The following is a 55,179-nucleotide window of genomic DNA, read 5'->3' as shown; positions in this document are numbered from 1 at the left end:
ATCTCGGGAAGCGCCACGCCCGTCTTCCACCGCACGTACGAGGAGGTGGAGCGGCATCCCGCCTATGTGCACCATCCGGCGGCACGCGCCCGGGCGTGCGGGGAGGAGGCCGCTCCTGTGTGAGCGGCCGGGGTCCAAAACTCCTGCGCTTCAAAGCCCCACGTTTGGTCTAGGCCTTTGACTGCTACCGTCGCCCCGGACAGCGTGGCACCGAGAGGGGACGGCAGTGGCAGACGGCGACGGACGGCAGCGGCGGGCGTACATCGGCTCGTTCACGGCGGCGGGGGGTCTCGGTGTCGTCACCGCGGCCGTGGACGAGGAGAGCGGCGCGCTGACCGTGCTGAGCGCCGTGGACGGCGTGGCCGACCCCTCGTATCTCGCCCTGTCGCCCGCCGGGGACATGCTGTACGCGGTCAGTGAGACGGCACAGGGAGCGGTCGCCGCCTACCGGCTGACGGACGGCACGCCTTCCCTGAGCGGTCCGTTGGTGCCTGTCGGCGGCAGCGGACCCACGCACCTGAGCCTGTTCGACGGGCACGTCCTGACCGCCAACTACGGCTCCGGCAGCGTCACCGCCGTGCCCGTCCGCCACGACGGCGGCCTCGCCGCCGCCTCCGGCGTGCTGAGGCATGCGGGATCCGGCCCGCACACCCGGCGCCAGCAAGGGCCGCACGCCCACCACGTGCAGCCGGACCCGAGCCGCCGGTGGGCCGTGAGCGTCGACCTCGGCACCGACTCGGTGCGGGTGTGCGCGCTGCGCGACGGGGCGCTCGTACTGCACCGCGAGTTCGCGCTCCGGCCGGGCTCGGGACCCAGGCACCTCGCGTTCCATCCGGACGGCGCGCGCGCGTACGTCCTCAACGAGCTGGCGCCGACCGTCACCGTCTGCCGCTGGGACGCCGCCGAGGGCGTGATCCGGCCGGTGGGGGAGACGTCCGTGCTGCCGGACCTGCCCGACGGCGACGCCTATCCGTCCGGCATCGTCGTCTCGCCCGACGGCCGCTTCGTGTGGACCGCCACCCGCGGCCAGGACGTCCTCTCCGTACTCACGCCCGACGCGGCCGGCGAGGGGCTGCGGCTGGTGGCGACGGTGCCGTGCGGAGGCAGCTGGCCGAGGGCGCTCGCCCTCGACCCGGCGGGCCGCTTCCTGTACGTGGCCAACGAGCGCTCCGGAAACGTCGCCTGGTTCGCGGTCGACCCGGCCACGGGAGTGCCGAGCCGGGGCGGCTCGGTCAAGGCGCCCGCGGCGTCCTGCGTGGTGCTCGACTAAGGGCTCGGCTGGAAGTCCGGTACGTCGACTGCGGGTCCGTCGTGGCTGGTCGCGCAGTTCCCCGCGCCCCTTCGGGGCGCACCTAACTGTCCGGGGTCGGCCGAGGAAGCCCGCCGCAACCCCGAAGGGCCCGGCTCCGGATACCGGAGCGGGCCCTTCGGGGTTCTTCTGTGTGCGGCAGTGGCCGGCCGGTCAGCGGACCGGCGCGCCCTGCGGCTGCTGCGGCGCGATACCCAGCGCCGTCGTGTACTTCGCGAGCGCGAGCTTGCCGATCGCCGGGTACGGGCCGAGCGCCTCGGCGGCGGAACAGCCCGCCTCCTTCGCGGCGGCGTCGAGCAGACCCCCGTCGAGCTCGGGGCCGATCAGGTACGGGGCGAGCGCCAGCTGCTGGGAGCCCGAGTTGCGCAGCTGCTCGGCGGTGGCCGCGATCGCGCCGTCCTCGTCCAGCGCGGCCGCCATCACCGGCACGGCGAGCCGCGCGGCGAGCAGCATGCCGGTGATCCCGGCCGCCTGCACGGCCTCGTCACCGCCCACGGAGGCCAGGATGATGCCGTCCGCCGCGGTCGCCACGGTGAACAGCCGGGCGCGGTCGGCACGCGCCAGACCCGCCTCGGACAGGCGCACGTGCAGCGCCTCGGCGAGCAGCGGGTGCGGGCCGAGCACATCGGTCAGTTCGGCCGCCACGCGGCTCTCCATGACGGCCTGGCGGACCCGGCGCAGCAGCGCGTTGTCCGGGCCGGCGAGCAGCGGTACGACCACGGCCACGGGGCCGTCCGGCTCCGCCGCGTCCACTCCGGCGGCGCGGGCCTGCTCGAAGCGCGCGACGCGCTCCTCGGCGGCGTACGCCAGCACGGCCTGGAGCGTGGGGAACTCCGAGTCGTCCCCGTCGAGGTACCCGATCCGGGCGTCGAGGCCGGGCAGCTCGGAGCGCGCGATGCTCACGACCTCCTCGGCGAGGCTGCGAGTGGCGGCGCTGGGCGTGCCCGGCACCGCGAGGACGAACGCGGGCGCGCCCTCGGGAGCCGCCAGCGGTTCCGGTCGGCGGTGCCGGCCGGGCTGGCGGGGTCGCGGCATTCGTACTGGCAGGCCGGACGCGGGCCCAGTGGGGGAGCTCATGGCGTCGCATGTTACTGGTTTCTGGGGCTCCCCTGTTCGGAGAGGGTGCAGGTGAGCGGTATCCGTCCTGTTTTGTCTGATGAGTTACGTACGGATTGGTCTCACTTGTTATATGTGGATCAAGGCGAGTGGTCCGATGGGCGGGTTTCAGGGGCGTCCGTCACGACATACAGCATGCTGTCGTCGCGCGGGAGCGTGAGCCGGTCGCCGGCCAGGTCGAGGGCGATGCGTACGGCGCCGGAGAGGGGGTCGCCCGCGGCCGGGACCTGCCGTGCGTACGGCAGTCGCTCCGCCAGGGCCGCCCGCAGGGGGACCAGGAGGGGGTCGCCCATCTTGAACAGTCCACCTGTGAAGGCGACTTGGACCTCACCCGACGCGGCACTCTCCCCGCCATCTCTTTCGCCACCTTTGTCGGTGGGGCAGACCGCGGCCAGGGAGTCGGTGATGTGCCGGGCCGCGGCGGCCAGGATGTCCGCCGCCACCGGGTCGCCGTCGGCGCAGGCGGCCACCTCGGGGGCGAAGGACGCGAGCACGGCAGGGCGGTCCGTGCGCGGGTAGAGCTGCCCCGGCAGGGCGTGGGCCGAGCCGAACATCTCCTCGACGCGTGCCAGGAGCGGGGCAGAGCCCCCGGGCCGGCCGTCGTAGGCGCGCAACGCCGCCTCCAGGCCGGCCTGTCCGATCCAGGACCCGCCGCCGCAGTCGCCGAGCAGATGGCCCCAGCCGTCCGCCCGGTGCCAGCTCTCCAGGTCCGTGCCGATCGTGATCATTCCGGTGCCGGCCGCGACGACCGCGCCCACCCGCTGCCCCAGGGCGCCCGTGTAGGCGGTGACGGCGTCGGCGACCAGCGCGAGCCTCCGTACGCCGAGTTCACCGGCCAGCCCCGACGGCAGCTCGGCGCGCAGCGCGTCGCCCAGGCTGGTGAGGCCGGCCGCGCCGATGGCGACCGACCGGAGCGTGCCGACCCCGGCGTCGGCCATCAACTGCCGGGCCATGGGCACCAGCTGTGCCAGCAGATGCCCGGCGTCGATGCCGCGCGGGCCGGTGCGCACCGGCTCCTCGGAGGTCAGCGGAGCCGTGTCCCGGCCGCCGTCGACCGCCAGCACGGCACGCAGTCCCGAGCCCCCGGAGTCCACCCCCAGGACACCCGACCCCCCGGCGGGACGGGTCACGGCAGCTGCCAGTCCACGGGTTGGCCGCCCTGCCGGGCCAGCAGGTCGTTCGCCCGGCTGAACGGACGGGAGCCGAAGAAGCCGCGGTCCGCCGACATCGGCGACGGGTGCGACGACTCCACCGACGGCAGGTCGCCCAGCAGCGGCTGGAGATTGCGGGCGTCGCGCCCCCACAGGATCGACACCAGCGGCCCGCCCCGCGCGGCCAGTGCCCGTATCGCCTGCTCGGTGACCTCTTCCCAGCCCTTGCCGCGGTGCGCCGCCGGACGGCGCGGGGCCGTGGTGAGCGCCCGGTTGAGCAACAGGACGCCCTGCTTGGTCCAGGGGGTCAGGTCGCCGTTCGACGGCGGGGGCAGGCCCAGGTCGGTGGTCAGCTCCCGGTAGATGTTGATGAGGCTGCCGGGCAGCGGGCGCACCTCGGGCGCGACCGAGAACGACAGCCCCACCGCGTGTCCCGGGGTCGGATAGGGGTCCTGGCCGACGATCAGGACCCGGACGTCCTCGAAGGGCTGTTGGAAGGCCCGGAGCACATTGGGTCCCGCCGGGAGATAGGTGCGTCCGGCGGCGATCTCAGCGCGCAGGAAGTCCCCCATCTCGGCGATGCGTCCGGCCACCGGTTCGAGGGCCTTGGCCCAGCCCGGTTCGACGATTTCATGCAACGGTCGTGGTGCCACGGCGTCACCCTACTGCCGTACACACGTGGTCCATCAACCGGTGGCCGCCGCACCGCGCAGAGTGGTATGTGCCGTGAAGGTCACGGGTGTTGGGAGTCAATCGATCACCGCGGCCCGTACGCACAGCACGTCCGGCAGATGGGAGGCCAGCTGCCGCCAGCTGTCCCCGTCGTCGGCGGACGCGAACACCTCTCCGTTGCGATTGCCGAAGTACACGCCCGCCGGATCCGCGCCGTCCGTGCAGAGCGCGTCGCGCAGCACCGTGCCGTAGTGGTCCTCCTGCGGCAGTCCCGCCGAGAGGGCCTCCCAGCTCTTGCCCGCGTCCGCCGTGCGGTAGACCCGACATCGGCGGTCGGCGGGTACCCGGTCCGAGTCGGCGGTGATCGGGAACACGTACGCCGTGTCCCCGCGGTGCGGATGGGCCGCCACCGCGAAACCGAACGTGGACGGCAGCCCCTCGCCGATGTCCGTCCAGTGCGTCCCCGCGTCGTCGCTGCGGAACACCCCCCAGTGGTTCTGCAGATACAGGCGGTCCGGCGTCACCGCGTCCCGCGCGACCTTGTGCACGCACTGCCCGAACTCCGGATCCGGGTCGGGCAGGAACACCGCGGAGACACCGGAGTTGGAGGGCTCCCAGCTCTCCCCGCCGTCCTTGGTGCGGAAGACACCGGCGGTCGAGACGGCGACCGTCACCGCGCGGGGGTCGCGCGCGTCGGTGAGGACGGTGTGCAGGCCCTCTCCGCCGCCGCCCGGCACCCACTGCGAGCGGGAGGGGTGCTCCCAGAGCGGGCGCACCAGCTCGAAGGACTCGCCGCGGTCCGTCGAGCGGTACAGCGCCGCCGGTTCCGTGCCCGCGTACACCACGTCCGGCTCGGCCGCCGCCGGGTGCAGCTGCCACACCCGCTCCAGCGAGGCTCCGGTGTCCTCGGGGAACTTGACCGCGGGCTTCGCCGGCTCGGTCCAGGTGCGGCCCAGGTCGTCGGAGTGGAACACGGACGGTCCCCAGTGCGCGCTGTCACCGCCGACGAGGAGCCGCGGCACGTCACCTCGGGTGTCGATGGCGATCGAGTACACGGCCTGTGCGTTGAAGTACGGACTCTCGTCGAACTCCCAGTCACCGCCGCGCCGCCGCCCGACGAACAGTCCTTTGCGCGTGCCTACGGTGAGCAGTACCTCGGCCATGAAGACCACCTCCGGACGTCGTTGTCTCAGGTACGGGCCAGTCTGCACCCCGGCACTGACAGTCACCCCCGGACGCGGCGTCGCCGCAGGTCAGAGCCCTCCCCATAGCGGTCGGCGATGTGGTGAACATCTCGGTCTGAGCACCCCGGCGACCCCTCCCGTATGGAAAGGGGATCAGGTGTGTGCTCGCGACGAGGAGGGGCCTTCGATGGCGGCGTTACGTGGTCCGAGGGTGTTGCTGTGGCGATGGTGGCCCAATCCGCTGCGGCGCCGCAGTGACGCGCTGGAAGCCTGGATCGTGCTCGCCGCGTGGACGCTGACCCTGCTCGCCGGGGTCCTCGCGGGCCTGGCGACCGCGCGGTCGGTCGAGCACAGCCTCGACCGGGAGCGGGCCGAGTGGCGCGCCGTGCCCGCGCTGCTCACCGAGCGCGCGCCCGGCACCACCACCACCGGAGCCGAGCGAGTGTGGGCGAGGGTTCGCTGGACCGCGGCGGACGGTTCGGCGCACACCGGCCAGACCCGGGTCGAGGCGGGCAGCACGGCCGGCACGGCGGTCACCGTGTGGAACGACCGTGACGGCCGGCTCGCCACCAGGCCCGCCACCGAGGCCCAGGCCGACCTGCGGGCGGCACTGGTCGGGACGCTGGCGGGGATGAGCGCCGCCGTCCTGCCCTTCGCCGGCGGCCGGACCGTACGCGGCCGTCTGGAGCGGCGGCGGATGGAGGCGTGGGACGCGGAATGGGAGCAGGTCGGTCCCCAGTGGGGGTGGAAGACGGGCTGACCAGAAGACGGGCTGAGCGGGGGAGGAGCGTCAGACGGAGCGGTGGTACTGGTCCGGCACGTGCACGTCGGCTCCGAGTTCGCGGGCCGCGAGCCGGGCCCACGAGGGGTTGCGCAGCAGTTCCCGGCCCAGCAGCACAGCGTCCGCCTCGCCGTTGGCGAGGATCTTCTCGGCCTGCTCGACCTCGGTGATGAGTCCGACGGCGGCGACGGCCATCGACGTCTCGTTCCTGACGCGCGCGGCGAAGGGCACCTGGTAGCCCGGGCCCACGGGGATGCGTACGCCGGACGCGTTGCCGCCGGTGGACACGTCGAGCAGGTCCACGCCGTGGTCCGCCAGTTCGGCGGCGAAGCGGACCGTGTCGTCGGCCGTCCAGCCGTCCTCGTCCAGCCAGTCGGTGGCCGAGATGCGGAAGAACAGCGGCTTGTCGGCGGGCCAGACCTCGCGCACGGCGTCCACGACTTCGAGGGCGAGGCGCACCCGGTTCTCGTACGAGCCGCCGTACGCGTCCGTACGCCGGTTGGAGTGCGGGGAGAGGAACTCGCCGATCAGGTAGCCGTGTGCGCCGTGGATCTCGGCGATCTCGAACCCGGCGGCCAGTGCCCGGCGCGCGGCGTCGGCGAACTGCCCGACGACCTCCTGGATCCCGTCCACGGTGAGCTCGGTCGGCACCGGGTGGTTGTCGTCGAAGGCGACCGGGCTCGGGCCGAGCGGCTGCCAGCCGTAGGCGTCAGGACCCACCGGCGCGCCGCCCTTCCAGGGCTGGTCGGTCGAGCCCTTGCGGCCGCTGTGCGCGAGCTGCACCCCGGGGACCGTGCCCTGCCCCTTGAGGAAGCGCGTGATCCGCCGGAACGCGTCGATCTGAGTGTCGTTCCAGATGCCCAGGTCGTACGGAGAGATCCGGCCCTCGGGGCTGACCGCGGTGGCCTCGACGATGATCAGGCCGGTCCCGCCGGCGGCGCGCGCCGCGTAGTGGGCGAAGTGCCAGTCGTTCGGAGCGCCTGCCTCCGGGCCCACCGGTGCGGCGGAGTACTGGCACATGGGCGGCATCCACACCCGGTTGGGGATGGTGATGTCGCGCAGGGTGTAGGGCTCGAAGAGCGCGCTCACGGCAGACTCCATTCGTGACAGGGGTCGGTGTACGACTCGTACGATAGGCATCGTAGTACGGCGGATGTCAAACTACGAGGACTCTCGTACAATCTCGTAGAATGGGTTCTCCGGAGACCTCCGGACCCGACGGACTGGAGCCGCCGTGACGACCGCCGCCCCGACCAGCAGCAGCCGCGATCTTCCGCACCCGGCGACCGGGGAGATCCGGTTGGAGGCCGTGCTGCACGCGCTCTCCGACCCGATGCGGCTCCTGGTCGTGCGAGAGCTCGCCGCCGTCGGCGACGAGCTCTCCTGTTCGCACTTCGATCTGCCGGTCACCAAGTCCACCACCACGCACCACTTCAGGGTGCTGCGCGAGGCCGGGGTGATCCGGCAGATCTACCGGGGCACGGCCAAGATGAACGGGCTGCGCCGGGACGACCTAGACGATCTCTTTCCGGGGCTTCTCGACAGCGTCCTCACTGCCGCCGCCGGTCAGGCCGCCCGCCTCGGGGGCGACCTCGGGGGCGGCTGAACCGCCTTTACCCGGAAGGTGGTTGAAGAGCAGGTTCAGCACGATCGCGGTCAGGCAGCCCGCGCTGATGCCGCTGTTCATCACCGTCTGGAACCAGTCCGGGAACTTCTCGTACACCGTCGGCACACCGACCGGCAGCATGCCCACGGCGACCGAAACGGCCACCACCGTCAGGTTGTTGTTGTCCTTGAACTCCACCTGAGCCAGCGTCCGCAGCCCGCTCGCGGCGACCGTCCCGAACATCACCAGGCCCGCGCCGCCGAGCACCGGGGCCGGTATCGCCGCGACCACCGCGCCCAGCTTGGGCAGCAGGCCGAGCAGGACGAGGATGCCGCCCGCCGCGGCGACGACCCAGCGGCTGCGGACCCGCGTCATGCCGACGAGGCCGACGTTCTGCGCGTACGCCGTGTACGGGAAGGTGTTGAAGACGCCGCCGAGGACCGTGGAGAGGCCGTCGGCGCGCAGGCCGTCGGAGAGCGTACGGGGCTCGATCTTCCGGTCGGTCATCTCGCCGACCGCGATGAAGTCGCCTGTCGTCTCGGTCATCGTCACCAGCGCCACGACCAGCATCGACGCGATCGCCGACGCCTCGAAGGTGGGCGCGCCGAAGTGGAACGGCGTACTGATCCCCAGCCAGTCCGCGTCCCCGACCCCGCCGAAGTCCGTGAAGTCGAACGGCACCGCGACCGCGAGCCCCACCACGATGCCGAGCAGTACCGCGATCCGGCTCAGGAAGACCGGCGCGAACCGTTGCACGGCGAGCACCACCGCGAGGACGAAGGCCGCGAGCCCCAGGTTCTTCGGCTCGCCGAAGTCGGGTGAACCGACCCCGCCCGCCGCCCAGTTGCCCGCCACCGGCAGCAGCGAGAGGCCGATGATCAGGATCACCGTGCCCGTGACGAGCGGCGGGAAGAACCGCAGCAGCTTCCCGAAGACCGGTGCCAGCAGGATGATCGCGAGCCCGGCGACGATCACGGACCCGTAGATGGCGGGCAGCCCGCCGTCGCCCGTGCCGATCAGCACCATCGGCCCCACGGCCGCGAACGTGCACCCCTGCATGATCGGCAGCCGCACCCCGAAGCGCCAGAAGCCGACGCACTGGATGAGCGTCGCGATACCGCACAGCAGCAGATCGGCCGTGATCAGGTACGCCATGTCCGCGGGCGACAGCTTCATCGCGCTGCCCACGATCAGCGGGACCGCCACGGCTCCCGCGTACATCGCGAGGACGTGCTGCAGCCCGAACGCGGCGAGGTGGCGGACGGGTGGGACCTCGTCCACGGGGTGCACTTGACGTGCGGGGGTGGTGGTTGCCATGGGCACTCCAGGGGCGGCGGGGGAGCGGGGACTGTTCGTGACCGTATGCGGGTTGAACAGTTTGTTGATTTCCGGTCTGTTGCCGGTAGGTGTCCTGCCCAGAGGAGCGCTTGTGACTCTGCTGCGCGTGCGAGGCCGTAGGGAATCTGCGGGCCGGTCGTGGCTGGTCGCGCAGTTCCCCGCGCCCCTTAGGGGGCGCCTGCTGCTCGGGCCGCTTGCATCAGTGACCGCCAGTCGGGGAGCTTTACCACGCCTCGGCCCAGCGAAGCGCCCAGCTCCGCCTCTGCTCGTTCGATTGCCTGCCAGCCCGTCCACTCGACCGGGCTCAGGCCCTCCGTGCGCAGGACGTTGAGGGGATCGTCCGGGACCTCGCGTTGTGCGAGGGCCGGGGCGTCCTCCAGTAGTGAGGTCACCGTCTCCTTCGCGCACGGGCGGTTGGTGCCGATCACGCCTGTCGGGCCGCGCTTGATCCAGCCGGCCACGTACTCGCCCGGTGCCACCGAGCCGTCCCGCAGGACGCGGCCCGCCAGGTGCGGCACGGTGCCGTGTTCCGCGTCGAACGGCAGCCCGTCAAGCGGCACTCCGCGGTAGCCGACCGAGCGGAGTACCAGCTGGGCCTCGATGTCCTCGTACCGCCCCGTGCCCGTCACGCCGCCGTGCCCGTCCGGCACCGTCCGTTCGAAGCGCACCGCGCCCACGCGCTCGCCCTCGGGGAGCAGTTCGACCGGGCGCAGGAAGAAGCGGAGCCGGATCCGCCGGGAGCCTCCGCTCGGCGGCCGCTCGGCCCAGCCGCGCATCACCTCGACGTTGCGGCGCTGTGCGGCGGGCAGGCCGGAAGGGTCCGCGTACCCCGGATCGAGCGCCAGCTCCGCCGGATCCACGACCACGTCGGTGTCCGGCAGGCCGCCCAGCTCACGCAGCTCCTTGGTGGTGAAGCGGGCCTGCGACGGGCCGCGGCGCCCCACCATCTGGATCTCCCGCACCTGGCTGTGGGACAGCGCGGCGAGTGCACCCTGCGGCATGTCGGTGGGGCTCAGCTCCGCGACGCCGCGGGCCAGGATCCGGGTCACGTCCACCGCCACGTTCCCGACGCCGATGACCACCGCCGCCCGTGCGCCGGGCACGAATCCGTCGGACACGGCGTCCGGGTGAGCGCTGTACCAGGACACGAACTCGGTCGCCGACCAGCTGCCGGGCAACTCCTCGCCCGGCACCCCGAGGCGGCGGTCGGCGGCGGCACCCACGCAGTACACGACCGCGTGGTACAGCTCCCGCAGCCGAGCCGTCGGCAGCCCGTCCGGGCCGACCCGCACGCCGCCCAGGAACCGCACCCGCTCGTGCTCCAGGACCGTCCGCAGATTGTTCTGCAGCGACTTGATCTTCTCGTGGTCCGGCGCCACGCCGTAGCGCACCAGACCGTACGGGCACGGCAGCCGGTCCAGGACATCCACTCGGACCCCGGGTACCTGACTCTGTTGGACGAGACTCTGCGCGGCGTAGACCCCACTCGGCCCCGACCCCACGACGGCCACTCGCAGCACGGCGGAACCCCTTCCCCGACCAGAACGAGGAGATCGCTGCTGGTTCCAGCATCGCACCGCATCGCGCGCTCGGGGAGGGGGAGGAGCGCGGTGCCGTCGCGAGAGGGCGCACGGTGCTGCGCCGACGGGGTGCCGTGCCATGTCAGCATGCGTGCCTGCTCGCAGCGAATGTGATTATGCGGTTACGTTGCGTATGTGCTGGAACCATACTTTCTTCATCTTTCGGATCACTTTGGGCCGGATGCCGCGGTATCTGTGTGGCCCGCCTGGGAAGTGCGGGAGCACGACACCGCCACGACGTGGTGCAACGTCAGGCTGTCCTTCAACGGTGACGATGACGGCGCCGACGCCGTCCGGGTCGACGTACTCGCCGTGGTCTGCGACGGATACGTCTCCATCGAGGACGTACGTGCCCAACCGGCGCTGTCCCTCGACGACTTGGCGGCGCTTCCGGACTGGATCGAGGGCCCGCTCCTGGAGGCGTGCGGGGGCGCGGCCGTGACGGCGGGCGCTGCCCCCGAGGGCCAGGCGCCGGACAAGCGCCACGCGCGCCCCGCCCCGCCGCGCGGCACCGAGGGCCGGCGGCTCGTGGCCGAGGAGTATCTGGCGGCCCAGGAGGCGGGCCGGGATCCGGTGCTCGCGGTGATGTCAGTGACCGGCCGCAGTCGACGCCGCTCGCTCAGGCTGATCGCCGGCGCGCGGGACGCGGGCTTCCTGACGCCGCGCCACGCCCGCCGCTGAAGGACCCGCGCCCCTCGCCGTCCGATGCCGAAGGCCGGCTCAGACCTGCGCCGTCCGGTGCGGAGGGCTCCGTCAGGACATGTCGCGCATCCTGCTGATCTCGGCCGTCTGCTGCGCGATCACGTCGTCGGCCATCTCGCCGATCTGGATGTTGTTGCCCTGCGAGAGGACGTCCGTGGCCATGGTGATCGCCCCGGTGTGGTGGGTGATCATCAGCTTCAGGAAGAGCTGGTCGAACGCGTCGCCGTCGGCCGCGCGCAACTTCTTCAGCTGCGCCTGGGTCGCCATGCCCGGCATCGTCTCCTGACCGTGGCCGTCGCTGTTGCCGTCGCTGTGGCCGTGCTCGCCGCTCGTCTTCTTGTCGCCGTGGGTCTTGAGCCAGCCCTCCATGGAGTCGATCTCCGGACCCTGCGCGGCCGCGATCCGCTCGGCGAGCCGCTTCACGCCGGTCGACCGGGCGCGCTTCGGGGCGAGTTCGGTCATCTCCAGCGCCTGGGTGTGATGCTCGATCATCATCCGCGCGTAGTCGATGTCGGCCGAGTTGGGGGTGTCGTCGTCGGTGCGTTGCTTGGCGGCGTCCTCGGCGGAGAGCGTCTCGGCGGCCTCGCCCGGCTTGCCCGGTGCGATCACCGAAGGGCCGGTCCCCGAGGCGGACCTGGGCTCGTCGTCCGAGCCGGTGCAGCCGCCGAGCGCGAGGACGCCGGCCGTGACGGATGCCGCGATCAAACGACGAGACGTACGGCGGGACATACGGCGAGAGGGCACAGCGACCTCCTGTGACACGTGAATCGGCAGACACCTCACGAGAGTTGTTGACCGTCCTAGCACGCTTCGGCGTGCCGTTGATCAAAAACATTCATTACGAGTGTGTTGCCACCTATTGATCTGTACATGATGAAGACGATACTGCGGGGGTGCCTGAACCGTTCGACCACGAACGACTGAGGGAGGACGCAGTGACCCTGTTTCACAGCCACCGAACGCGGCGCAGACGTCTGGGAGTTGCCGCCACCGCGGCGGGACTCCTCGCCGCACTGCTGACGGCCGCTCCGGCGATCGCGAGCGACGAGATACCGGGGCAGGACGAAATCGTCCACTCGGACAACATCGAGCACATCACGAACATCCCCAAGGACGCGCTGCCCGGCACCAACTCGGACCTCGCCTTCCAGGGCAGGTACGCGTTCGCCGGAAACTACGACGGCTTCCGCATCTTCGACATCAGCAACCCGAAGGCCCCGAAGACGATCTCCCAGGTGCTCTGCCCGGGCTCGCAGAACGACATCTCAGTCTCCGGCGACCTGCTCTTCCTCTCCACCGACTCCTCGCGCAGCGACAACTCGTGCAGCAGCACCTCGCAGCCCGCGACCGAGAAGTCGTCGTGGGAGGGCATGAAGGTCTTCGACATCAGCGACAAGAAGAACCCCAAGTACGTCGCCGCCGTCGAGACCGCCTGCGGCTCGCACACCCACACGCTGGTGCCGGAGCGCAGGAACGTCTACGTCTACGTCTCCTCGTACTCGCCGAGCACCGCGTTCCCCGACTGCCGGCCGCCGCACGACGGCATCTCGGTCATCAAGGTGCCGCGCAGTGCCCCCGAGAAGGCGGCGGTGGTGAACTTCCCCGTCCTCTTCCCCGGTGAGGGACCGGACGGCGGCGGCAACCCGGGCGGGCCAACCAACCCGGGCGTCTCCAAGACCACCGGCTGCCACGACATCACCGTGCTGCCCTCCGAGGACCTCGCGGCGGGCGCCTGCATGGGCGACGGCATCCTGTTCGACATCAAGGACCCGGAGCATCCGAGGATCATCGACCAGGTCCAGGACAACGTGAACTTCGCGTTCTGGCACTCGGCGAGCTTCAACCAGAAGGCCGACAAGGTCGTCTTCGTCGACGAGCTGGGCGGTGGCGGTGCGGCCACCTGCAACGAGGCCGTAGGGCCGAACCGCGGCGCCAACGGCATCTACGACATCGTCGGCAAGGGCGACAACCGCAAGCTCGTCTTCAAGAGCTACTTCAAGATCTCCCGCCACCAGGCGGACACGGAGAACTGCGTGGCGCACAACGGCTCGCTGATCCCGGTCAAGGGCAAGGACATCATGGTCCAGGCCTGGTACCAGGGCGGTATCTCCGTCTGGGACTTCACCAACTCCTCGAAGCCCAAGGAGATCGCCTACTTCGAGCGCGGCCCGATAGCCACCGACCGGCCCACCTTCGGCGGCTCTTGGTCGGCGTACTACTACAACGGCTACATCTACTCGAACGACACCGCCAAGGGCTTCGACGTCCTGAAGATCAACGACCGTCGTACGGACCCGGCGAAGCGGGTCCGCCTGGGCGAGCTGAACGTCCAGACGCAGCCGGACTACTTCGACTGACCGGCCACGTCCGTCGCAGGGCCTCCCGCACGGCCATCCGCACGGCCTCCTCCGCGGCCTGTCCCGCGGCTTTCGGGAGCGAAGAACCGTGAGAGGTCCTCACGGCAGGTCTCGTCGGGTGCTTCGGCGTCCGGCGGGACTCCCCGCTCCCAGTCGATGCCGTAGCGCCGGAACAGCTCGGACCGCAGGGCCGCCACGGGCATCGGGGCGCCGGGCACGAGAGCCGCGTACACCGCGCCCATCAGCACCGCGCGCAGCATCGGGTAGTCGACGGCCGCGTCCGCCGAGCGGTAGCGGGCGACGGTCTCGCCGAGCAGCTCCGCCAGTCGCCGCTGCTCGACGCACTGCATGAACCCCTCGCCCTGGAGGATGCCCGCCATGTGCTGGCGCATCAGCACGGGGTGGTCCCGGGCGAGGCCCAGGATGGCGTCGATGGCCCGTGCCATGAGTTCCTGGCCGTCCTCGGTGCGCGGCTCGCGCTCCAGCGCCTCCTCCAGCGTGCGGTGCATCAGCCGGTGCACGGCCGACTGGACGAGCTGGCGTTTGCCGGGGAAGTAGTACGAGACGAGACCGCGGGCCGAGCCCGCGTGGTCCGCGATGTCGCCCAGTGTCGTGGCCTCGTACCCACGCTCACTGACCAGTTCGAGAGCCGCCTGCAGAAGCCTCTCCCGGGAGCGCCGCCGCAGCTCTTCATTGACCGATGCGCTGCGAGGGGACATCCTGTACTCCTGCGTTGACTGGCTGCCAGCCAACTATACTCAGAACGTTCGGTCAGTCCTCTGAAGGGGGATTCTCACCGGGCTGCCGTTCGCTCGGGGCGACGCGGGGGATCGCCTCGGGCGGGCGGCTGGTACACACCTGGGTCCCGCGTCGGCAGGCGCCCCGGATCAGCGGCGGTGCGCGCCCACCAGGTCCAGTACGGGCAGAAGTCCGTCCGGCCGTTCGGCGACCGGCAGATGGTCGACGAAGTGCACCTCGCAGCCCAGGGCGGCGGCGCCGCCGTCCGCGTGCCGGTTGTCGCCGACCATCAGGGTGTCCCGCGGGTCGGCCCCGAGAGCCTGGCAGGCCGTGGCGAACAGCCTGGGGTCCGGCTTCTGGATGCCGTGCTCGTACGACATGACGTACGCGCCGACGTACCGGTCGAGGCCGTGGTCGCGGAACACGGGCCGCAGGTCCCAGCCGATGTTGCTCACCACCCCGACCGGGACACCGCGCTCGCGCAGCGCGCCCAGCACCTCGGCCGCGTCAGGATAGGGCCGCCAGGCGGCCGGAGCCATATGGCGGTCGTACAGCGCGTCGTGCAGCCCCGGATCGGGAAGCGCCACCTGGCGGGAGAGGCCGGTGTACGTGGCCCGGTGCAGCTCGGCGCTCTGGTCGCGGATGTCCCACAGGGCGGCCACGTCGTCCGGCAACGGTCCCGACGGGTCGGCCCCGCCCGGGAGCGCGCCCACGGTCTCCAGCTCCTTCGCCGTCCGGATCAACTCCGGGTCCGGGAGGGAGACTTCGGCCTCGGCGAGTACCGCGCGCAGCCAGGACTCGGTGGATTCGATACGGAAAAGGGTTCCGGAGAAGTCGAACAACACGGCAGCCATGGGCTGGACTTTACCGGCGCTTTTGTCCAACGCGTGGCTGCCGTGGGGGAGTCGGATCGGTGGGGCAGGGGCGGCCGTGCCGTCAGCGGAGCTCCGCGTCGCCCCGGAACCTCGTGTACGTCCCCACCGCCAGCGCCACCACCAGGGCACCCAGGAGCCAGCCGCCGAGCACGTCCGTCGGCCAGTGCACGCCCAGCCAGATACGGGTCAGGCCCACACCGATGACGGACACCAGCGCGAGGGTCAGCGCGATACGCCACAGGACGCGTCCGGCACCGTACAGGCGCAGGAGCCAGAGCAGCAGGCCGCACACCACCACGGCCGTCAGGGCGTGGCCGGAGGGGAAAGCCGCGTAGTGGGCGGAGTCCACGGGGTCGGGCCAGACGGGGCGCTCCCGGTCGATCGCCGCCTTCAGCCCCTGCTGCAGCAGGGTGCCGAGTACGGAAGCGGCGGTCAGCCAGAGGGCGAGCCACCATGCCGAGTGGCGCAGCACCAGCCACAGCACGGTGACGGCGCACAGGGCGCGCATCGTCCAGGGATCCCACACCCAGTCGGTCAGGATGCGGAAGGCCTGGGTCGTGTCGGGATCGTCGACCGCCCAGCGGTGGCTGGTACGGGCGATGTCGCCGTCGAGGGACATGAGCGGGTGCCAGGACATCGCGACCAGGACGAGCAGCAGTACGGAGGGAACGGCGAGGGCCGCCGCCACGCGCAGGGCGATCCCGGGAGTCGGCGTGTGGGGCGGCGAGTCGACGGGTGGGGAGTGCATGCACCGATCCTCGCCGACGGGTGGGGACGGAGGCCAACCGGGGTGTCCGGCCTGCTGTGGGTTCGCTGTGAGTGCGGCTACCCCAGGGCCCGCAGACCCGGTACGAAGGTCACCAGGACCGGGATCACCGGCACCAGTGCCGCGGCGGCCGTGAGCCGGAGCCGACGGGCGGGCGGCAGGCGGTCCGGGGGAGTGAGCAGCCGGTGGACGCGCTGCGGGACATGGGACAGCGGGGTGGGACAGGGGCCGAACACGCCCCGGTCCTCGTTGAGTTCCACCAGCGCGAGGGCGGTCGTCAGCCGGCCGAAGCGGCGTGACGCCATGTCGTCGGCGGCGAGTTCGACCAGCCGGTGCATCTCGTCGCGGAACGCCGCGAACACGGGGACCTGCGGGAAACCGTTGGCCAGCGCGCCCGAACAGTGCAGCAGCCAGTCGTGCCGGGCCCGCGCGTGGCCCTGCTCGTGGGCGAGCACCGCGTCCAGCTGCCGCCCCTTGAGGCGACGCAACGCGGCCGTGGTGATGACGAGTTGGGGCGCCGCCCCGGACAGCCACCAGGCGTCCGGACGCGCGGCCTCAAGGACGACGAGGCGGTCGCTGCCGGGCTCCTCGCCGGGCAACAGCGGGGCGCGTACGAGGAGTTCGGCCCGCCGCTGACGGCGTCGCGCCCGGGCCCGGGCGATCTCGCGGACCAGCATCGCCGCGCTCCAGACACCGCCCAGCGCGAGTGTCACGGCGGTCGTCGCGGCCCACGGCCCACCGGCGAGCGCGTACGCCTCCACGACGGTGGCCGGCGCGGGGGCGAACACCTGGCCGCGGACCGCCTGCCAGGCGGCGGCCGCGCTGAGCGTCATCGACAGCGCGCAGCACAGCAGGACGGCCACCACCACGCACTGCCACATCCACAGGGCGACCACCGGTTCGCGGTCCAGCCAGACCGTTCGCGCGAGCAGCCGCGGAGCGACAACGGCGGCCAGGGCGCCGAGCAGCAACAATGCCGCGGGGACCATCATGGGCGCAGCCTATGAGCGGGGCGGTGCCGGAGGATACGGGCTGTCGCGGCAAGTGACGCACACCACGGTTTCGTAAAGGAGCCACGGCCTGTGCCTGGCAGCACCGGCTCGGAGTGCGGCAGTACCGGCTCGGAGCGCGGCAGTTCCGGTTCAGAGCGTGAGAAGCATGGCGAGCATCCCGATGCCCATCGAGAGCCGGCAGGCCCGCGACACCTCCACGCGGTCGCCCCAGCCGGTCGTCCGGTGGCTGCCCCCGCCCCCGTGCCCGGCGACGGCGACCGGTACCAGCCGCGTGCCGGTCCACAGCACGTACCCGGTGAAGTACACGAGGAGTACCCCGGTCAGCACGGGAACCCCCGCGTGCGCCCCGCTCGCCATCACCGCCGCCATGTAGACCATCGCGGACGCCCCCACCAGGTGATGCAGATGGTGCGGACCGGTCCGTGCCGCCCACAGGGCGTGCAGTGCGGCCGCGCCGAACACGGCCGTACAGGCGACCCAGGCCCAGCGCGGCGGTGCGAGCACCGCCGCGGGCACGGCCATCGCGGCCATGCCGAACCCCATGAGGGCCTCGCCGCCCGCTGTGCGGCGCTGTTCCTCGACGGCGCTGCGCATGCGCAGCAGACAGTAGGCCCCGGTCGCCGCGCACAGCGCGACGAGCAGCCAGCCGGATGACGCCGGTCCGTGCACCGCGTACCTCCCGCTCGACGGTGTAGGGCAGTCCGGTCGAAGAGATGCCCGGGCCGAGCGGTGCGCAAGCGAGCGCAAGGAGGTACGCGGGGAGCGTGCGGGGGTGCATCGCGGCCATCGCGGATGGGGGCGTGGCATGGTGCGTCTCGGAGATATCTTTCACGAGTAAAACACCTGCTAATCTTATGGCTATGAGCAGTGCGCCACCCACACCCCCGCGCGTGCGCCGGCTGCCCCTCGCCGGCGTGCTGCGTATCGGCCGGCCCTCCGACATCTGGTTCAAGCCCGCGCTGAGCGTGGTCGTCGCGACGGGCGTGCCGAACCTGACGCTGCTGGCACTCGGCCGCCTCGACCTGGCGATGTACACGATGGCCGGGGCGCTCTGTGCGCTCTACGCCCACAACCTGCCGTACGCCGCCCGCGCCCGAGCCCTCGCCTGGCTCGCGCTCGGCATGCTCGCTTCGGTGGCGATCGCGCTGGTCGCGGCGTCGCTCACGTCCTCCGCCGTGGTCCTGGTGGCCGTCGGTGCGCTGCTCGCCGCCGTACAGAAGGCGCTGTGCGACGCGTCCCGCATCGGTCCGCCCGGACCGGTGATCTTCGTCTTCATCAGCTCGGCCTCCCTCTTCGCCCCGCAGACGATCGGCCAGGTTCCCGGCCACCTCGCGCTCGTCGCCGCGGCGGGCACCTGGGCCTGGCTCATCGGCATGGCACCCGCCCTCCTGCGCCCGCACGGGCCGGAGCGCTGTGCCACCGCCCGCGCCCTGAACGCCGCCGCCGCGTACGCCGAGACGGGCGGCGCGGGTACCGGCACGGCCACAGACCCCGGTCATGAGCGGGCCCGGGCCGCCGCGGCCGCCGCCGTGCACGCCGCCTGGCAGTCCCTGCTCGCCACCGGCGCCCGCTCGGAGCCGCGCCGCGCCCTCGAACGGCTCGTCGTCCGGGCCGAGGTCGCGCTCGCCGCCCCCGCCGACACGGACCCGGAGCGGCTGCGCTCCTGGGCGCGCGACCTGCGCGGGACGAACCCCGTGCCGCGCGTGCACCTGGCGTCGGCGGCCGACGAACTCCTCGGCGTGGAGGCCGAACCGGCCGTCGGAAAACGGCCGTTGGTGAGCAGGCTCGGCCCGCTCCTGCCGCTCGCCCTGCGCACCGCGCTCGGCTGCGCCCTCGCCGGGTACGTGTCGCTGGCGCTCGGGGTGGGACGGCCGTTCTGGGCCCTGGTCACCGCCGCCTCGCTCTACCAGGCGAACATCGCCCTGACCTGGAGCCGCGGGGTGCAGCGCGTCGTCGGCAACCTCGTCGGCGTCCTGCTCTTCGCGGCGGTCGCCCCGCTGGCCCACCTCGGCCCGGCCGCGCTCGTCCTGTGCTGCCTCGCCTTCAACTTCGGCGCCGAGGCCCTGATCAGCCGCAACTACTGGCTCGGCAGCATCTGCGTGACCCCCATGGCCCTCCTGATCACCGAGTTCGCGGGCTACCAGGCGCCCGGCGAACTCATGACGGACCGGCTCGTGGACACGTTCGTCGGCGCGCTGGCCGGCTTCGTCGCGGCCGTCGCGGTCACCAACCGGCGCGCCGGCGACTGCGTCGAGGACGCCCTCGGCGCCGTGGAGAGCGCCCGCGAGCACGCCGCTCGACTGATCGCCGCCGACCGCCCCGACCTCGGTGCGCTGCAGTCCGCCCGCCGTCACCTGGCCGCCGTGCTCGTCGAGTTGCGCGCCACGGCCGACGCGGCGACCGGCGAGTGGTGGCAGCGTGCCCTGCCGGCGGAGCGGGTGATGCTCGCCGAGCGGGCCGGACACCGTACGCTCGCGGCGACGGTACGACGACAGGGACTGCACGCTCTGGAGGGCGCACAGGCATGACGGCAGCGAACGGGCGGGCGGTCACCGGAGGCGGCACGGTCGGCGACGAGAGGACCGAGGGAGACACGGCCGGGCGGCCCGTCGCGGGGGACACCCTCGCCGCGGTGGTACGGCAGTGGCAGACGGTCCACCCCGGCCTCGACACCGGACCCATGGAGATCATCGGCCGCATCAACCGCAGTGCCGCGCTCCTCCAGCAGGCCGAGGACGCGCCACTGCGCCATGCCGGGCTCACCCGCCCCGAGTTCGACCTCCTCGGTGCCCTGCGCCGGACCGGTCTCGAACTGACCCCCGGTGAACTGGCCCGCGAGACGTTCTCCTCCGGCGCCGCGGTCACCAAACGGCTCAAGCAGCTCACCGAGCGCGGCCTGGTCGAACGCCGCGGCGACACCCGCGACCGCCGCGTCGCCCATGTGCGCCTCACGGACGCCGGACGTGACCTCGTCGACGGCATCCTGCCCGAACAGCTCTCGTACGAGACAGCCGTCCTGTCCGGCCTCGACGCCGACGGGCAGCGGGAACTGGCGGCGCTGCTCGGCGAGTTGCTGGTCCAGCTGGAAGGCCGGCTGCGCGCTCCGCGCGTCTGACGGTCACTGCATTCAGCGGCCTTCTCCGCCGGCCTTGTAGATACCGAACACCGCCCCCTGCGGATCCCGGAGCACCGCGATGCGCGGACCCTCCGGGACCGAGGTGGGTTCCATCAGCAGGCGCCCGTCCGCCCGCGTAGCGGCCCCGGCGGTGGCGTCGACATCCTCGACGGCGAAGTACGGCAGCCAGTGCGGGGGCACCTCGTGCGGGAACTTGTCGCCCATCTCGACCATGCCGCCGAAGTCGGCGCCGTCGATGCCCCACTGCGTGTAGAAGTCGGAGGCGTTGACGGTCCAGCCGAACACGGTTGTGTAGAAAGCGGTGACCGCCTCGGTGTCGCGGGTCATCAGTTCGACCCAGGCGAGCGAGCCCGGCGCGTTGAACAGACCCGCGCCGGGGAAGGTCCGTGCCTGCCAGAGCTGGAAGACCGCGCCGCCCGGGTCGGCGACCACCGCGAAGGTGCCCAGGTCGAACACGTCCATGGGGTCGAGGACGACCGTGCCGCCCGCGTCCCGTACGGCCTGGACGGCCGCCTCCGCGTCGGACACCGCGAACGACACGTTCCAGGCGACGGGCTGCGACTCCTGGAAGAGCGGGGTCAGGGCGGCGACGGGCGCGTCGCCGAGGTGCGCGAGGGTGTAGCCGCCCGCCTCCGGACGGGGGTCCGTCTCCGGGCGCCAGCCGAAGATGTCGGCGTAGAACCGCTTGGCCGCCGCCAGGTCACTGGTCCCCAGCTCGGTCCAGCAGGGGCCGCCGGGGACCGGCTTGTCGAACTTCATGGCCATCCCTCTTTCCGACGTCAGGCATCCGGCGTCCGACAGGAGCGCTCCTCCTCGCACGCTAGACCCGGGTCGCGGGCCCGGCCAGCCGGCGGAAAACCCCGTGGCGGGACCATCCGGCGCGGCGTACCCTCACCCGCGTACCGCACCTCATGGCGGCCTCCTCACGCTCACCGACCAGGAGGTCCCCGTATGTCCGCGCCCACGGTGCGCCCCTTCCACCGCGACGACCGCGACCAGCTCACCGAGCTCGTCAACTCCCACGTCGCCGCCGTCGTCCCCGGTGTCTCGGTCTCCGTGAACACCGTGCTCAGCGACATGACGCGACAGCCCGACGAGTTCATCACCGACCCCTGGGTGGCCGAGCGGATCACCCTCGTCGCCGAGCAGCGCCGGTACGTGGTCGCCGGCGCGCATCTGCTGCGCTACCGGGCCGACGCCGAGGTCGGCGAGCACTACCGGGACGCCGGTGAGATCGACTGGTTCGTCTGCCATCCGCCCGCCTCCTTCTGGCCGGACTCCGAACAGGCCGCCGACCTGCTCATGGCGGCCTGTCTGGCTCAACTGGCCCGCTGGAACGTCCGCGTCCGCTACGCCGACGGCGCCCTGCCCGCACCGGCCGTGTACGGCGTTCCCCGGCCCTGGCCGCACATCCGGGCCGCCTACGAACGGGCCGGTTTCCGGCACACGGGCCATACGGAGATCCTGCTGATCGCCGAGGTGGCGGACCTGCCGTCGATCGCGCCCCTGCCGGGTGTCTCCGTCGACCGCACGCTCGGCGAGTGCGGCACCCGGTTCACCGCCCGCACCGACGGGCGGGCGCTCGGCTTCATCGAGGTCGACACCGCCCTGGACCGCCCCGAACGCCATGCCCGCGGCGGTGGCCTCGCCGACATCGGCAACTTCCACATCGAGCACCCGACGGACGGACTGGAGCAGTGGCTCCTCGCCCAGGCCGCCCACTGGCTGCGGCTCTGCGGAGTGCGGAGGCTGCTGGCGTACGAGTCGTCCGACGACACCGAAGACACCGATGCCGCCGACGCGATCCGCCGCCTGACCACGGCCGGTTTTCACGAGCTGACCCGCACGGACCGCGGATGGGAGCACCGGCCGGAAGTCTGACGGCGGCGTCTCGATATTGAACTTGCTGGTTCATTTAGTTGGTCTGATTGGTACTGTCGGCCTCATGACGAAGACCTTCGTGATCACAGGTGGCACCGATGGCATCGGCGCGGCCGTCGCCCGAGCCCTGTTCGCAAGAGGCGACCACGTCGTGGTGGTCGGCAGGAACCCGGAGAAGGGCCGGCAACTGGCCCGTGAGGCGGACCGGACGCCGGGAAGTCTCGCCTTCGTCCCCGCGGACCTCAGCCTGATGTCGAGTACCAGGCGCACTGCCGACGAACTGGCCGGGGCCTACCCGAGGATCGACGGCCTCGTCCTGTGCGCGCGTTACTTCCGGACCGGCCGACGGGTGACCCCCGAAGGGCTGGAGGGCAACTTCGCGCTCTTCTACCTGAGCCGTGTGCTGCTCGGCCACGGCCTGCTCGGCGCCCTCGAAAAGTCCGAAGGACCGGTCGTCGTCAACGTGGCCGGGCCGGGCCAGGACACCCCGGTCGACTGGGACGACCTGCAGAGCGCCGGACAGTACGACGGCGTGCGGGCGATGTTCGTGACCGGGCGGCTCAACGATCTGCACGGCGTCACCTTCGCCGAGCGCCATGGCGCGGGGCCCGTGCGATACGTGCTGTTCCACCCGGGCACGACCTCGACGAGCTTCGCCGGCGAGTACGACGCTCCGACAGCGGCGTTCATCGAACGGCAGAAGGCGTCGGCGAAACCGGCGACCGCTGTCGTACCCCCGATCCTCGGACTTCTCGACACACCGCCCAAGGAACCGCTCAGCGCGTTCAGCCTGTACACGAGGCTGGCCGTGCAGGCCGAGTTGTTCTCGCCCGAGGCGGCGGCTCGACTCGCCGGCGTCACGGACGACTTGCTGAAGCCCTATCTGAACTGACCGGCGTCAGTCGACAGGCGGCGCCGTGCTCGCCCGCACGACCAGTTCGGTCGCCAACTCCACCCGGGGCGAGTCGAGTTCCTCGCCCCGGGTGAGCCGCAGGACCGTACGCACCGCCATCTTCCCCATCTCGGCGAGGGGCTGGCGGACCGTGGTGAGCGGGGGAGACGACCAGCGGACTTCCGGAAGGTCGTCGAAACCCACCACGCTCATGTCCTCCGGGACCCGCAGCCCCCGCCGGCGCAGTGCCTCGACCGCGCCCATCGCCATCTGGTCGCTCGCTGCGAAGAGAGCCGTGGGCGGTTCGGTGAGGTCGAGCAGGGCGGCGCAGCCGGTGAAACCGGCCTCGTGGTAGAAGTCGCCGGGCACGATCAGCGACTCGTCGGCGCTGATCCCGGCACGGTCCAGGGCCGCGCGGTAGCCGTCGAGGCGGGCCCGCGAGCAGAGCAGCCGGGGTGGGCCCGCGACGAAACCGATCCTGCGGTGGCCGAGCCGCAGCAGATGTTCGGTGGCGGACATCCCGCCCGCCCAGTTGGTCGCACCGACCGTGGGCGCGTCGAGGGCGGGAGAGCCCGCCGGGTCGATCACCACGAGCGGTACACCGAGGCGGCGCAACTCCTCGTGCAGGACGGGCTCCAGGACGGACGTGACCAGGATGACGCCGTCCGAGGCGCGGGCCCGGAGGTTCGTCATCCACTGGCGGGCGTCGCCCGTACGGCCGTGGATCGCCGAGACGACCGTGCCGATGCCCGCCGCGTGCGCCACCTCCTCCACGCCCCGGATGATCTCCACCGCCCAGGGGCTGTCGAGGTCGTTGAAGACCAGGTCGAGCAGCGCGGCACGGTCCCGGGAGGCGGTCGGCCGCCTGCGGTAGCCGTGCCGGTGCAGCAGGTCCTCGACCCGGGCGCGGGTACCAGGCGACACGTCCGACCGGCCGTTGACCACCCGCGAAACGGTCGGTACGGAGACTCCCGCCGCGCGGGCGATCTCCGTGATCGTGACCTTGCCCCGGGCGTCCCGCGCCACCCCGTCCCCGGCGTCCCCTTCGGTCAACTGCCCCACCTCCGTTGACGGTTACCCCGCACACCTCTACCGTTCCGGACGCACTCTCGAAACTTTGCAGAAGTCTTCCGGAAATTCCGGAAGTGACGTGAAGCCATCATGAGAGGGACGTCCATGAAGCTCCAGAGCTTACGCAGAACCGCGTTGGGCACCTTGGCCGCGGCCTCGCTGGTGATCGGGGGAGCCGTCTCCGGTCACGCCGCCGACAGTCCGCAGCCGGGGGCCGCCGCCGAGCCCGTACTACGAGACCTCGCCGCCGCCAAGGGCATCTACTACGGCACGGCCGTCACGGCATCCAAGCTCAACGGCACGTACGGGGCCGTCGTCGGCGAGCAGTTCGACTCCATCACGCCCGGCAACGAGATGAAGTGGGAATCGGTCGAGCCGACCCGCGGCAGCTACAACTGGTCCGGCGCCGACGCCGTCGTCGACTACGCCGAGGCGCACGGCCAGAAGGTCCGCGGCCACACCCTGGTCTGGCACAGCCAACTGCCCGGCTGGGTCAGCAACGGCAGCTGGACCGCCGACAGTCTGCGCACCGTCATGAACGACCACATCGCCGCCGAAGCCGGCCGCTACAAGGGACGCATCGACCACTGGGACGTGGTCAACGAGCCCTTCAACGAGGACGGCACACGCCGCCAGTCGGTCTTCCAGACGGCGATCGGCGACTCGTACATCGCCGACGCGCTGCGAGCGGCCCGCGCCGCCGACCCGACCGCCAAGCTGTACGTCAACGACTACAACGTCGAGGGCATAAACGCGAAGAGCACCGCCCTCTACAACCTGGTCAAGTCGCTCAAGGAGCAGGGCGTCCCCATCGACGGCGTCGGACTGCAGGCCCACCTCATCCTCGGCCAGGTGCCGTCCACGCTCCAGGCCAACATCCAGCGCTTCGCCGACCTCGGCGTGGACGTCGCGATCACCGAGCTCGACATCCGGATGACCGTCCCGCCCACCAGCGCCCAACTCACCCAGCAGAAGGCCGAGTACAAGGCGGTCACCAACGCCTGTCTCGCCGTGGCGCGCTGCGAGGGCGTCACCGTCTGGGGCTTCACCGACTCCGACTCATGGATCCCCGACGTGTTCGAGGGCTACGGCGCGGCGACCCCGTACGACGAGAACTTCCAGCCCAAGCCCGCCTACTACGGCATCGCCGAGGCCCTCGGCTGGAGCGACGGCGGTACGAATCCGACGGGCGCCTGCGCGGTGACGTACACCGTGCAGAACCAGTGGAACAGCGGCTTCACCGCGCAGGTCACGGTCAAGAACACGAGCACGGCGGCCGTCAACGGCTGGAAGCTGGCGTGGAGTTGGCCCGCGGGTCAGCGTGTGACGCAGGCCTGGAACGCCACCGTCACCCAGTCCGGCACGGCAGTCACCGCGGCCGACGCCGGCTACAACGCGGCGATCGCGCCGGGTGCGACAGCCACCTTCGGCTTCAACGGGTCCTGGTCCGGCGGCAACACCGCACCCACGGCCTTCGCCCTCAACGGGACCACCTGCACCGCCTGAAACGTCCGTGAGTCCGAACGCCCGTGGGTTCGCGGGTAGTAGACCTGACGCGCGTCGTACGTCCGGCGCGCGCTCGTGGGCCGGAGGACAGGTCATCCGGCCCACGAGCGCGCTCATCTATCCGGCACCGCCCGGGAGTTGAGTCCCGCTCCGGGTCCCGGTCCCGGCGGCCGTCGTGGTCGCGGTCTCGTCCTGGCCGACGGGCCGGAGGACCCGCGGCGGCGAGGCGTCCTGTTCCCGGAGGCTGGGGGCCGTGTCGTCCCACCAGTCGGCGTTGCCGTCCTCGATACAGCGCAGCAGGACTCCTTCGCGCAGTGCCCACGGGCAGATGGTCACCTCGTCGATGCCCATCAGCTTCATCGTGGTGTGCGCGACGATCGCCCCGGCCAGCGACTGACCGGCACGGGCGGCCGAGATGCCCGGCAGAACGGCACGCTCCGAGGCCGGCAGCTCCGCCAGCCGGTCGACGGCCCGGCGCAGATCGGTCCGGACCATGCCGCGTGGAGTGAAGGGGCCCGACCGGCCGGGCTCCGCGCCGCACAGGCGGCCCAGCTGCTGGAACGTACGCGAGGTGGCGACGGTCGTGCGCGGAGCCTCCCAGCGGATGCGGGCCGCGACGTCGCGCAGTTGGTGGCGTACGTGCCGGCGCAGCGCCTTGGTGCGGCGCGGTGACGGCGGATCCTGGCCGCGGAAGAACTCGCGGGTCAGCCGGTTCGCCCCCAGCGGCAGCGAGATCGCGAAGTCGGGCAGCTTGCTGCGGCCGAAGGCCACCTCCAGGGAACCGCCCCCGATGTCCAGCATGGCCAGCGGCCCGGCGCGCCAGCCCATCCAGCGCCGCGCGGCGAGGAAAGTCAGTTCCGCCTCGACCTCGCCGGGCAGGACGTGCAGCGGAATTCCGGTCTCCGCGGCCACCCTCCGCAGGATCTCGGGGCGGTTCGGGGCGTCCCGCACGATCGCCGTGGCGAAGGCGAAGGGCTGGGTCACCCCCCAGCGCCTGCCCTCGTCCCGGGCGGCCGTGACGGCCTCCACGACACGGGCCACCTGCTCCTCCGGCAGGCGGCCGCCGCGTTCCACGTATTCCGAGAGTCTCAGCCGGCGCTTGGCCGTGTGAACAGGCAATGGAACGGCCCCGTCCGTTTCCGCGATGACCAGCCGTACCGTGTTCGAGCCGACGTCAAGTACACCCATTCGCATCCCCTCCCAGTACCCGCGGCGGCCCCTGCCATGCGGCGGAGCGCGTACCAGGGCAGGTGGCGCCGCGACGGTACGGCGCCTGGATGGTTGGGCAGGGCCGCCCGGGGTATTGCGGGCGACGGCCCCCGAGAAGGCCGTGGCGCGGTCGGAGACCGGGAAGCGGCGACCCGAAAGGCGAATGGAACATGGTGCAGTTGGTGAACGACGTGATGACACCCGGCGCGATGACGGTGGAGCCCGATTCCCCGCTCGTCGACGCCGCCCAGCTGATGCGGGACCAGGATCTCGGCAGCGTCCTGGTCGTCGAGGGGGACAGGCTGGTCGGGATGGTCACCGACCGTGACATCGCGTTGCGCGTGGTGGCGGACGGCGGTGACCCGCGCGTCATCGACGTGCGCTCCGTCTGCACGCCGGACCCGATCTGCGTCGGTCCCGAGGAAGAGGCCTCCGAGGCGGTCGCGCTGATGCGGCGGCACGCGGTGCGGCGGCTCCCGGTGGTGGCGGACGGGCGGCCGATCGGCATGGTGAGCCTCGGCGACCTCGCCGAGAACCGGGACCCGAACTCGGCCCTCGCCGACATCAGCCGGGCCGCTCCCAGCCCTGGTCAGGGCACGGTCATGACGTAACCGGGCGGTTCGATCCGCTGCCCGCGAAGGACGCGCTCGGGCCGCCTCCCGCGAGTATTCTGGACCTTATGGACACCTTCGGCAGGGAGATAGCCATCCCGCACGAAGTCGTGGCCGGGTTGGCACCCTTCGTAGTGGGGGTTTTGATCACGGCGATGCTGATCGCCGCGGTGTGGTTCGGCATGAGGGTGCGCGCCCGCGAACCCGGCCCGCCGCGCCCCGAGGACCAGCCCCATCTGCCCGCCACCGGCGCGGTTCACGAGATCCGCGAGATGCGCGAGCCCGACGAGATGCCGCACAACGGCAGGGTCCTCACCCCGCACGAGCTGCGAGCTCTCGGCAATATGTCCACCCGCCGCGCCAAGAACCAGAAGCGGCCGATCTGGAACCGGAACAGCAGCGGAGGATTCGGCAGCGGAGGGCTCGGACACCACTGACAGTGCTCTGGCCACACCGGGCGAGCGACCGCGTGAACCACCGCCTTGAAACGGGGCGCCGAGCGGCGGGGAACGACGGGCCGCTCGGCGGCGTGCCGTCGCGGCCGTACACGGCCGCGTGGAGACCCACGAGGATGCGGAACCCATGGAGTCCTTCGTCGACCTGCTCGACTACCCTGTGTGCGTGGTGACCGCGGCGGCCGACGGGGAGGCGGAAGGCGAGAGGGAGCGGGCCGGCTGCCTGGTGGGCTTCGCCTCGCAGTGCTCGATCCGGCCGGTCCGGTTCATGGTGTGGCTGTCGAAGGCCAACCGGACCTTCCGAGTGGCGCGGTCCGCCGAACGGCTCGCCGTGCACCTGCTCGGCCCCGACCAGTACGCGCTCGCGGAACTGTTCGGCGGCGAGACCGGTGACAGCGTCGACGAGAGCGGCGAGCGCGTCGACAAGTTCTCCCGCGCCCCCTGGACCCCGGGCCCGGGCGGCGTCCCCGTGCTGGACGGAGCCCTCGCCTGGTTCGTGGGCCGGGTGGAGGGGCTCACGGACGCGGGCGATCACGTGGGCTTCCTGCTCAGCCCCGTCGCGGGCAGCGACGAGGCATCCGGGCGTGCCGGGCGTACGGGGCAGGAACCGCTCCGCCTGAGCGATGTCGGCGGCATCACGGCGGGGCATCCGGTCGACTGACCCCGTCGCCCGTCGCCCGTCGCCCGTCGCCCGTCGCCCGTCGCCCGTTGCGCCCAGCGCTCATCGAGTGATGTCACGCACCTTTGGGCAGCTCGCACACCGCGATCCCGTCCTCCAAAAGGCTGCCCAGGATCAGGCTGCCCTCGTGCTCGTACACGCTGGTCACCATCCGGTAGCCCGCCCTGCGACGCCTGAGGTCGTGGCGGACCCGTCCGTCGGGCCCGATACCCATCACACGGGCGACGGGCAGCGGGCGTATCCCCAGCGGGCGAACGGTCCGCCACACAGCGCGCCGCACCCCGACGGGCGCGTGATGCAGCCAGTCGAGGGGCGCTTGGCGCGGGCCCGCCAGCGCGACCCAGATCGTCCCGTCCGCAGCGCGGGAGAGGTTGTCGGGGAAGCCCGGAAGACTGTCGATGAGGGTGTCGCGGCGGCCGGCCAGCGGACCGGACAGCCACAGCCGCGTGAGCCGGTACGCGCCGGACTCCGCCACGACGACACAGGACCCCTTCTCCTTCTCCTTCCCCTTCCCCTCCGTCTCCTCTTCGTCGACGAGCACGACTCCATTGGCGAAGTGCAGCCCGTCCAGCAGGAGTTCGGGTTCGCCGCCGCCGGGCGGGAGCCGGAACAGCCGGCCGGTCGCCGTCCGTTCGATCAGATCGCCGAGCCACTCCCGCAGTCCGTAACGTCTGCTGGAGACGGTGAAGTACACGCTGCCGTCGGCCGCCGCGGCCGCGTTGCTGCAGAACCGCAGGGGCGCCCCCGCCACCCGATCGACGAGCACCTCGACGTGCCCGTCGGAGCCGGAGACGGAGCTGGAGCCGTGGCCGGAGTTGGAGCTGGGGTCGGCGTCGAGGCCGGGATCGGGATCGGGATCGGCGGCAGGCGTCACCCGCAGCAGCCCGCGCTCCGCGTCGCACACCAACACCCGTCCGTCCCGCAGGACTTCCAGTCCCAGCGGCCGCCCTCCGGTCCGGGCGATCTGCTCCACGCGAGCCGGGCCGTGCGGGTGGACGCGCAGAATGCGGCCGTCGCCCAGGCCGGTGAGTACGCGGCCCAGGTGATCGACGACCACGTCCTCGGGCCCCGTACCCCCGAGGGGGATCAGTCGAAGGAACGGCAGAACCATGGGCTCCGCCCGCCGCCCGGTCATGGAGAGTCCTGTCGTGGAACGTCGCGGTGTCATGAATGCCGTTGTGCCCGGATACAGCGCCTCAACTCCTCGGCGTACGGGAGTATCACCCCGGCGCCGATCACCACGCCCAGTCCCGCCAGGTACGCGGCGGACAGCGGCCTCTCCTTGGGCAGCAGCTTCCAGTCGTCGGGACGGCGCCCGCCGCGCAGGGCGGACCGGACCTCGTCCGCGTACAGGCACCCGGTGAAGGCCATCCCCGACAGCGGCAGCACCTCCAGGAAACTGTGGATGTGCTGCTCGATCGGGCGGACCTCGCGCTTCTCGGTCGCCAGCGTCACGTCGTACAGGGCGGTCGCGCTGTGGGCCGCCGCGGCGCCGCCCATGACGGACAGGACCAGCGGGTTGACGCGGGCCAGCAGTCCCATGGCGACCGGGATGCCGGCCTCGGTCAATCATGAGGGCGTGCACGACGGATTCCTTCGTGCCGCTGGTGTGCTCGATCCGGGTACGCCGGTGCATCCACCAGTCGGAGACCGCCGGCACGACCCAGAGCGGCAGCACTCCGTAGAGCAGGAACCGGCGGTTCGCGTCCTCGACATCCGCGGACGCGAGAGGGACCGACAGGTCACGTCCTCGCCGCCAGTGCCGCCAGGACCTGGTCGCGGACTTGCCGGACAGAACCATGAAAACCTCCGTCGGAACGCCAGGGTGTGCCGTGCCCGGCCCCGGTACCCGGCACAGGACGGCACACACGCGCCGATTCGGCCGGTCACCGGCGGACTGGATCGTCGCGAGGCGGGCACTCGGGCGCCGCCCCCGCGAGGGGCACGTTTCGGGTACCCGCGACCGGCTACTAGGAACACATGGTGCAAATCGGATACACGATGATGACCGAGCAGGCGGGGCCCCGCGACCTCGTGCGGCACGTGGTCGCCGCGGAACAGGCCGGATTCGACTTCTCCGTCACCTCCGACCACTACTTCCCCTGGCTGGAGGAGCAGGGGCACGCCCCGTACGCGTGGAGCGTCCTCGGCGCCGCGGCGCAGGCCACTTCCACGATCCCCCTGATGACGTACGTGACGTGCCCGACGACCCGCTACCACCCGGCCGTCGTCGCGCAGAAGGCCGCCACGACGCAGTTGCTCGCCGAGGGCCGCTTCCGGCTCGGGCTCGGTTCCGGCGAGAACCTCAACGAGCATGTGGTGGGCGGCGGCTGGCCCGCCGCGCACGTCCGCCTGGAGATGCTGGAAGAGGCGGTGGAGATCATCCGTGCCCTGCTCGCCGGCCGGAAGGTGAATCACCACGGCCCGCACTTCGACGTGGAGAACGCCAGGCTCTTCGACACGCAGGACGACGCGCCCCCGATCGGCGTCGCCGTCTCGGGCGAGCGCTCCGGAGCGCTCGCCGGCCGACTGGCCGACCTGGTGATCGCCACCGAGCCGAAGGCCGAGCTCCTTGACTCGTTCGACCGGCACGGCGGCAGCGGCAAGCCCAAGGTGGGCCAGCTGCCCGTCTGTTACGACCCCGACAGGGACGCCGCGGTCGACCGGGCCCACGACCAGTTCCGCTGGGCGCTCGGCGGCTGGCCGGTCAACTCCGAGCTGCCCGGTCCCGCGAGCTTCGCCGCGGCCACCGAGGCGGTACGCCCGGAGGACGTCGCCGAGACCATTCCGTGCGGCGACGACGTCGACACGTTCGTCGAGGCCGTACGCCCCTACGCGAGCGCCGGCTTCACGGAGATCGCCCTGGTCCAGGTCGGCGGCGACCACCAACTCCCCTTCATCGACTGGGCCGAGAAGAAGCTGCTCCCCGCACTGAAGGACCTGTGAAGGAAAGGACGGCGGCCATGGCCATCGCCAAATACTGCCTCGTAGCTCTGGACTGCCCGGACCCGTCGGCCCTCGCCGAGTTCTACGCAGGCGTACTCGGCGGCGAGGTCAAGCAGTACAGCGACCACTGGTACGACCTCTACGCCCCCGGTGACCACCGCATCGCGTTCCAGCGCGTCCCGGGCCACCGCCCGCCGGACTGGCCGCGCGCCGACGCCAACTCCCAGCAACTGCACCTGGATTTCACGGTGACGGACATCGAGTCGGCCCAGGCCCAGGCGCTGGCCCTCGGAGCCACTCCGCTCGACCTGGACGACCAGGACGGCCGTCGCCGGTTCCGGGTGTACGCCGACCCGGCCGGCCACCCGTTCTGTCTGTGCTGGGACTGACCACCGGGACCGAACGCCCGAGCGGCGGGCCACGGCCTCACGGCCGGTACCGCAAGGGATGGTCCGGCGGGACTTCGCAGATGACGATTTCGGTGCCGTCCGGATCCGCGAGCCACATCTCGATCAGACCCCACGGCTCCTTCACCGGAGGCCGCCGGATCTCGACGCCCGCGGCCACCAGTTCCTCGTACGCGGCCGTCACGTCGGCGACCTGGAGCCACAGTTTGAGGGCGGCGGAGGGGCGGTCCTCGGAGCGGCCCGCGACCTCCAGGAAGCCGCCGCCGAGGAAGTACACGGTGCCGCGCTCGGGGCCGGTGCCGAACTCGCGGTAGACGGGGAGGCCCAGCTTCTCGCCGTAGAAGTGGCGGGAGCGCTCGGGGTCGGTGGGGCGGAGCAAGGTCCGGCTGCTCAGTACATGCACCATGCACACGGAGCTTAAGCGGAATCGACGAAGTTCGGTGCGGTACAGGGCCCCGCAGGGGCGCGGGGAACTGCGCGACCAGCCACGGACGGCCCGCAGGAGCAATACCGCACTTGCCGCGGAGCGCTCGGTGGGAGCGTTACGCTCATCGGTGCCCGAGCCGCGCCAGAGACCGGAGTAGTGCTCCATGGACACCGCTGACACCACCGCCACCGGACTGACCTTCCGCGATGCCACCGACGCCGACGTGGACGCCCTCGTCGCGCTGATCGAGTCGGCCTACCGGGGGGACACCAGCCGCACCGGCTGGACCACCGAGGCGGACATCCTGGAGGGGCAGCGGACCGACCCGGAGGGCGTGCGCGCGGTGATCAAGTCCCCTGACAGCCGGCTGCTGACCGTCGAGCGCGGTGGTGCGGTCGTCGCCTGCTGCCAGGTCGAACACCGTGGCGACCACGCCTACTTCGGCATGTTCGCGGTCAGCCCCGCGCTCCAGGGCGCAGGCCTCGGCAAGGTGATCCTCGCGGAGGCCGAGCGCCTCGCCCGCGAGACCTGGGGCGCGCAGGCCATGCACATGACGGTGATCTCCGTACGCAACGACCTCGTCGCCTGGTACGAGCGGCGCGGCTACCGCCGTACGGGAGAGATGACTCCCTTCCCGTACGGCGACGAGCGTTTCGGCATTCCGCAGCGCGACGATCTCCAGTTCGAGCTGCTGGTCAAGCCGCTCGCATAATCGTTACGCCGTTACGCCGTGAAGCGGCCGGTGCGTTTGATCTCCGGGTAGTCGGTGGTCGCGCCGTCCAGCTCCAGGGCGCGTACCAGCCGCAGCTGATCCTGGGTGTTCACCACCCAGCCGATGATCCGCAGGTCCGCCTTGCGCGCACGCTCGACGATCTCCAGGGTGAGCCGCCGGATGTTGAGTACGAGGCTTGTGGCGCCGACCGCGACGGCCCGCTCCACGACGTCGGTGCCGAAGCGGCTGGCGACCAGCGCCGTGCGGACGCCGGGGACCAGGCGCGCGATCTCGGCGAGCGCCTCGTCGTGGAACGACAGCACCTCGACCCGGCCGACCAGGTCCCGCCGGTGCATGACCTCGGCGAGTGCCCGGGCCGCCGCGGTGTCCTTGATCTCGGCCTGGAGGGGGGCCGTGACGGCGTCCAGGACCTCCTCGAAGACCGGGATGCGCTCACCGCGGCCCGCGTCCAGCACACGCAGCTCGGCGAGGGTCTTCTCGGCGATCGGTCCCGAACCGTCGGTCGTACGGTCCACGTCGGCGTCGTGCATGACGACGAGCGCGCCGTCCTTGCTCAGATGCAGATCGAGTTCGATCAGGTCGAGGCCCGCGTGCTGGGCGGCGATGAAGGAGCGGAGGGTGTTCTCTGGTTCGACACCCATGATTCCGCGATGACCGATGGTGAGGAAGTTCAAGGCTGACTCCGCTTCCGTCGACGGCGGCTCGGCTGCCGCGCGCTGCGGTCCCGGACCCACGCGGCAAGGCCGCAGCCTAATCGTCCGGCTCCGCGTTGAACCCGCTCCGGCAACGGGGAATGAGCCCTTCCAGCCGCGGGAACGTGCTCGTGTGCCCCTTCGCGCCTCACCCCTGCGTGGGCGAGTCCCGAGCGGGTTGACCGACTTTCGCCCCTACCCGGCAAACGGCGGAAGTACTCGTGGTCATGGCGTGAGGCAGGAAAAAGAGCGGTGAAACTGGGGATGGGGCAGGATAATCTCCCGAGACTCCACTTGTGGGAGGGAACCTCGGACGCATACGGTGTCCATACGCGAGGTTCTCCCGTGGAGGATGGGTCATGACGGAAATTCTTGTGCAGGTGGGTGTGGAGGAGCAGGTTCCTCCCCGGGACAGGGTGGTGAAGCACCCTGCCTGGCCCGTGCTCAAGGATGCCGTGGAGCGGATTCGGCCATGGCAGTCCAAGGACGGGTCGATCGACTTCGACGCCGAGTCCGCGCCGGATCCGGCCGATGCCGATCTCGCCGTACGCCGTGTCATAGACGCGGTGGAGGAGCTCTCCCCGCTCGTCCCGCACGACGCCGAGTATCACGAGGCGCTCGTCAACGACCTGCGGCGCTGGGCGGACGGCGGTTTCAAGGTGCCCGACTTCCTCGACTCGCTGCTGGCCTTCCAGCCCGCCGCGCACCGCGAGGACGGCCTCCAGCACCTCGTCGTCTTCCCGATGTACACGCAGAACGGCAACCCGGACCGCAACCTCGAAGCGGTCGTCGTGCGCATGGTCTGGCCCGACTGGCTGGCCGAGCTGGAGCGCACGCGCTACGACAACCCGCTGTTCTGCGGCATCAAGTTCGAGGACTTCACGGCCGGGTACGACACCAACTCCGCCGTCCTCTTCCCGGAGACCATCGCCGTGCGCGAGGCCCCCGAGCGGTTCAGCTGGGGCGGCATCTTCTGCGACCGCGAGGCCGCCCGCTTCCGCAAGGTCACCGAGGCCGCCGTCGGCACGCTCGGTCTGGAACTGCCCGACGACATCCGTGAGATGGTCGGCGACCAGGCACGCTGCGAGCAGGCCTTCGTCCTGTGGGACATGGTCCACGACCGCACCCACAGCCACGGCGACCTGCCCTTCGACCCGTTCATGATCAAGCAGCGCCAGCCGTTCTGGATGTACGGCCTGGAGGAGCTGCGCTGCGACCTCACCGCCTTCAAGGAGGCCGTGAAGCTGGAGGCGGACGGCTTCCCGCAGGGCCGTGACGTGCAGTACGCGATGCTGTTCGACCGGATGTTCCGCTTCCCGGTCACCGGCGACCGCGTCCGCAACTACGACGGCCTCGGCGGCCAGCTGCTCTTCGCCTACCTGCACAAGCACGACGTCGTCCGCTGGACGGACAACACGCTGCACATCGACTGGCAGCGTGCCCCGCAGGTCACCAACCAGCTGTGCGCCGAGATCGAGGACCTCTACCGGGCCGGCATCGACCGCCCGAAGCTGGTCCACTGGTTCGCCGCGTACGACCTGGTGTCCCAGTACCTCGCCCCGCACCCGGGCTCCCGCTGGGCCAAGGGCCCGGACGCGCTCGACGTGACGCTGCCGCCGCGAAAGCTCGTGGACGACGTGCTTCCTGACGAGTTTCCCCTGAGCATGTTCTATGAGGCGCTCTCGAAGAAGCTGAAGAACGTGATCGCCTCCACCAGGGGCATCACCGCGGCGAGCGCCGAGCGGGCCGCCGCGTGAGCGTCCGCGCCGGGAAGGCTGCAGCTCAGGAGGCGAAGGCGATGGGGAACGGGAACGGGGCACTGACCGGTGCGGTGATCGCGGTGGCCGGCGCGGGCGGACCCGCGGGCCGGGCGACCCTGCTGCGGCTCGCCGAGGCGGGGGCCGTCGTCGTCGGCTCCGACAACGATCCGGCGCGGCTGGCCGAGGCCGTGGACGCGGCCCGCTACGCGCACGGCGGCGCCACCGTCGTCGGCGACACGGTCGACCTGCTCGATCTGCGGTCGACCCGGGACTGGGCGACCCGTATCGAGAAGGACTTCGGACGGGTCGACGGCGTGGTCCACCTCGTGGGCGGCTGGCGCGGCAGCGAGACCTTCACCAAGACGGTCCTCGACGACTGGGACCTGCTCGAAATGCTGCTCATCCGCACCGTGCAGCACACCTCCCTCGCCTTCCACGAGGGGCTGCAGCGCAGCGACCGCGGCCGGTACCTCCTGATCAGTGCCGCCGGCGCGAGCAGGCCCACCGCGGGCAACGCCGCCTACGCCGCCGCCAAGGCCGCGGCCGAGGCCTGGACGCTGGCCATGGCGGACTTCTTCCGCAAGGCCGGGATCGCCGCGGGAGCGGACGGGCCGACGTCCGCGGCTGCCATCCTGGTGGTGAAGGCGTTGGTGCACGACGCGATGCGCGCCGAGCGCCCGAACGCGAAGTTCGCGGGCTTCACGGACGTCAAGGAGCTGGCCGAGACCATCGCCGGCGTCTGGGAGAGGCCCGCCCCCGAAGTGAACGGAAAGCGTCTGTGGCTGACCGAGAAGCCGTGAACCCTCCCAAGACCGATGCGCGGCGTCACCACGACCCGGAGATCCGCGGCTTCGCCAGCGACAACTACGCGGGGGCCCACCCCGAGGTGCTCGCCGCCCTGGCCCTGGCCAACGGCGGGCACCAGGTCGCGTACGGCGAGGACGACTACACCGACCACCTCCAGCGGGTGATCCGCAGCCACTTCGGCGCGAGTGCCGAGGCGTTCCCCGTCTTCAACGGGACGGGCGCCAACGTCGTGGCACTCCAGGCGCTCACGGACCGCTGGGGCGCGGTGATCTGCGCGGAGAGCGCGCACATCAACGTCGACGAGGGCGGCGCACCCGAGCGCATGGGCGGCCTGAAGCTGCTGCCCGTGTCCACGCCCGACGGCAAGCTCACGCCCGACCTGATCGACCGGCAGGCGTACGGCTGGGACGACGAGCACCGCGCGATGCCGCAGGTCGTCTCGATCACCCAGAACACCGAACTGGGTACGGTCTACACGCCCGACGAGGTCCGCGCGATCTGCGAGCACGCCCACGCGCACGGCATGAAGGTGCATCTCGACGGGGCCCGGATAGCCAACGCGGCCGCCTCCCTGAACGTTCCGATGCGGGCGTTCACCAACGCGGCCGGCGTGGACGTCCTGTCCTTCGGCGGCACCAAAAACGGCGCGCTGTTCGGCGAGGCCGTGGTCGTCCTCGACCAGGACGCCGTCAGCCACATGAAGCACCTGCGCAAGCTGTCGATGCAGCTCGCCTCCAAGATGCGCTTCGTCTCCGTGCAGTTGGAGGCGCTGCTCGCCAAGGACCTGTGGCTGCGCAACGCCCGCCACTCCAACGAGATGGCCCAGCGGCTGGCCGAGGGCGTACGAGCGGTGCACGGGGTCGAGATCCTGCACCCGGTGCAGGCCAACGCGGTCTTCGCACGGCTGCCCCACGACGTGAGCGAGCGGCTGCAGAAGCGCTACCGCTTCTACTTCTGGGACGAGGCGGCGGGCGACGTCCGCTGGATGTGCTCCTTCGACACGAGCGAGGACGACGTCGACGGGTTCGTGGCGGCGCTCAAGGAGGAGATGGCCCGCTAGGTGTGCTGTCCGGGCAGGTTGGTGCCGCGGCCGGCGACCGGACGGAACTGTTTCCACTTGCTGTCGCATCGCTCGGCGGCGCTGCGGCGCCGGTACTGGTCCTTGTCGAAGGCCGGGGGACGGCCGCCGACCCGGCCCCGCTGACGGGCCCGACTACCCCGCAGCCACTCACACCAGCCCCCGTGACCTGCAGATTTCATCTCACACAGGGCTCAAGGGGTCGGGGGCGTCCTGACGTGTGCGGTAGCCGTTCTGGAAGACGGTGGTGTAGAGGTCGTCGCCCAGAGCCACACGAGCCTGCTCCTCGCAGGTCCGACGGGCGGCGATCCATTCGGAGACTCCGATCTGCGGTGTGCCGAGGGTGTCCCACAACTGCTGGGCGAGGCCCAGCAGATGGGCGGTCTGCCGGGCATCACCGGCCGCGGCCGCGGCCGCGCCGAGGACGTCCAGGGCGACAGCCATCCCGAGCGAGTCGTCGAGGCGCCGCTTGGTGACCCACGACGCCCGGCCGTGCTCGAACGCGGCCTGTACCCGGCCGCGGGCCAGCTCGGCGCGTGCGCACATGTAGTCGGCGAAGGCACGCGACCACTGCTCGCTGTGCCGGTCGCAGTCGGCACGTACGTGTTCCATCACGGCGACGGCCTCGTCGATGCGGCCTTCGCTGATGTACACCAAGCTGCGTACGAAACTGGCCGCCTGCGCCGGTTGGGCCAGCGGGGTGCACCGGTGCCGGTCCAGGACCGCCTGGGACAGGGCGGCGGCGCGTACGTGGTCGCCGAGCATTACAGCCGCGATCGAGGCCAGGCTGTCGGCACGGTCGGCCGTCGCGGCGCAGCCGAACCCGGCGGCCGTCGCGGCGATTTCAGCGACTCGTGCCCCGGCCGCCTCCGGCTCTCCCAGGGTGACGAGCACCATGCCCTCGGCCCACAGGGCCTTGCCGCGTTGCAGAGACGGTTCGAGGTCCGCGGCGAGGACCTGTGCCAGGTAGTACTGGCCCTCCCTCGGGAACCCGCAGGCGTGCCAGAAGAACCAGAGGTTCCCGGCCAGCTCCAGTGCGGCATGCCCCTCGGGCCGCAACAGGCTGCGGTCCAGTGCGGCGCGCAGGTTGGTGTGCTCCGAAGCCGTACGCGCATACCAGGTGAGCTGCTCCGGGCCGAGCCATCCGGAGTCCGCCCGGTGGGCGAACGCGCGGTAGTACGCCAGGTGCCGGTGGCGCAGGTGCTCCTCCTCGCCCAGTTCGCGCAGCCAGTCCGCGCCGTACTCCCGAAGGGTGTCCAGCATCCGGAACCGCTCCGAACCGTCGCAACCCGGCAGCCAGTTGGCGACGGAGTTGTCCACGAGTACGCCGAGCAGCCGGGGGATGTCGCCCTCGGGCAGGTGCTCGTCGGCGCAGACCACGACGGCCGCCTCGGTGTCGAAGGACCCGGCGAAGACCGAAAGCCGTGCCCACAGCAGCCGTTCGGCCGGTGTGCACAGCTCGTGGCTCCAGCCGATCGTGGTGCGCAGCGCCTGGTGCCAAGGGGGCACATCCCCGGCCGGGCGCACTCGAACGGCCGGGGGAGAGCCGACGTCCGGCGCTTCACCGGCGTCATGCAGGACGCCGAAACGGTCAGGCAGCCGCCTGACCAGTTCGCCGACGGGGATCTCACCCAGGCGGGCCGCGGCAAGTTCAATGGCCAGGGGCAGCCCTTCGAGGAGCTGGGAAAGGCGTACGACATCGGCCGCGTTGGCCGGGGAGACGACGAAGCCCGGCAACGCCTCGGCGGCTCGTTCGACCAGCAGCGTCACGGCCTCCGAGTCGCCCATGTCCTCCTGGCCCCGGGGCACGGGCAACGGCTCCAAGACGAGAACCTCCTCCGCCATGAGCCCGAGGAGGCGGCGGCTGGTGGCCAGGAACCGCAGTCCCGGCGCGGCATGCAGCAGGGCCTCGACGGCCATCGCACACGCGTCGGTCAAGTGCTCGCAGGTGTCCAGCACCAGCAACAGTTCTCGGTCGGCCACGTAGTCGGCCACGACGTCGAGCATGGGCCGGGTGGACTGATCGGCAAGGGGCAGGGCTTCCGCGATCGAGTAGGGCAGCAGCGCGCCTTCCCTCAGCCCGGTCAGATCCACCCACCACACCCCGTCCGTGAACCGGGGCCGCAGTCCGGCGGCCGCGCGTCGGGCGAGTCTGCTCTTGCCCACGCCGCCCACACCGGTCAGCGTGACCAGCCGAGACCGGCCGAACAGCCGTTCCAGCTGTGTCAGCTCAAGGCAGCGGCCGACCATGCTGGTGGTCTCCGTCGGCAGGTGTCCCGGCCGCTGCTCAGTCGGCTCCATCGATGCCCCTTCCCGGCTGCGGAGTGATGAGCTGCTCATGGACAACGCAGGAATCGTGGGGCTTGCCCGCATCGCCCATGGGCGTCGTGCGTCGGGGCTCACACATGATCAGGGCCAGGTCGTCCTGGAAGGAGCCGCCGGCGTGGGCGGTCGCCAGGGAGAGCAGGGTGTCCAGGCACTCCCGCAGGTGCGGTTGGCACGCAGCCTCCCGGACCCGGTCCCCCAGGGGGAACATCGTCCCTTTCGCATCGCGTGCCTCGCTCAGACCGTCGGTGTAGAGCAGCAGCCGTTCGCCTGCGCCCAGCCGGACGCGTTGCAGCCGGGGAAGGGGGTTGAGCCCCAGCGGAGCCGATCGTCGGCTCGGTGTCAGCGGCTCTGCGCGCAGGCCGATGCGCAGCGGGGCCGGATGCCCGCAGTTCACCAGCCTCACCTCGCCCGGGGCGAACTCGGCGAGCAGCACGGTGACGAAGTCCTCCGGGCCGAGATCGCCTTTGATCCGAACGTCGAGGTGGGTGGCCAGGTCCACCAGTGCGGGGTGGTGCAGGCACCCTCCCGGAACGCGCCGACCGTGGCTGCGCACAGCGCGGCGGCCTCCGGCCCGTGGCCGCGCGCGTCCCCGATCAACACACGGGGCCCGTACGGTGATTGGGCAAGGTCGTACAGATCGCCGCCGAGGCCGATTCCCGAGACCGTGCGGTACAGGGAGGAGAAGCCGACCCCGCCGGCCTCCGCGACCAGTGGGCGCAGTACCGCATCCTGCGAGCGCTGTGCGACACGGATCAGCGCGGCCTCCCGCCCGACGCGACGGCGCGCACCGTGGACAGCCGCGCCACCGCCGGTGATCAGCAGGAGGCAGTCGAAGACGACAGCAGTCGGAGTGACTCCGTGGCTGTACATGTCGGCCGCGACGGACAGCGCAACGCACCAGATGACGACGCGCGCGGTGGCCTTCGGCCCTTTGCGGGCACTGACAAGAACGGGACCGATGAGCAGCACACCGGGCGTCAGCCGCCCCTGCGTGACGGCGCCGTGGGCTATCAGAGCTCCGCTGGTGAGGAACACCCACACCTCCGGTGCCCACCGCACCCCAAGCTCTTTCCGCCAAGCAGCAATTACCCCCGCCCCCTCACGCTCTGTGACCGGGAGAGTAGTCCAGATCCCTCCCGAAGCCGTTGATGTCGGCCGTATCCACCGCGGAATGACAGATCACGAACCGAAGTAGTCGAAATCTGTCGCGACCTATGCCGTATGGACGCACAGCAGCGGATGCAATCGGGTCAGGCATCCCCGTGCACGAACGGAGGTCCCCAAGGCTCGCCGAATCGAACTTGGCTACCGGCTGCGACAGGTGGCCGGAGCGCAACACTCTGCATATCTATACGGTCTACCGAAAAGTAATTGACTCTCGGTCGCTCGCATTCGTATGCTCTATGCGTATGGAGCTGATCCAGAACACCCCTGACCTGTCCGCCTATTTGGCCGCTGACGAGGTCATCGACCACTATCATCCGCTGGTTCGCGAGGTGGCCGCACGGCTCGCCCGGGATGCGGCGGACTCGTATGGGTATGCGCGGGCCGCCTACGAATTCGTGCGCGACACCATTCCGCACTCGCAGGATTCCGGCGACATGCGCGTCACCTGGCGTGCCTCCGACGTTCTGGCGTGCCGCACCGGCATCTGCCACGCCAAGGCGCACGCGCTGGCCGCGCTGCTGCGGGCCGAGGATATTCCGACGGCGTTCTGCTATCAGTCGCTCACGCATGACGACGGTGACGGACATGTCGTGCACGGCCTGGTCGCCGTGCGGTTCAACGGGGCCTGGCACCGGCAGGACTGCCGCGGCAACAAGCCGGGGGTCGACGCGCGGTTCTCGCTCGACGGTGAGCGGCTGGCCTTCGCCGTCGATCCGCAGTCCAATGAGGTGGACTATCCAGTACTGTACGCTGAACCGCATCCGGCCGTGCTGAGCGCCCTCGAAGCCGCGCCCGACCGGCCGTACCTGTGGAAGACACTCCCCACCGCACTCTGAATCCGGAGTCCGAGGCAAGACAGGCAGTGCAGACGATGAATCTCCCGCTCACCGTGTCCGACGAGGTCCGCGCCCTCGCGCCCGGCTTCACACACGTCGCCGTCGAGGCGTACGGACTCGTCAACAGGCCCAGCACCGACGGCACTTCGGAGCTCCTCGACGACGCGGCCCGACGTCTCGCCGTACGGCTGGACGGCCGTGCCCCGCACGAGGACCGGCACATGGCCGCCTGGCGCGAGGTGTACACGGCGTTCGGCTCCAAGCCGTCGCGTACCCGCAACTCGGCGGAGGCGCTGGCCAAGCGGGCCCTGTCGGCCGCCGGGCTGCCTCGGATCAACGTGCTCGTCGACATCTACAACGCGATCAGCGTCGCCCATCTGATCCCGGTCGGCGGTGAGGACCTCGACCGCGTCCAGGGCGGGATGCGCCTCGTGCGCGCCACGGGCGACGAGGACTTCGTGACCGTCGCGGCGGGCGAGGAGGCCGTCGAGCACCCCGACGCGGGCGAGGTCGTCTGGTGCGACGAGGCCGGCGTGACCTGCCGCCGCTGGAACTGGCGCCAGGGGCCGCGCACCCGGCTCACGGAGGAGTCGACCTCGGCGGTCTTCCTGCTGGAGAGCCTGGCACCGATGCCGGTCGCCGACGTCGAGGCGGCCGGGGCCGAACTGGCCGAACTGATCGAGAAGTTCAGCCCCGGGGCACGGATCGAGATCCACGCCCCGGCGTGACGAGTCAGCGGGCCTCGGCCTCGGCCGCACGCGCCTCTTCGGGGGTCGGTGCCGTGCCGCCGAGGTGCGCGGGCATCCACCAGGTGTCGTCCGGGCCCTTGGGGCGTACGGGGTAGGCGCGCTGCGCGGCTTCCAGCATCTCCTGGACGCGCTCGCGCAACTGCCGGGTGATGGCGCCCGCGTACTTGTCCTGGGGAGCTTCCACCGGCTCGCCGACCCGGATCGTGATCGGGGTGTGGCTGCGCTTGAAGTTGCGCGGGTGGCCCTTGGTCCACAGGCGCTGCGTGCCCCACAGGGCCATCGGGATCAGCGGGACGCCGGCCTCCTGCGCCAGGCGCGCGGCACCCGACTTGAAGGTCTTCAGCGTGAACGACTGCGAGATGGTGGCCTCGGGGAAGACACCGATGATCTCGCCGGAGCGCAGCGAGTCCAGGGCGTGCGAGTACGCCGCCTCACCCTGTTTGCGGTCCACCGGGATGTGCTTCATACCGCGCATCAGCGGACCGGAGATCTTGTGCCGGAACACCGACTCCTTCGCCATGAAGCGGACCAGGCGCTTCTGCGGCAGGGCGGCGAGACCGTCGAAGATGAAGTCGAGATAACTGATGTGGTTGCTGACCAGCACAGCGCCGCCCGAGCGCGGAATGTTCTCCGATCCCTTCAAGTCGATCTTGAGGTCCCAGGCCTTGAACAAGGTGCGGGCGAGACCAACGACAGGACGGTAGACAAGCTCTGCCATGGACGGGGTGGACCCTTCTCTCTTTTCTGCCTGGGAAGGGGGGCTCCCGGCGGGAAAGTTACGCAGCCGTAGGTTTACGGCATTGCGCAGATCGTGCCCCAAGAACGGACGAGTGACCAGTCCTGGTGCCGGGGATCGGCGAGATTCTCGTCACGTCACCCCTTGATCCACCTCGGGCTTTTAACTTGCCTTTACTACGTGCGTACTGTCACTCGTCGTACGAGCAGGTACATCTCGCATCCGAGGCAGTACCCGAACATCGCGTTGAGAAACGCTGCCGCGAGCGCCGCCCCCGTCGCCGCGAGTCCCAGCCACTCGGGGCCCACCGCGTAACCCACAAGACCCACGACCGCGAACGCGAGTCCCACCGCCTGCGCGAACCGGGGCGGCTCGGGCGCCTCGAACTCCGTCGGCGGACCGATCCGGGGCCGCACGGCCCTGCGGAACAGCCAGCCGTACGGCGACCGCCCCACGCCTCCCGCCGCCCCCAGCGCGAACGCCAGCGTCTGCCAGGCCAGCAGCCAGGCGCTGCCGGTGATCAGTACGGCCGCCAGTACGAGGGTCGTCACGGCCGCACCGAACCGCGGTCCTCTTGCATCGATGTCCATGAACCAAGCATTCCGCATGGCGAGGGTTCCGTGGACACGGGAATCTTTGCGGTCTCGTGAACGCTGAAGCCGGGGATGAACGGACTTGTGGTGTGCGTGGTGGTGCTCGTCGCGGCGAGCGCCTACGGAGTGCTGCACCGGCAGCGGAGCGGGAGAGTCAGGGTGCGCGGGCGGGACGGCGGAAAGCGGCTGGGTGCGGCCGAGTTGGGCGAGAGCCTCGGCGAACGGGCCACGCTCGTCCAGTTCTCCAGTGCGTTCTGCGCGCCCTGCAGGGCGACCCGCCGGGTCCTCGGCGAGGTCGCAGGCCTGGTCCCGGGCGTGACCCATGTCGAGATCGACGCCGAGGACCACCTGGGCCTCGTACGCGAACTCGACATCCTGAAGACGCCGACCGTGCTGGTCCTCGACGCCGACGGGCGCGTCGTACGGCGCGCGACCGGACAGCCGCGCAAGGCGGACGTGATCGCCGCGCTCGGCGAGGCGGTCGGAACGACCTGAGGAACGCTGCCCTGAGGAACGCTTCGGGAAGCACCCCGACCGCGCATCCCGACTGTGAGGCCAACCCCGACCTGTGAGGCCGCCGGTGACGCATCTCCCAGATCCTGGAACGCACTTGACTGCACGTGCCACCTATCGTCAGCCTGACCGTATGCCCCCGGAACTCCTTCTCCACGAGCGTGTCCATGTGGACCTCGCCCGCACCGCGAGCGCGCGCTGTCCGGGCTGTTGAGCAGCCCAGGACCTCGTCGCCTCCCGCAGAAGGACAGTTCCATGACGGCCACGCCCGATCTCCGCACTCCTCGACTCGCCTCCCCGGACCTCCTCCGCTCCGTCTTCCGACGGCACGCGGCCGGAGTCGCCGTGATCACCGCCCGGGGTGGCGAGGGGCCCGTGGGCTTCACCGCCACCTCGCTCGCCTCGGTCTCCGCCGAACCCCCCATGCTCTCCTTCGGTATCGGCACCGGCGCCTCCAGCTGGCCCGCGATCGCCGAGTGCGACCACGTGGGCGTGCACATACTCGGCGAGCACCAGCAGGAGCTGGCCGCCACCTTCGCCCGCAGCGGCGCCGACCGCTTCGGCGCGGGCACCGGCTGGAGCGAGGGCCCGGAAGGCGTCCCCGTCCTCGACGGTGTGCTGGCCTGGATCGTGTGCCGGGTCGTCGCGCGCGTGCCCGCGGGGGACCACCGCATCGTGCTGGCCGAGGTGGTCCTCGGCGACCCGACCGGCGCGGGGCGTCCGCTCCTCTATCACCAAGGGCAGTTCAACGGGTTGCGCGACTGATCGCTCGGGCCGTACGGCCCACCCGGTCTGCGCGGGCGTCGAGTTCCGATTACGCTGCGTTGCGAAGGTCACAGTTCAAAGCGCTTGCTTAGAGGGCACCACCTGCGGGAGCGTAGATGTGCGTACTGGCGAGTAATATTTCGCTCGGAGCGCGGGTCACCCCCACCGGGAACGGCCGCTTCAGGCGCCTATGCTGCCGCAAGAAGGCAGCTCATAAAAAGACGATGCAGTAGGAGAGCCGGCGTGAGCTTGAGGATCGTTGTCACTGTGAAGTACGTGCCCGACGCCACCGGCGACCGGCACTTCGCCGATGACCTGACCGTCGACCGTGACGACGTGGACGGCCTGCTGTCGGAGCTCGACGAGTACGCGGTCGAGCAGGCCCTGCAGATCGCCGACGAGGCGGACGACGCGGAGATCACCGTGCTGACCGTCGGCCCCGAGGACGCCAAGGACGCGCTGCGCAAGGCGCTGTCCATGGGCGCCGACAAGGCCATCCACGTCGAGGACGACGACCTGCACGGCACCGATGCCATCGGTACGTCCCTGGTGCTGGCCAAGGCGATCGAGAAGGCCGGCTACGACCTGGTCATCTCCGGCATGGCGTCCACCGACGGCACCATGGGCGTCGTCCCGGCCCTGCTCGCCGAGCGCCTGGGTGTCCCGCAGGTCACGCTGCTCTCCGAGGTCTCCGTCGAGGACGGTGTCGTCACGGGCCGCCGCGACGGCGACTCCGCGTCCGAGAAGCTGGAGGCCTCGCTGCCGGCCGTCGTGTCGGTCACCGACCAGTCGGGCGAGGCACGTTACCCGTCGTTCAAGGGCATCATGGCGGCCAAGAAGAAGCCGGTTCAGTCCTGGGACCTGGAAGACCTCGACATCGAGGCGGACGAGGTCGGTCTGGCGGGTTCCTGGACCAAGGTCGACTCCGCGGCCGAGCGCCCCGCGCGCACCGCCGGCACGATCGTCAAGGACGAGGGCGAGGGCGGCAAGCAGCTCGCCGAGTTCCTCGCGGGCCAGAAGTTCATCTGAGCCCCCCGAATTCGCTGACCGCCCCGCACACTTCGCAAGCAGGAGAGAAGAAGTCCCATGGCTGAAGTTCTCGTCTACGTCGACCACGTGGACGGTGCCGTCCGCAAGCCCACCCTGGAGCTGCTGACGCTGGCCCGCCGTATCGGCGAGCCCGTCGCCGTCGCCCTCGGTGCCGGCGCCGAAAACACCGCCGCCGCGCTCGCCGAGCACGGCGCGGTCAAGGTCCTCACCGCCGATGCCGCCGAGTTCGCCGACTACCTGGTCGTGCCGAAGGTGGACGCGCTGCAGGCCGCCTACGAGGCCGTCTCCCCGGCCGCCGTGCTCCTGCCGTCCTCCGCGGAGGCCAAGGAGATCGCCGCCCGTCTCGCGGTGCGCATCGGCTCGGGCATCATCACCGACGCCGTCGACCTGGAGGCCGGCGAGGAGGGTCCGGTGGCCACCCAGTCGGTGTTCGCCGCCTCCTTCACCACCAAGTCCCGGATCAGCAAGGGCACCCCGGTCATCACGGTCAAGCCGAACTCGGTCGCCGTGGAGGCCGCCCCGGCCGCCGGTGCCGTCGAGGCGCTCGCGGTGTCCTTCTCGGCGCAGGCGACCGGCACCAAGGTCGTCGCCCGTACCCCGCGTGAGTCCACCGGCCGTCCGGAGCTGACCGAGGCCGCGATCGTGGTCTCCGGCGGCCGCGGTGTGAACGGCGCGGAGAACTTCGCGATCATCGAGGCCCTCGCCGACTCCCTCGGCGCGGCCGTGGGTGCCTCGCGCGCCGCGGTGGACGCCGGTTGGTACCCGCACTCCAACCAGGTCGGCCAGACCGGCAAGTCCGTCTCGCCGCAGCTGTACATCGCCTCCGGTATCTCGGGTGCGATCCAGCACCGGGCCGGTATGCAGACCTCGAAGACGATCGTGGCGGTCAACAAGGACGCCGAGGCCCCGATCTTCGACCTGGTCGACTACGGCGTGGTCGGCGACCTCTTCGACGTCGTCCCCCAGCTCACCGACGAGGTCAAGACCCGCAAGGGCTGAGCGACTTCGTGGGTGCGAGGCCCCTGTGACCGTCATGGTCGCGGGGGCCTCGCCCCATGTCCGGGCGGGCCGCAGGCCAGGGCTTTGAGCCGGAACCCTATGCCAGGCTCAGCGACGCCTGAACGGGCAGATGGTCGCTCGGGAACTGGCCGTTCAGCGAGAAGGTGTTGATCGCCGCCCGGTGCGTGGTCACGCCCGGAGTGGTGAGGATCCAGTCGATACGGTCCCCGTCCGGGGTCAGCGGCCGGTAGCCGTGAAACGTCGCGTAGAGCCTGCTCCGCTCCGCGGCCGTGTCCCAGGTGTCGACGAGTCCGGCGCCCAGCATCGTGTCGTAGACCGGGTTCTTGTGGGCGGCGACATTGAAGTCGCCGGTCACCACGAGCGGCAGGGAACGGTCGAGCCCGGCGATCCGCTGGGCGATCAGGGACGCGGCACGCGCGCGTGCGTTCTGGCTGGCGTTGTCGAGGTGGGTGTCGAGGAAGTAGAACTCTCGCCCGCCGTCGCGCAGATCGCGGAAGCGGACCCAGGTGACCATGCGTATGGAGCCGCCGCCCCAGGTGTTCGACCCGATGACGTCGGGCGTGTCGGAGAGCCAGAAGTGGTCGTACTCCACGGGGGCGAGCCGACGGGTGTCGTAGAAGACCGCCATGAACTCGTCGCGGCTGCCGCCTGCCCGTCCCGTGCCGATCCAGTCGAAGTGCGGTCCGAGGTCGGCCTCGATGTCGCGTACCTGCTGGTAGAGGCCCTCCTGGGTGCCGATGACGTGGAGCCCCTCCTCGCGCAGCAGTTCCCGCATCACGGGGCGACGGGCGGCCCAGCTGTTGGGTTCGGTGGTGCCGGCGAAGCGCAGATTGAACGACATGACCTCCAGGTGGCCGCGGCGGTCCGACGCCGAGGCGGGTGTTCTGGAGAGTGCTGTACTGGACAGGGGCAGGGCGACCGCGGCGGCGAGTGCGGTCTTCAGTCCCAGGCGGCGCGAGACTCGGCTGCGATGCGGCACAAGTGGCTCCTTCTGTGGCGTATGCCGGTTCTGCGGCGGATGCCGGACGAGTCGTGCGCCTCGCAGTCTCAAAGTTGGTCGTGAACATGTCGAGAGCCGCGGATGGACCACGGAGGAAGTCCGGAGGTAGACCCCGGGAGAAGTCCGGGGCGGTCCGGGTGGGAATCCGGGTCGGTCCGGGCAGTGATCTGGGAGCGGCCCCGGCGGAGGGAAGGTGTTGACCAGCAGGAAGGTCCGCGGATAACTTCGCTCTACGGATTGTTGATTCCGCTTAGCGGAAAACAGGAGGCGTGGAATGGGTCAGGGTCAGCAGGAGAAGGTGGCGACGAGCCTCGCGGGCACCGTCAGCGAGGAGATCAGCGCCTCCCTCACCCCGGTCGACGCCGAACTGGCGCGCCGCTACCCCGGAGACCCCGGCACCCGCCAGCCCGTCCACACCGTCTACGTCCCCGGTGACGTCTTCGCCGCCGACACCCTCCGCTCCTGGGGCGACCAGGCACTCGCCGCCCTCGACGAACACGCCCCCGACGCCGCCTCCTTCGCCGCCGTCCTCGGCCTCCGCGACGACCTCACCGAGCCCGTGTACGACCGCGTACGGGCCAAGCTGGAGCGCGAACCCATCGAGGACCTGCGCGTCGACTTCGAGGACGGCTACGGCCCGCGTCCCGACGACGAGGAGGACGAGGCGGCCGCCCGTGCGGCACGGCTGATCGCGGAGGCCTACGAGAAGGGCACGGCGGCCCCGTACATGGGCATCCGCATGAAGTGCATGGAGGCGCCGGTCCGCGACCGGGGCATCCGTACCCTCGACATCTTCCTCACCGGCCTGATGGAGGCCGGCGGGCTGCCCGACGGACTGGTGCTGACGCTGCCGAAGGTGACGTACGCCGAGCAGGTCACCGCGATGGTCCGACTGCTGGCGGAGTTCGAGAAGGCACGCGGTCTCGCGCCCGGCCGGATCGGGTTCGAGATCCAGATCGAGACCAGCCAGTCCATCCTCGCCACCGACGGCACCGCGACCGTCGCCCGCATGATCCAGGCCGCCGAGGGCCGCGCCACCGGGCTGCACTACGGCACCTTCGACTACAGCGCCTGCCTCGGCGTCTCCGCCGCCCACCAGGCCAGCGACCACCCGGCCGCCGACCACGCCAAGGCGATCATGCAGGTCGCGGCCGCGGGCACCGGCGTACGCGTCTCGGACGGCTCCACCAACGTCCTGCCGGTCGGCCCGACCCCGAAGGTCCACGACGCCTGGCGGCTGCACTACGGCCTCACCCGCCGCGCGCTCGCCCGCGCCTACTACCAGGGCTGGGACATGCATCCCGGTCACATCCCGACCCGGTACGCCGCCGTGTTCGCCTTCTACCGCGAGGGCTTCGAGCAGGCCGCGGCCCGCCTCGTCCGGTACGCCCACCGCACCGGCGGCGACGTGATGGACGAGCCCGCCACCGCCAAGGCCCTCAGCGGCTACCTCCTGCGCGGCCTGGACTGCGGAGCCCTCGACATCGCAGAGGTGGCCCGCCTGACAGGCCTGACCCGAGCAGACCTGGAGTCCTTCGCAACACCGAGGCGGGCTGACTTGACCAATTCGTCCAAGTAAGGCGCCCCGTTAAGGGGCGCGGGGAACTGCGCGACCAGCCACAACCGACCCGCAGCCGTTCGACCGCCGGCGGCACCCGTCGCGTAGCGACCAGGTCACAGAGACCACTCATCAACCAGTCCCGTCACACCCGCCCCGTACTGTGGAAGCCACGCATGAGTGACTCACAGAACGGGGCAGCGGTGTCGTCGGGGGAGAACCAAAAGCCGGCAGAGCACGAGCAACCGGACGGCATAGGCCGACTGCTCGCCGGCCGCTACCGAGTCGTGGCCCAGCTGGGCCGCGGCGGCATGGGCGTCGTCTGGCGAGCCCTCGACGAAGTCCTCGGCCGCGAGGTCGCGGTCAAGGAACTGCGTACCTACACGGACGCGGCCGGACCCGAACTCGCCGACCTGGGCCTGCGCATGCAGCGCGAGGCCCGCGCGGCGGCCCGGGTGCGCCACCCCGGAGTCGTCGCCGTGCACGACGTGGCCGAGATCGACGGCCGCCCGCTGATCGTGATGGAGCTGGTGGACGGACCGTCCCTGGACGACGTCCTGCGCGAACGCGGCACCCTCGACGCGCGCGAGGCCGCCGCGATCGGCGCCAAGGTCATGGACGCGCTGGCCGCCGCCCACCGCGCCGGGGTGCTGCACCGCGACGTGAAGCCCGGCAACATCCTGCTCGACCGCTCCGGCCGGATCGTCCTCACCGACTTCGGCATCGCCACGATGGACGACCCGGGCGACGGCTCCGCCACCCATCTGACGCGCAGCGGCGAACTGGTCGGCTCCCTGGACTACCTGGCGCCCGAACGCGCCCAGGGCCACGACCCGGGACCCGCCTCCGACGTCTGGGCACTCGGCGCCACGCTCTACGCGGCCGTCGAGGGAACCTCGCCGTTCCGCCGTACGTCGACCTGGTCCACGCTCACCGCGATCGTGTCCGAGCCCCTGCCGGAACCGCGGTCCGGCGGGCCCCTCGGCCCTGTCCTGCAACAGCTGATGCACAAGCAGCCGGAGGCCCGCCCGGACGCCGACCGGGCGCGTGAACTTCTGGAGGCGGTGGCGGCCGGCTCCGACCTGGACTCGGCGACGACCGGCCTGCGGGGGCCCGCGCCCCGGCCACGCGAGATGACCGAGCAGAGCGTGCCGGTGGTGCCGCCCGGGTTCGGTCCGCCGGAGTCGGGCGGGGCGGGAGCCGGGGTCCAGGCCGCGGGCGAGGCCGGCCTCGGCATCCCCGGAACAGGCACCCCCGGAACAGACGGGTCCGGAATGGGCACCCCCGGAATGGGCACTCCGGGAACGGACGGTGCCGGAGTGGGCGGTGCCGGAACAGGCGGTCCCGGCACTCCGCCGGCAGGTCTCGCCGCATCGCCGCCGTCGCCCGGGCCGGGCTTCGGGCCGCCGGAACCGGTGAACCGGGCCTCCGCCGCCCCGACCGTTCCCCCTCGCCGCAGAGGCCGGGCCCTGCTCGCCGCCGCGGCCGTCACCGTCGTGCTGGCCGCGACCGGCGTCACCGTCGCCCTCATGAACGGCTCCGACGATCCCGAGACGGGCGCTCGCCCTTCGACCTCGAAGGGCGCCGAAAGCTCCCCGTCGGAGAGCGCCAGCCGTGGCTCGGTCGACCTGTCGGACGACGCCAGGCCCACCGAGCAGGGCGACCAGGAACCCTCGGCCCCCGGCAAGACGCCGGAGAGCACGGAGGACGCCAAGCCGACGAGGGAGGCGCCGGCCCCGGCCCCCTCGCCCGAGCCCACCGACGATGGTGCCACGAACGGCACTTCGGGCGGCACGACCGGCGGTGGAGGAGGCGGAGGCTCCAGCCCCGCCCCGGCCTGCGACCCCATCGGCGGCGGCAAGTACAACTGCGTCGTCTGGAAGACCGCCACGTCCTACACCGCCGACGGCGCCGAAGCGGGCACCCTCAACGCGGGCACCAACTACTTCTACTGCCAGCAGAACCTGGCCCGCCGCGAGACCTACGACAAGTGGACCAACGTCTGGTGGGCGAAGACCGACGACGACAGTGGCAACACGAACGTCTTCGTGAGCGACGTCTACCTCAAGGGCGGCGACAACGACGCACCGGTGCCGGGACTGCCCGTCTGCTGACCGCGCGCGTACTTCTCAAGTCCGGAAGCCGTCGTCCGCCCCTCCTCGGCGAACAGCCGGGTGCCCGCGGCGCAGAGCCGCAGATCGCCGCGGGCCCGGGTGCAGAACTCCTCGGGCGTGGAGCCGAACAGCTCCCTCAACCGCGGTGACTCGGCGAGGAGTTCGGTGAGCAGTGGACGCTCGCCCGGATGCCTGCGCGGTGTCCCGGTGCCGTCGTGGAGGACACCGCGCCGGTTGACGTACAGGTGGACGCCGTCGAGCGGTTCGCCCGACTCCGGCTCGATCCGGAAGTCGGTGGCGGGCAGCAGGACGCGGTCGTACGCACCGGTCGGCGTGGTCACTCCCTCGCTCGCGTCGATCACCGCGAGCTGCGCCGGGTCCAGCCAGGTGAGGAACAACTCCCGGGTGTGCCCCGGCGCGCGAAAGGGCGCTGCGGACACGTATCCCAGTCCACTGACGTGCGCCGAGACGCCGACTTCGAGCCCCGTGACCTTCACCCGCACCAGGGGAACCGGGGACGACAGCTCGTACTCCCGCATCTTGTGCCGGAGTTGGGCGGGGCAGGCGTTGGAGCCGACCGCGAGAACGGGGACGCGGCCCGGGAACGTGCGGCGGGTGAGGGGCAACAGCCGGTCCCCGTCCAGGAGTCCGGACTCCTCGGGCCAGGCACCGGGATAACTCAGCGGGTGGTCGCGCGGCGCTTCGGCGAGGCCGAGCGCTTCGAGGGTGCGGTCGGCGTGATCCGGATGGTCCGAGACGTGGGTGTGGTCGGTGTGGTCGGTGCGGTCCGGGTCGTCGTCCGGTGTGTCGGGAGTCGGCGTGCTGGGTGAGGGCTGCCCCATCGGTCAGCCCGCGGGCGGCAGTTCGCCCGAGCCGCGGGTAATCAGACGCGTCGGGAGTTCGATGCGTTCCGGGAGGACGAGGGAGCCGTCGAGCTGGCGGAAGAGGCGCTCGGCGGCGGTGCGGCCGAGCTGGGCGGCGTCCTGGGCGACGACGGTCACTCCGGGCTGGAGGAGGTCGGCGAGCTCGATGTCGTCGAATCCCACGAGGGCCACGGGGCGGGAGCGCTCGGCGATGACCCGTACGACCGTGACCGTCACGCGGTTGTTGCCCGCGAAGACCGCGGTGACGGGGTCGGGGCCCGAGAGCATGTCCTCGGCGGCCTTGCGGACCCGTACGGGATCGGTGACACCCAGCGACATCCAGGCGTCCTCGACCGGGATACCGGCGTCCTCCATGGCGGTGCGGTAGCCGCGCAGGCGCTCGGCGGCCGTGTGGATGCGGGGCATGTCACCGATGAACCCGATCCGGCGGTGGCCGTGGGCGATGAGGTGGGCGACGCCGTCGCGCGCACCGCCGAAGCTGTCGGAGAGCACGACGTCCGCGTCGATCTGGCCCGCCGGGCGGTCCACGAAGACCGTGGCGACGCCCGCCTTTATCTCGGGCTCCAGATAACGGTGGTCGTCACCGGCCGGAATGATGACCAGCCCGTCCACCCGGCGCGCGCAGAGCGCGAGGACCAGCTCCTGCTCGCGGTCCGGGTCCTCGGCGCTGGACCCGTTGATCAACAGGGCGCCGTGGGCGCGGGCCACCTCCTCTACGGCCCGGCTGAGCGGGCCGTAGAAAGGGTCCGCCAGATCCTCCAGGACGAGACCGATGCTCGCCGTGCGGCCCTTGCGGAGCACCCGCGCGCTGTCGTTGCGCCGAAAGCCCAGCGCGTCGATCGCCTCCTGCACCCGGCGTTCGGTGTCCGGCGTCACCCCTGGCTCGCCGTTGACTACGCGCGACACCGTCTTGAGGCCGACCCCGGCACGCGCCGCGACGTCCTTCATGGTCGGACGGTTGCCGTAGCGGCTCTCGGTTCGGCGGGCGGTCTCGGCCACGATGCGCTGTCCTGTCCTGTAGTCCATGGGGCTGCGTCGGTCCTGAGGATGCTCGGTAGGGTGCCAGATCGGGATGTGGCGTCGAGCATAGAGTCTGGACAACGTTGTCAGCTGCGGGAGAGACTGTCCATCGCATTCTCCGGCCTGCCCTCCCTCGCCGCAGGGGCCTGTCCGGCGCAAGCGACGACAATGCGGGAGGGGCGCCTCCCGTTCGAGCGAAGCCGAGAGCGGGGGCGGCCATGCCGGACGCCGGGCTTCCGGCATGATCCGTCGGACGGGCCCCAGACCGGCCTGCCTTTTTCTCATGGTCCAAACGGGAGAACTGACACTGATGCACACCGACCTCGTGGCCGCGCTCGACATCGGCGGCACCAAGATCGCCGGGGCGCTGGTCGACGGCCACGGCCGGATCCTGCTGCGCGCCCAGCGGCCCACGCCCGCGCAGGAGGACGGTGACACCATCATGCGTGCCGTCGAGGCCGTACTCGGCGAGCTGACCGCCTCGCCGCTGTGGAGCCGCGCCACGGCCGTCGGCATCGGCAGCGCCGGTCCCGTGGACGCCTCGGCGGGCACCGTGAGCCCCGTGAACGTCCCCGGCTGGCGCGATTACCCGCTGGTCGAGCGGGTCCGTGCCGCCACGACCGGACTGCCCGTCGAGCTGATCGGCGACGGCGTGGCGATCGCCGCGGCCGAACACTGGCAGGGCGCCGCCCGCGGCCACGACAACGCGCTGTGCATGGTCGTCTCGACGGGCGTCGGAGGCGGCCTGGTCCTCGGCGGACAGCTGCACCCCGGACCCACGGGCAACGCCGGTCACATCGGTCACATCAGCGTGGATCTCGACGGTGACCCCTGCCCGTGCGGCTCCCGCGGCTGCGTCGAGCGCATCGCGAGCGGCCCGAACATCGCGCGCCGGGCCGTCGAGGGCGGCTGGCGGCCCGGCCCCGAGGGCGACACGTCCGCGGCCGCCGTGGCCGCCGCCGCGCGCGCCGGCGACCCCGTCGCGGTGGCCTCCTTCGAGCGCGCCGCCCGGGCCCTGGCCGCCGGCATCGCGGCGACCGCGACCCTGGTGGAGATCGACATCGTGGTCATCGGCGGGGGAGTGGGCAAGGCCGGTGACGTCCTGTTCGCGCCGCTGCGCGCCGCCCTGCGCCACTACGCGACGCTGTCGTTCGTGCGGCGGCTCACCGTGGTGCCCGCGCAGATGGGTACGGACGCGGGGCTTGTCGGTGCCGCGGCCGCTGCGCTCAGCCGGCAGCCGAGCGCGGCCGCCGGGGTTGGTGGCTGAGCCTTCTCGTTGGCGGCCTGTCCGAACGTGTGATGTGCGGGTCGGCGGGGGCTGAGCGCGCAGTTCCCCGCGCCCCTGAAGGGGCCAAGGCCCCTTCAGGG

General features: G+C 71.3%; 57 protein-coding genes and 1 pseudogene (1 of these 58 only partly in view). 29 read left to right on the top strand and 29 right to left on the bottom strand.

The window, feature by feature from the left end; translation table 11 throughout:
- Both AB0I18_RS27970 and AB0I18_RS27965 read left to right on the top strand, forming a co-directional pair.
- On the top strand, positions 1-123 hold the 3' end of the coding sequence (locus tag AB0I18_RS27970; protein WP_363108348.1) for a nitric oxide synthase oxygenase. 1,206 nt of this gene lie to the left of the window's left edge; only the last 123 of its 1,329 coding nucleotides appear in the window; the start codon falls outside the window, past its left edge; the stop codon is at positions 121-123.
- A 103-nt stretch (positions 124-226) separates the two neighbouring features.
- A complete protein-coding gene (locus AB0I18_RS27965; RefSeq protein WP_363108347.1) occupies positions 227-1,270 on the top strand; it encodes a lactonase family protein in 1,044 nt (347 codons plus the stop codon).
- A gap of 192 nt (positions 1,271-1,462) precedes the next feature.
- Here the strand turns inward: AB0I18_RS27965 and AB0I18_RS27960 are convergent, their stop codons facing one another.
- The 4 genes from AB0I18_RS27960 to AB0I18_RS27945 form a co-directional block, all read right to left on the bottom strand.
- A complete protein-coding gene (locus tag AB0I18_RS27960; RefSeq protein ID WP_363108346.1) occupies positions 1,463-2,386 on the bottom strand; it encodes a hypothetical protein in 924 nt (307 codons plus the stop codon).
- Positions 2,387-2,505: 119 nt separating this feature from the next.
- Positions 2,506-3,555, bottom strand: coding sequence for a BadF/BadG/BcrA/BcrD ATPase family protein (locus AB0I18_RS27955; RefSeq protein ID WP_363108345.1), 1,050 nt, complete (start codon positions 3,553-3,555; stop codon positions 2,506-2,508).
- Positions 3,552-4,229, bottom strand: a complete 678-nt coding sequence (locus tag AB0I18_RS27950; protein ID WP_363108344.1) for a uracil-DNA glycosylase — start codon at positions 4,227-4,229, stop codon at positions 3,552-3,554. The genes AB0I18_RS27955 and AB0I18_RS27950 overlap by 4 nt, the downstream gene beginning before the upstream one ends.
- Before the next feature lie 96 nt (positions 4,230-4,325).
- Positions 4,326-5,411: an exo-alpha-sialidase gene (locus tag AB0I18_RS27945; RefSeq protein WP_363108343.1), complete on the bottom strand. Its 1,086-nt coding sequence runs from the start codon at positions 5,409-5,411 to the stop codon at positions 4,326-4,328.
- Positions 5,412-5,619: 208 nt separating this feature from the next.
- Here AB0I18_RS27945 and AB0I18_RS27940 point away from each other — a divergent pair, with 208 nt between their 5' ends.
- A complete protein-coding gene (locus AB0I18_RS27940; RefSeq protein WP_363108342.1) occupies positions 5,620-6,192 on the top strand; it encodes a hypothetical protein in 573 nt (190 codons plus the stop codon).
- 30 nt (positions 6,193-6,222) lie between these two features.
- Here the strand turns inward: AB0I18_RS27940 and AB0I18_RS27935 are convergent, their stop codons facing one another.
- Complete coding sequence (locus tag AB0I18_RS27935; RefSeq protein WP_363108341.1) at positions 6,223-7,302, bottom strand: NADH:flavin oxidoreductase/NADH oxidase; 1,080 nt, start codon at positions 7,300-7,302, stop codon at positions 6,223-6,225.
- A gap of 145 nt (positions 7,303-7,447) precedes the next feature.
- Between AB0I18_RS27935 and AB0I18_RS27930 the strand changes: the two genes are divergently transcribed.
- Positions 7,448-7,819, top strand: coding sequence for a helix-turn-helix transcriptional regulator (locus tag AB0I18_RS27930; RefSeq protein ID WP_363108340.1), 372 nt, complete (start codon positions 7,448-7,450; stop codon positions 7,817-7,819).
- On the opposite strand, the gene AB0I18_RS27925 is transcribed toward AB0I18_RS27930, so the two are convergent.
- Positions 7,727-9,136 (bottom strand): nucleobase:cation symporter-2 family protein, encoded by a 1,410-nt coding sequence (locus AB0I18_RS27925; protein ID WP_363108339.1) that lies wholly within the window; start codon positions 9,134-9,136, stop codon positions 7,727-7,729. The two genes, AB0I18_RS27930 and AB0I18_RS27925, sit on opposite strands and share 93 nt — an antisense overlap.
- Before the next feature lie 188 nt (positions 9,137-9,324).
- Positions 9,325-10,677 (bottom strand): FAD-dependent oxidoreductase, encoded by a 1,353-nt coding sequence (locus tag AB0I18_RS27920; RefSeq protein ID WP_363108338.1) that lies wholly within the window; start codon positions 10,675-10,677, stop codon positions 9,325-9,327.
- 195 nt (positions 10,678-10,872) lie between these two features.
- Between AB0I18_RS27920 and AB0I18_RS27915 the strand changes: the two genes are divergently transcribed.
- Complete coding sequence (locus tag AB0I18_RS27915) at positions 10,873-11,418, top strand: DUF6214 family protein (protein WP_363108337.1); 546 nt, start codon at positions 10,873-10,875, stop codon at positions 11,416-11,418.
- A gap of 72 nt (positions 11,419-11,490) precedes the next feature.
- Here the strand turns inward: AB0I18_RS27915 and AB0I18_RS27910 are convergent, their stop codons facing one another.
- A complete protein-coding gene (locus AB0I18_RS27910) occupies positions 11,491-12,168 on the bottom strand; it encodes a DUF305 domain-containing protein (protein WP_363108366.1) in 678 nt (225 codons plus the stop codon).
- A gap of 206 nt (positions 12,169-12,374) precedes the next feature.
- Between AB0I18_RS27910 and AB0I18_RS27905 the strand changes: the two genes are divergently transcribed.
- Positions 12,375-13,796 carry a hypothetical protein gene (locus AB0I18_RS27905; RefSeq protein WP_363108336.1) on the top strand — a complete coding sequence of 474 codons (1,422 nt, stop codon included), beginning with the start codon at positions 12,375-12,377 and terminating at the stop codon, positions 13,794-13,796.
- Here the strand turns inward: AB0I18_RS27905 and AB0I18_RS27900 are convergent.
- The 5 genes from AB0I18_RS27900 to AB0I18_RS27880 form a co-directional block, all read right to left on the bottom strand.
- Positions 13,784-14,515, bottom strand: a complete 732-nt coding sequence (locus AB0I18_RS27900) for a helix-turn-helix domain-containing protein (RefSeq protein ID WP_363108335.1) — start codon at positions 14,513-14,515, stop codon at positions 13,784-13,786. The genes AB0I18_RS27905 and AB0I18_RS27900 overlap by 13 nt on opposite strands.
- A 168-nt stretch (positions 14,516-14,683) precedes the next feature.
- Positions 14,684-15,388, bottom strand: coding sequence for an HAD-IA family hydrolase (locus AB0I18_RS27895; protein ID WP_363108334.1), 705 nt, complete (start codon positions 15,386-15,388; stop codon positions 14,684-14,686).
- Positions 15,389-15,470: 82 nt separating this feature from the next.
- Complete coding sequence (locus tag AB0I18_RS27890; protein WP_363108333.1) at positions 15,471-16,157, bottom strand: phosphatase PAP2 family protein; 687 nt, start codon at positions 16,155-16,157, stop codon at positions 15,471-15,473.
- A gap of 77 nt (positions 16,158-16,234) precedes the next feature.
- Positions 16,235-17,167 (bottom strand): M56 family metallopeptidase, encoded by a 933-nt coding sequence (locus tag AB0I18_RS27885; protein WP_363108332.1) that lies wholly within the window; start codon positions 17,165-17,167, stop codon positions 16,235-16,237.
- A gap of 150 nt (positions 17,168-17,317) precedes the next feature.
- A complete protein-coding gene (locus AB0I18_RS27880; RefSeq protein WP_363108331.1) occupies positions 17,318-17,857 on the bottom strand; it encodes a DUF5134 domain-containing protein in 540 nt (179 codons plus the stop codon).
- Positions 17,858-18,048: 191 nt separating this feature from the next.
- Between AB0I18_RS27880 and AB0I18_RS27875 the strand changes: the two genes are divergently transcribed.
- Positions 18,049-19,716, top strand: coding sequence for an FUSC family protein (locus AB0I18_RS27875; protein ID WP_363108330.1), 1,668 nt, complete (start codon positions 18,049-18,051; stop codon positions 19,714-19,716).
- On the top strand, positions 19,713-20,303 hold the full coding sequence (locus tag AB0I18_RS27870) for a MarR family transcriptional regulator (RefSeq protein ID WP_363108329.1): 591 nt from the start codon (positions 19,713-19,715) through the stop codon (positions 20,301-20,303). Before AB0I18_RS27875 ends, AB0I18_RS27870 begins: the two co-directional genes overlap by 4 nt.
- 12 nt (positions 20,304-20,315) lie before the next feature.
- Here the strand turns inward: AB0I18_RS27870 and AB0I18_RS27865 are convergent, their stop codons facing one another.
- The gene (locus AB0I18_RS27865) at positions 20,316-21,083 is read right to left on the bottom strand and encodes a VOC family protein (protein ID WP_363108328.1); all 768 of its coding nucleotides are present in this window, start codon (positions 21,081-21,083) and stop codon (positions 20,316-20,318) included.
- A gap of 192 nt (positions 21,084-21,275) precedes the next feature.
- Here AB0I18_RS27865 and AB0I18_RS27860 point away from each other — a divergent pair, with 192 nt between their 5' ends.
- Entirely contained in the window at positions 21,276-22,205 is a 930-nt protein-coding gene (locus tag AB0I18_RS27860; protein WP_363108327.1) for an N-acetyltransferase, read from the top strand.
- Positions 22,206-22,269: 64 nt separating this feature from the next.
- Positions 22,270-23,097, top strand: a complete 828-nt coding sequence (locus AB0I18_RS27855) for an SDR family NAD(P)-dependent oxidoreductase (RefSeq protein ID WP_363108326.1) — start codon at positions 22,270-22,272, stop codon at positions 23,095-23,097.
- Positions 23,098-23,103: 6 nt separating this feature from the next.
- Here the strand turns inward: AB0I18_RS27855 and AB0I18_RS27850 are convergent, their stop codons facing one another.
- A complete protein-coding gene (locus AB0I18_RS27850) occupies positions 23,104-24,123 on the bottom strand; it encodes a LacI family DNA-binding transcriptional regulator (RefSeq protein WP_363108365.1) in 1,020 nt (339 codons plus the stop codon).
- Between the two features lie 150 nt (positions 24,124-24,273).
- On the opposite strand from AB0I18_RS27850, the gene AB0I18_RS27845 reads away from it, so the two are divergent.
- Positions 24,274-25,674: an endo-1,4-beta-xylanase gene (locus AB0I18_RS27845; protein ID WP_363108325.1), complete on the top strand. Its 1,401-nt coding sequence runs from the start codon at positions 24,274-24,276 to the stop codon at positions 25,672-25,674.
- 117 nt (positions 25,675-25,791) lie between these two features.
- On the opposite strand, the gene AB0I18_RS27840 is transcribed toward AB0I18_RS27845, so the two are convergent.
- A complete protein-coding gene (locus tag AB0I18_RS27840) occupies positions 25,792-26,868 on the bottom strand; it encodes a Ppx/GppA phosphatase family protein (protein ID WP_363108324.1) in 1,077 nt (358 codons plus the stop codon).
- A 185-nt stretch (positions 26,869-27,053) separates the two neighbouring features.
- On the opposite strand from AB0I18_RS27840, the gene AB0I18_RS27835 reads away from it, so the two are divergent.
- From AB0I18_RS27835 to AB0I18_RS27825, 3 genes are all read left to right on the top strand, one after another.
- Complete coding sequence (locus AB0I18_RS27835; protein WP_363108323.1) at positions 27,054-27,494, top strand: CBS domain-containing protein; 441 nt, start codon at positions 27,054-27,056, stop codon at positions 27,492-27,494.
- 68 nt (positions 27,495-27,562) lie between these two features.
- Entirely contained in the window at positions 27,563-27,931 is a 369-nt protein-coding gene (locus AB0I18_RS27830) for a DUF6479 family protein (protein WP_363108322.1), read from the top strand.
- A gap of 145 nt (positions 27,932-28,076) precedes the next feature.
- Positions 28,077-28,610 carry a flavin reductase family protein gene (locus AB0I18_RS27825; RefSeq protein ID WP_363108321.1) on the top strand — a complete coding sequence of 178 codons (534 nt, stop codon included), beginning with the start codon at positions 28,077-28,079 and terminating at the stop codon, positions 28,608-28,610.
- A gap of 73 nt (positions 28,611-28,683) precedes the next feature.
- Here the strand turns inward: AB0I18_RS27825 and AB0I18_RS27820 are convergent, their stop codons facing one another.
- Both AB0I18_RS27820 and AB0I18_RS27815 read right to left on the bottom strand, forming a co-directional pair.
- Positions 28,684-29,739, bottom strand: a complete 1,056-nt coding sequence (locus AB0I18_RS27820) for an SMP-30/gluconolactonase/LRE family protein (protein ID WP_363108364.1) — start codon at positions 29,737-29,739, stop codon at positions 28,684-28,686.
- Between the two features lie 53 nt (positions 29,740-29,792).
- Positions 29,793-30,429 (bottom strand): annotated as a pseudogene (locus tag AB0I18_RS27815) (diguanylate cyclase).
- A 179-nt stretch (positions 30,430-30,608) separates the two neighbouring features.
- Here AB0I18_RS27815 and AB0I18_RS27810 point away from each other — a divergent pair.
- Positions 30,609-31,574: an LLM class F420-dependent oxidoreductase gene (locus AB0I18_RS27810; RefSeq protein WP_363108320.1), complete on the top strand. Its 966-nt coding sequence runs from the start codon at positions 30,609-30,611 to the stop codon at positions 31,572-31,574.
- A 17-nt stretch (positions 31,575-31,591) separates the two neighbouring features.
- Positions 31,592-31,963 (top strand): VOC family protein, encoded by a 372-nt coding sequence (locus tag AB0I18_RS27805; RefSeq protein ID WP_363108319.1) that lies wholly within the window; start codon positions 31,592-31,594, stop codon positions 31,961-31,963.
- Positions 31,964-32,000: 37 nt separating this feature from the next.
- On the opposite strand, the gene AB0I18_RS27800 is transcribed toward AB0I18_RS27805, so the two are convergent.
- Positions 32,001-32,387, bottom strand: a complete 387-nt coding sequence (locus AB0I18_RS27800; protein WP_363108318.1) for a VOC family protein — start codon at positions 32,385-32,387, stop codon at positions 32,001-32,003.
- Positions 32,388-32,571: 184 nt separating this feature from the next.
- On the opposite strand from AB0I18_RS27800, the gene AB0I18_RS27795 reads away from it, so the two are divergent.
- Positions 32,572-33,120 (top strand): N-acetyltransferase, encoded by a 549-nt coding sequence (locus tag AB0I18_RS27795; RefSeq protein ID WP_363108317.1) that lies wholly within the window; start codon positions 32,572-32,574, stop codon positions 33,118-33,120.
- Positions 33,121-33,131: 11 nt separating this feature from the next.
- Here the strand turns inward: AB0I18_RS27795 and AB0I18_RS27790 are convergent, their stop codons facing one another.
- On the bottom strand, positions 33,132-33,815 hold the full coding sequence (locus AB0I18_RS27790; protein ID WP_363108316.1) for a glycerophosphodiester phosphodiesterase family protein: 684 nt from the start codon (positions 33,813-33,815) through the stop codon (positions 33,132-33,134).
- 377 nt (positions 33,816-34,192) lie between these two features.
- Between AB0I18_RS27790 and AB0I18_RS27785 the strand changes: the two genes are divergently transcribed.
- From AB0I18_RS27785 to AB0I18_RS27775, 3 genes are read left to right on the top strand one after another with little or no spacing between them, the layout of a single operon-like run.
- Positions 34,193-35,590 (top strand): DUF6421 family protein, encoded by a 1,398-nt coding sequence (locus tag AB0I18_RS27785; RefSeq protein ID WP_363108315.1) that lies wholly within the window; start codon positions 34,193-34,195, stop codon positions 35,588-35,590.
- A 41-nt stretch (positions 35,591-35,631) separates the two neighbouring features.
- Positions 35,632-36,393 (top strand): SDR family oxidoreductase, encoded by a 762-nt coding sequence (locus tag AB0I18_RS27780; protein ID WP_363108314.1) that lies wholly within the window; start codon positions 35,632-35,634, stop codon positions 36,391-36,393.
- On the top strand, positions 36,390-37,460 hold the full coding sequence (locus tag AB0I18_RS27775; protein WP_363108313.1) for a low specificity L-threonine aldolase: 1,071 nt from the start codon (positions 36,390-36,392) through the stop codon (positions 37,458-37,460). Before AB0I18_RS27780 ends, AB0I18_RS27775 begins: the two co-directional genes overlap by 4 nt.
- Here AB0I18_RS27775 and AB0I18_RS27770 read toward each other — a convergent pair.
- From AB0I18_RS27770 to AB0I18_RS27755, 4 genes are read right to left on the bottom strand one after another with little or no spacing between them, the layout of a single operon-like run.
- A complete protein-coding gene (locus AB0I18_RS27770) occupies positions 37,457-37,660 on the bottom strand; it encodes a hypothetical protein (RefSeq protein WP_363108312.1) in 204 nt (67 codons plus the stop codon). The two genes, AB0I18_RS27775 and AB0I18_RS27770, sit on opposite strands and share 4 nt — an antisense overlap.
- 1 nt (position 37,661) lies before the next feature.
- On the bottom strand, positions 37,662-39,779 hold the full coding sequence (locus AB0I18_RS27765) for a hypothetical protein (RefSeq protein ID WP_363108311.1): 2,118 nt from the start codon (positions 39,777-39,779) through the stop codon (positions 37,662-37,664).
- Positions 39,766-40,305 carry a PP2C family protein-serine/threonine phosphatase gene (locus AB0I18_RS27760; RefSeq protein ID WP_363108310.1) on the bottom strand — a complete coding sequence of 180 codons (540 nt, stop codon included), beginning with the start codon at positions 40,303-40,305 and terminating at the stop codon, positions 39,766-39,768. Before AB0I18_RS27760 ends, AB0I18_RS27765 begins: the two co-directional genes overlap by 14 nt.
- Complete coding sequence (locus AB0I18_RS27755) at positions 40,206-40,865, bottom strand: hypothetical protein (protein WP_363108309.1); 660 nt, start codon at positions 40,863-40,865, stop codon at positions 40,206-40,208. The genes AB0I18_RS27760 and AB0I18_RS27755 overlap by 100 nt, the downstream gene beginning before the upstream one ends.
- A gap of 350 nt (positions 40,866-41,215) precedes the next feature.
- On the opposite strand from AB0I18_RS27755, the gene AB0I18_RS27750 reads away from it, so the two are divergent.
- Entirely contained in the window at positions 41,216-41,809 is a 594-nt protein-coding gene (locus AB0I18_RS27750; protein WP_363108308.1) for a transglutaminase domain-containing protein, read from the top strand.
- 35 nt (positions 41,810-41,844) lie between these two features.
- Positions 41,845-42,537 carry a phenylalanine--tRNA ligase beta subunit-related protein gene (locus tag AB0I18_RS27745; protein ID WP_363108307.1) on the top strand — a complete coding sequence of 231 codons (693 nt, stop codon included), beginning with the start codon at positions 41,845-41,847 and terminating at the stop codon, positions 42,535-42,537.
- Between the two features lie 4 nt (positions 42,538-42,541).
- On the opposite strand, the gene AB0I18_RS27740 is transcribed toward AB0I18_RS27745, so the two are convergent.
- The gene (locus AB0I18_RS27740) at positions 42,542-43,276 is read right to left on the bottom strand and encodes a lysophospholipid acyltransferase family protein (protein WP_363108306.1); all 735 of its coding nucleotides are present in this window, start codon (positions 43,274-43,276) and stop codon (positions 42,542-42,544) included.
- 194 nt (positions 43,277-43,470) lie between these two features.
- Positions 43,471-43,884 (bottom strand): DUF4395 domain-containing protein, encoded by a 414-nt coding sequence (locus AB0I18_RS27735; protein ID WP_363108305.1) that lies wholly within the window; start codon positions 43,882-43,884, stop codon positions 43,471-43,473.
- A 75-nt stretch (positions 43,885-43,959) separates the two neighbouring features.
- Here AB0I18_RS27735 and AB0I18_RS27730 point away from each other — a divergent pair, with 75 nt between their 5' ends.
- The 4 genes from AB0I18_RS27730 (at position 43,960) to AB0I18_RS27715 (ending at position 47,214) form a co-directional block, all read left to right on the top strand.
- A complete protein-coding gene (locus AB0I18_RS27730; RefSeq protein ID WP_363108304.1) occupies positions 43,960-44,382 on the top strand; it encodes a thioredoxin family protein in 423 nt (140 codons plus the stop codon).
- Between the two features lie 273 nt (positions 44,383-44,655).
- A complete protein-coding gene (locus AB0I18_RS27725; protein ID WP_363108303.1) occupies positions 44,656-45,165 on the top strand; it encodes a flavin reductase family protein in 510 nt (169 codons plus the stop codon).
- 243 nt (positions 45,166-45,408) lie between these two features.
- On the top strand, positions 45,409-46,194 hold the full coding sequence (locus tag AB0I18_RS27720; RefSeq protein ID WP_363108302.1) for an electron transfer flavoprotein subunit beta/FixA family protein: 786 nt from the start codon (positions 45,409-45,411) through the stop codon (positions 46,192-46,194).
- Positions 46,195-46,251: 57 nt separating this feature from the next.
- Complete coding sequence (locus AB0I18_RS27715; protein WP_363108301.1) at positions 46,252-47,214, top strand: electron transfer flavoprotein subunit alpha/FixB family protein; 963 nt, start codon at positions 46,252-46,254, stop codon at positions 47,212-47,214.
- A gap of 97 nt (positions 47,215-47,311) precedes the next feature.
- Here AB0I18_RS27715 and AB0I18_RS27710 read toward each other — a convergent pair whose 3' ends face one another.
- Positions 47,312-48,214 carry an endonuclease/exonuclease/phosphatase family protein gene (locus AB0I18_RS27710; RefSeq protein ID WP_363108300.1) on the bottom strand — a complete coding sequence of 301 codons (903 nt, stop codon included), beginning with the start codon at positions 48,212-48,214 and terminating at the stop codon, positions 47,312-47,314.
- A gap of 295 nt (positions 48,215-48,509) precedes the next feature.
- On the opposite strand from AB0I18_RS27710, the gene AB0I18_RS27705 reads away from it, so the two are divergent.
- Positions 48,510-49,814: an aldolase/citrate lyase family protein gene (locus tag AB0I18_RS27705; RefSeq protein WP_363108299.1), complete on the top strand. Its 1,305-nt coding sequence runs from the start codon at positions 48,510-48,512 to the stop codon at positions 49,812-49,814.
- Positions 49,815-49,969: 155 nt separating this feature from the next.
- On the top strand, positions 49,970-51,907 hold the full coding sequence (locus AB0I18_RS27700) for a serine/threonine-protein kinase (RefSeq protein WP_363108298.1): 1,938 nt from the start codon (positions 49,970-49,972) through the stop codon (positions 51,905-51,907).
- Here AB0I18_RS27700 and AB0I18_RS27695 read toward each other — a convergent pair.
- A complete protein-coding gene (locus AB0I18_RS27695; RefSeq protein WP_363108297.1) occupies positions 51,853-52,749 on the bottom strand; it encodes a hypothetical protein in 897 nt (298 codons plus the stop codon). The genes AB0I18_RS27700 and AB0I18_RS27695 overlap by 55 nt on opposite strands.
- A gap of 3 nt (positions 52,750-52,752) precedes the next feature.
- A complete protein-coding gene (locus tag AB0I18_RS27690; protein WP_363108296.1) occupies positions 52,753-53,817 on the bottom strand; it encodes a LacI family DNA-binding transcriptional regulator in 1,065 nt (354 codons plus the stop codon).
- A 304-nt stretch (positions 53,818-54,121) separates the two neighbouring features.
- On the opposite strand from AB0I18_RS27690, the gene AB0I18_RS27685 reads away from it, so the two are divergent.
- Complete coding sequence (locus tag AB0I18_RS27685; RefSeq protein ID WP_363108295.1) at positions 54,122-55,078, top strand: ROK family protein; 957 nt, start codon at positions 54,122-54,124, stop codon at positions 55,076-55,078.
- Positions 55,079-55,179: the final 101 nt, after the last annotated feature.

The sequence above is a fragment of the Streptomyces sp. NPDC050704 genome (assembly GCF_040654355.1).
In the GTDB taxonomy this organism is placed as follows: domain Bacteria; phylum Actinomycetota; class Actinomycetes; order Streptomycetales; family Streptomycetaceae; genus Streptomyces.
The sequence above is the reverse complement of the archived record's forward strand: the minus strand, read 5'-3'. Positions and strand labels throughout refer to the sequence as shown.

Coding starts and splice junctions, on each gene's coding strand:
- AB0I18_RS27795 (WP_363108317.1), top strand. CDS start 32,572: ATGGACACCGCTGACACCACCGCCACCGGACTGACCTTCCGCGATGCC.
- AB0I18_RS27765 (WP_363108311.1), bottom strand. CDS start 39,779: ATGGAGCCGACTGAGCAGCGGCCGGGACACCTGCCGACGGAGACCACC.
- AB0I18_RS27745 (WP_363108307.1), top strand. CDS start 41,845: ATGAATCTCCCGCTCACCGTGTCCGACGAGGTCCGCGCCCTCGCGCCC.
- AB0I18_RS27830 (WP_363108322.1), top strand. CDS start 27,563: ATGGACACCTTCGGCAGGGAGATAGCCATCCCGCACGAAGTCGTGGCC.
- AB0I18_RS27870 (WP_363108329.1), top strand. CDS start 19,713: ATGACGGCAGCGAACGGGCGGGCGGTCACCGGAGGCGGCACGGTCGGC.
- AB0I18_RS27705 (WP_363108299.1), top strand. CDS start 48,510: ATGGGTCAGGGTCAGCAGGAGAAGGTGGCGACGAGCCTCGCGGGCACC.
- AB0I18_RS27690 (WP_363108296.1), bottom strand. CDS start 53,817: ATGGACTACAGGACAGGACAGCGCATCGTGGCCGAGACCGCCCGCCGA.
- AB0I18_RS27960 (WP_363108346.1), bottom strand. CDS start 2,386: ATGAGCTCCCCCACTGGGCCCGCGTCCGGCCTGCCAGTACGAATGCCG.
- AB0I18_RS27825 (WP_363108321.1), top strand. CDS start 28,077: ATGGAGTCCTTCGTCGACCTGCTCGACTACCCTGTGTGCGTGGTGACC.
- AB0I18_RS27730 (WP_363108304.1), top strand. CDS start 43,960: ATGAACGGACTTGTGGTGTGCGTGGTGGTGCTCGTCGCGGCGAGCGCC.
- AB0I18_RS27715 (WP_363108301.1), top strand. CDS start 46,252: ATGGCTGAAGTTCTCGTCTACGTCGACCACGTGGACGGTGCCGTCCGC.
- AB0I18_RS27725 (WP_363108303.1), top strand. CDS start 44,656: ATGACGGCCACGCCCGATCTCCGCACTCCTCGACTCGCCTCCCCGGAC.
- AB0I18_RS27740 (WP_363108306.1), bottom strand. CDS start 43,276: ATGGCAGAGCTTGTCTACCGTCCTGTCGTTGGTCTCGCCCGCACCTTG.
- AB0I18_RS27945 (WP_363108343.1), bottom strand. CDS start 5,411: ATGGCCGAGGTACTGCTCACCGTAGGCACGCGCAAAGGACTGTTCGTC.
- AB0I18_RS27885 (WP_363108332.1), bottom strand. CDS start 17,167: ATGATGGTCCCCGCGGCATTGTTGCTGCTCGGCGCCCTGGCCGCCGTT.
- AB0I18_RS27840 (WP_363108324.1), bottom strand. CDS start 26,868: ATGCGAATGGGTGTACTTGACGTCGGCTCGAACACGGTACGGCTGGTC.
- AB0I18_RS27735 (WP_363108305.1), bottom strand. CDS start 43,884: ATGGACATCGATGCAAGAGGACCGCGGTTCGGTGCGGCCGTGACGACC.
- AB0I18_RS27820 (WP_363108364.1), bottom strand. CDS start 29,739: ATGGTTCTGCCGTTCCTTCGACTGATCCCCCTCGGGGGTACGGGGCCC.
- AB0I18_RS27835 (WP_363108323.1), top strand. CDS start 27,054: ATGGTGCAGTTGGTGAACGACGTGATGACACCCGGCGCGATGACGGTG.
- AB0I18_RS27780 (WP_363108314.1), top strand. CDS start 35,632: ATGGGGAACGGGAACGGGGCACTGACCGGTGCGGTGATCGCGGTGGCC.
- AB0I18_RS27685 (WP_363108295.1), top strand. CDS start 54,122: ATGCACACCGACCTCGTGGCCGCGCTCGACATCGGCGGCACCAAGATC.
- AB0I18_RS27940 (WP_363108342.1), top strand. CDS start 5,620: ATGGCGGCGTTACGTGGTCCGAGGGTGTTGCTGTGGCGATGGTGGCCC.
- AB0I18_RS27785 (WP_363108315.1), top strand. CDS start 34,193: ATGACGGAAATTCTTGTGCAGGTGGGTGTGGAGGAGCAGGTTCCTCCC.
- AB0I18_RS27910 (WP_363108366.1), bottom strand. CDS start 12,168: ATGTCCCGCCGTACGTCTCGTCGTTTGATCGCGGCATCCGTCACGGCC.
- AB0I18_RS27875 (WP_363108330.1), top strand. CDS start 18,049: ATGAGCAGTGCGCCACCCACACCCCCGCGCGTGCGCCGGCTGCCCCTC.
- AB0I18_RS27750 (WP_363108308.1), top strand. CDS start 41,216: ATGGAGCTGATCCAGAACACCCCTGACCTGTCCGCCTATTTGGCCGCT.
- AB0I18_RS27800 (WP_363108318.1), bottom strand. CDS start 32,387: ATGGTGCATGTACTGAGCAGCCGGACCTTGCTCCGCCCCACCGACCCC.
- AB0I18_RS27925 (WP_363108339.1), bottom strand. CDS start 9,136: ATGGCAACCACCACCCCCGCACGTCAAGTGCACCCCGTGGACGAGGTC.
- AB0I18_RS27770 (WP_363108312.1), bottom strand. CDS start 37,660: ATGAAATCTGCAGGTCACGGGGGCTGGTGTGAGTGGCTGCGGGGTAGT.
- AB0I18_RS27895 (WP_363108334.1), bottom strand. CDS start 15,388: ATGGCTGCCGTGTTGTTCGACTTCTCCGGAACCCTTTTCCGTATCGAA.
- AB0I18_RS27805 (WP_363108319.1), top strand. CDS start 31,592: ATGGCCATCGCCAAATACTGCCTCGTAGCTCTGGACTGCCCGGACCCG.
- AB0I18_RS27700 (WP_363108298.1), top strand. CDS start 49,970: ATGAGTGACTCACAGAACGGGGCAGCGGTGTCGTCGGGGGAGAACCAA.
- AB0I18_RS27855 (WP_363108326.1), top strand. CDS start 22,270: ATGACGAAGACCTTCGTGATCACAGGTGGCACCGATGGCATCGGCGCG.
- AB0I18_RS27865 (WP_363108328.1), bottom strand. CDS start 21,083: ATGAAGTTCGACAAGCCGGTCCCCGGCGGCCCCTGCTGGACCGAGCTG.
- AB0I18_RS27845 (WP_363108325.1), top strand. CDS start 24,274: ATGAAGCTCCAGAGCTTACGCAGAACCGCGTTGGGCACCTTGGCCGCG.
- AB0I18_RS27695 (WP_363108297.1), bottom strand. CDS start 52,749: ATGGGGCAGCCCTCACCCAGCACGCCGACTCCCGACACACCGGACGAC.
- AB0I18_RS27900 (WP_363108335.1), bottom strand. CDS start 14,515: ATGTCCCCTCGCAGCGCATCGGTCAATGAAGAGCTGCGGCGGCGCTCC.
- AB0I18_RS27860 (WP_363108327.1), top strand. CDS start 21,276: ATGTCCGCGCCCACGGTGCGCCCCTTCCACCGCGACGACCGCGACCAG.
- AB0I18_RS27890 (WP_363108333.1), bottom strand. CDS start 16,157: ATGCACTCCCCACCCGTCGACTCGCCGCCCCACACGCCGACTCCCGGG.
- AB0I18_RS27810 (WP_363108320.1), top strand. CDS start 30,609: ATGGTGCAAATCGGATACACGATGATGACCGAGCAGGCGGGGCCCCGC.